The 57671-nt window shown below is 62.5% G+C and carries 47 protein-coding genes and 3 pseudogenes (1 of these 50 only partly in view); 28 read left to right on the top strand and 22 right to left on the bottom strand.

Annotation, left to right across the window (positions count from 1 at the left end):
* Positions 1 to 200: 200 nt before the first annotated feature.
* The 3 genes from M5G11_RS08845 to M5G11_RS08835 all read left to right on the top strand — a co-directional run bounded on the left by M5G11_RS08845 (position 201) and on the right by M5G11_RS08835 (position 3475).
* Positions 201 to 1094, top strand: coding sequence for a LysR family transcriptional regulator (locus M5G11_RS08845; protein ID WP_273908908.1), 894 nt, complete (start codon positions 201 to 203; stop codon positions 1092 to 1094).
* A 135-nt stretch (positions 1095 to 1229) separates the two neighbouring features.
* Positions 1230 to 2795 carry a methyl-accepting chemotaxis protein gene (locus M5G11_RS08840; RefSeq protein ID WP_273908909.1) on the top strand — a complete coding sequence of 522 codons (1566 nt, stop codon included), beginning with the start codon at positions 1230 to 1232 and terminating at the stop codon, positions 2793 to 2795.
* A gap of 80 nt (positions 2796 to 2875) precedes the next feature.
* Positions 2876 to 3475 (top strand): tRNA-uridine aminocarboxypropyltransferase, encoded by a 600-nt coding sequence (locus M5G11_RS08835; protein ID WP_273908910.1) that lies wholly within the window; start codon positions 2876 to 2878, stop codon positions 3473 to 3475.
* Positions 3476 to 3589: 114 nt separating this feature from the next.
* On the opposite strand, the gene M5G11_RS08830 is transcribed toward M5G11_RS08835, so the two are convergent.
* From M5G11_RS08830 to M5G11_RS08820, 3 genes are read right to left on the bottom strand one after another with little or no spacing between them, the layout of a single operon-like run.
* Positions 3590 to 4945, bottom strand: coding sequence for an HlyD family type I secretion periplasmic adaptor subunit (locus tag M5G11_RS08830; protein ID WP_273908911.1), 1356 nt, complete (start codon positions 4943 to 4945; stop codon positions 3590 to 3592).
* Between the two features lie 11 nt (positions 4946 to 4956).
* On the bottom strand, positions 4957 to 7107 hold the full coding sequence (locus M5G11_RS08825; protein WP_273908912.1) for a type I secretion system permease/ATPase: 2151 nt from the start codon (positions 7105 to 7107) through the stop codon (positions 4957 to 4959).
* A gap of 27 nt (positions 7108 to 7134) precedes the next feature.
* Complete coding sequence (locus tag M5G11_RS08820) at positions 7135 to 8508, bottom strand: TolC family outer membrane protein (protein ID WP_273908913.1); 1374 nt, start codon at positions 8506 to 8508, stop codon at positions 7135 to 7137.
* Positions 8509 to 9024: 516 nt separating this feature from the next.
* Between M5G11_RS08820 and M5G11_RS08815 the strand changes: the two genes are divergently transcribed.
* Positions 9025 to 19107: a retention module-containing protein gene (locus tag M5G11_RS08815; protein ID WP_273908914.1), complete on the top strand. Its 10083-nt coding sequence runs from the start codon at positions 9025 to 9027 to the stop codon at positions 19105 to 19107.
* Positions 19108 to 19218: 111 nt separating this feature from the next.
* Here M5G11_RS08815 and M5G11_RS08810 read toward each other — a convergent pair whose 3' ends face one another.
* Both M5G11_RS08810 and M5G11_RS08805 read right to left on the bottom strand, forming a co-directional pair.
* A complete protein-coding gene (locus tag M5G11_RS08810) occupies positions 19219 to 19623 on the bottom strand; it encodes a YbaN family protein (protein WP_273909029.1) in 405 nt (134 codons plus the stop codon).
* Positions 19595 to 20188 carry a YecA family protein gene (locus M5G11_RS08805; protein WP_273908915.1) on the bottom strand — a complete coding sequence of 198 codons (594 nt, stop codon included), beginning with the start codon at positions 20186 to 20188 and terminating at the stop codon, positions 19595 to 19597. Before M5G11_RS08805 ends, M5G11_RS08810 begins: the two co-directional genes overlap by 29 nt.
* A gap of 246 nt (positions 20189 to 20434) precedes the next feature.
* Between M5G11_RS08805 and recQ the strand changes: the two genes are divergently transcribed.
* The gene (recQ, locus tag M5G11_RS08800) at positions 20435 to 22567 is read left to right on the top strand and encodes a DNA helicase RecQ (RefSeq protein ID WP_273908916.1); all 2133 of its coding nucleotides are present in this window, start codon (positions 20435 to 20437) and stop codon (positions 22565 to 22567) included.
* Between the two features lie 117 nt (positions 22568 to 22684).
* Complete coding sequence (locus M5G11_RS08795; protein ID WP_273908917.1) at positions 22685 to 23119, top strand: MarR family transcriptional regulator; 435 nt, start codon at positions 22685 to 22687, stop codon at positions 23117 to 23119.
* A gap of 6 nt (positions 23120 to 23125) precedes the next feature.
* Here M5G11_RS08795 and M5G11_RS08790 read toward each other — a convergent pair whose 3' ends face one another.
* Positions 23126 to 25315 carry a patatin-like phospholipase family protein gene (locus M5G11_RS08790; RefSeq protein WP_273908918.1) on the bottom strand — a complete coding sequence of 730 codons (2190 nt, stop codon included), beginning with the start codon at positions 25313 to 25315 and terminating at the stop codon, positions 23126 to 23128.
* Between the two features lie 70 nt (positions 25316 to 25385).
* Between M5G11_RS08790 and M5G11_RS08785 the strand changes: the two genes are divergently transcribed.
* Complete coding sequence (locus tag M5G11_RS08785; RefSeq protein WP_273908919.1) at positions 25386 to 25670, top strand: Rdx family protein; 285 nt, start codon at positions 25386 to 25388, stop codon at positions 25668 to 25670.
* Position 25671: 1 nt separating this feature from the next.
* Here the strand turns inward: M5G11_RS08785 and M5G11_RS08780 are convergent, their stop codons facing one another.
* The gene (locus tag M5G11_RS08780) at positions 25672 to 26559 is read right to left on the bottom strand and encodes a DMT family transporter (protein WP_273908920.1); all 888 of its coding nucleotides are present in this window, start codon (positions 26557 to 26559) and stop codon (positions 25672 to 25674) included.
* A gap of 165 nt (positions 26560 to 26724) precedes the next feature.
* Positions 26725 to 27489 (bottom strand): helix-turn-helix transcriptional regulator, encoded by a 765-nt coding sequence (locus M5G11_RS08775; RefSeq protein WP_273908921.1) that lies wholly within the window; start codon positions 27487 to 27489, stop codon positions 26725 to 26727.
* A 183-nt stretch (positions 27490 to 27672) separates the two neighbouring features.
* On the opposite strand from M5G11_RS08775, the gene M5G11_RS08770 reads away from it, so the two are divergent.
* Entirely contained in the window at positions 27673 to 28494 is an 822-nt protein-coding gene (locus M5G11_RS08770; protein WP_273908922.1) for a UDP-2,3-diacylglucosamine diphosphatase, read from the top strand.
* Here the strand turns inward: M5G11_RS08770 and M5G11_RS08765 are convergent.
* Positions 28491 to 28802, bottom strand: coding sequence for an Mpo1-like protein (locus tag M5G11_RS08765; RefSeq protein WP_273908923.1), 312 nt, complete (start codon positions 28800 to 28802; stop codon positions 28491 to 28493). The genes M5G11_RS08770 and M5G11_RS08765 overlap by 4 nt on opposite strands.
* 171 nt (positions 28803 to 28973) lie before the next feature.
* On the opposite strand from M5G11_RS08765, the gene M5G11_RS08760 reads away from it, so the two are divergent.
* On the top strand, positions 28974 to 30056 hold the full coding sequence (locus M5G11_RS08760) for an AraC family transcriptional regulator (RefSeq protein WP_273908924.1): 1083 nt from the start codon (positions 28974 to 28976) through the stop codon (positions 30054 to 30056).
* Here M5G11_RS08760 and M5G11_RS08755 read toward each other — a convergent pair.
* Positions 30013 to 31467 carry a TrkH family potassium uptake protein gene (locus M5G11_RS08755; protein WP_273908925.1) on the bottom strand — a complete coding sequence of 485 codons (1455 nt, stop codon included), beginning with the start codon at positions 31465 to 31467 and terminating at the stop codon, positions 30013 to 30015. The genes M5G11_RS08760 and M5G11_RS08755 overlap by 44 nt on opposite strands.
* A gap of 100 nt (positions 31468 to 31567) precedes the next feature.
* Here M5G11_RS08755 and M5G11_RS08750 point away from each other — a divergent pair, with 100 nt between their 5' ends.
* Positions 31568 to 32122, top strand: coding sequence for a nitroreductase family protein (locus tag M5G11_RS08750; protein WP_273908926.1), 555 nt, complete (start codon positions 31568 to 31570; stop codon positions 32120 to 32122).
* Between the two features lie 100 nt (positions 32123 to 32222).
* Here M5G11_RS08750 and M5G11_RS08745 read toward each other — a convergent pair whose 3' ends face one another.
* The 6 genes from M5G11_RS08745 to M5G11_RS08720 form a co-directional block, all read right to left on the bottom strand.
* Positions 32223 to 33563, bottom strand: coding sequence for a sensor histidine kinase (locus M5G11_RS08745; RefSeq protein ID WP_273908927.1), 1341 nt, complete (start codon positions 33561 to 33563; stop codon positions 32223 to 32225).
* A 58-nt stretch (positions 33564 to 33621) separates the two neighbouring features.
* Positions 33622 to 34041 (bottom strand): Spy/CpxP family protein refolding chaperone, encoded by a 420-nt coding sequence (locus M5G11_RS08740; RefSeq protein ID WP_273908928.1) that lies wholly within the window; start codon positions 34039 to 34041, stop codon positions 33622 to 33624.
* Between the two features lie 177 nt (positions 34042 to 34218).
* Positions 34219 to 34896, bottom strand: a complete 678-nt coding sequence (locus tag M5G11_RS08735) for a response regulator transcription factor (RefSeq protein ID WP_273908929.1) — start codon at positions 34894 to 34896, stop codon at positions 34219 to 34221.
* Between the two features lie 7 nt (positions 34897 to 34903).
* Positions 34904 to 35308 (bottom strand): SH3 domain-containing protein, encoded by a 405-nt coding sequence (locus M5G11_RS08730; protein ID WP_273908930.1) that lies wholly within the window; start codon positions 35306 to 35308, stop codon positions 34904 to 34906.
* Between the two features lie 122 nt (positions 35309 to 35430).
* Complete coding sequence (locus M5G11_RS08725; RefSeq protein ID WP_273908931.1) at positions 35431 to 35730, bottom strand: YciI family protein; 300 nt, start codon at positions 35728 to 35730, stop codon at positions 35431 to 35433.
* A gap of 1 nt (position 35731) precedes the next feature.
* Complete coding sequence (locus M5G11_RS08720; protein WP_273908932.1) at positions 35732 to 36328, bottom strand: septation protein A; 597 nt, start codon at positions 36326 to 36328, stop codon at positions 35732 to 35734.
* 66 nt (positions 36329 to 36394) lie between these two features.
* Between M5G11_RS08720 and M5G11_RS08715 the strand changes: the two genes are divergently transcribed.
* The 11 genes and pseudogenes from M5G11_RS08715 (at position 36395) to arfB (ending at position 45119) form a co-directional block, all read left to right on the top strand.
* Positions 36395 to 37258, top strand: coding sequence for a PHP domain-containing protein (locus M5G11_RS08715; RefSeq protein ID WP_273908933.1), 864 nt, complete (start codon positions 36395 to 36397; stop codon positions 37256 to 37258).
* A gap of 13 nt (positions 37259 to 37271) precedes the next feature.
* Positions 37272 to 37901 carry an L-threonylcarbamoyladenylate synthase gene (locus M5G11_RS08710; RefSeq protein WP_273908934.1) on the top strand — a complete coding sequence of 210 codons (630 nt, stop codon included), beginning with the start codon at positions 37272 to 37274 and terminating at the stop codon, positions 37899 to 37901.
* A 128-nt stretch (positions 37902 to 38029) separates the two neighbouring features.
* Positions 38030 to 38728 carry a segregation and condensation protein A gene (locus M5G11_RS08705; RefSeq protein ID WP_273909030.1) on the top strand — a complete coding sequence of 233 codons (699 nt, stop codon included), beginning with the start codon at positions 38030 to 38032 and terminating at the stop codon, positions 38726 to 38728.
* 16 nt (positions 38729 to 38744) lie between these two features.
* A pseudogene (gene scpB / locus M5G11_RS08700) lies at positions 38745 to 39488 on the top strand (SMC-Scp complex subunit ScpB); the annotation flags it as partial.
* Between the two features lie 124 nt (positions 39489 to 39612).
* Entirely contained in the window at positions 39613 to 40668 is a 1056-nt protein-coding gene (gene rluB, locus M5G11_RS08695) for a 23S rRNA pseudouridine(2605) synthase RluB (RefSeq protein WP_273908936.1), read from the top strand.
* 290 nt (positions 40669 to 40958) lie between these two features.
* Positions 40959 to 41327: a hypothetical protein gene (locus tag M5G11_RS08690; RefSeq protein ID WP_273908937.1), complete on the top strand. Its 369-nt coding sequence runs from the start codon at positions 40959 to 40961 to the stop codon at positions 41325 to 41327.
* Positions 41328 to 41345: 18 nt separating this feature from the next.
* A pseudogene (locus tag M5G11_RS27550) lies at positions 41346 to 41881 on the top strand (S-type pyocin domain-containing protein).
* A 32-nt stretch (positions 41882 to 41913) separates the two neighbouring features.
* A pseudogene (locus M5G11_RS08680) lies at positions 41914 to 42141 on the top strand (bacteriocin immunity protein); the annotation flags it as partial.
* An 87-nt stretch (positions 42142 to 42228) separates the two neighbouring features.
* The gene (locus M5G11_RS08675) at positions 42229 to 42483 is read left to right on the top strand and encodes a bacteriocin immunity protein (RefSeq protein WP_273908938.1); all 255 of its coding nucleotides are present in this window, start codon (positions 42229 to 42231) and stop codon (positions 42481 to 42483) included.
* Between the two features lie 700 nt (positions 42484 to 43183).
* On the top strand, positions 43184 to 44602 hold the full coding sequence (locus M5G11_RS08670; protein ID WP_273908939.1) for an amino acid permease: 1419 nt from the start codon (positions 43184 to 43186) through the stop codon (positions 44600 to 44602).
* A 103-nt stretch (positions 44603 to 44705) separates the two neighbouring features.
* Positions 44706 to 45119 carry an alternative ribosome rescue aminoacyl-tRNA hydrolase ArfB gene (arfB, locus tag M5G11_RS08665; RefSeq protein WP_273908940.1) on the top strand — a complete coding sequence of 138 codons (414 nt, stop codon included), beginning with the start codon at positions 44706 to 44708 and terminating at the stop codon, positions 45117 to 45119.
* Here arfB and M5G11_RS08660 read toward each other — a convergent pair.
* The 5 genes from M5G11_RS08660 to phhA all read right to left on the bottom strand — a co-directional run bounded on the left by M5G11_RS08660 (position 45113) and on the right by phhA (position 49250).
* Complete coding sequence (locus M5G11_RS08660; RefSeq protein ID WP_273908941.1) at positions 45113 to 46315, bottom strand: MFS transporter; 1203 nt, start codon at positions 46313 to 46315, stop codon at positions 45113 to 45115. The two genes, arfB and M5G11_RS08660, sit on opposite strands and share 7 nt — an antisense overlap.
* Before the next feature lie 176 nt (positions 46316 to 46491).
* The gene (locus M5G11_RS08655; protein WP_273908942.1) at positions 46492 to 46623 is read right to left on the bottom strand and encodes a hypothetical protein; all 132 of its coding nucleotides are present in this window, start codon (positions 46621 to 46623) and stop codon (positions 46492 to 46494) included.
* A gap of 245 nt (positions 46624 to 46868) precedes the next feature.
* Positions 46869 to 48062, bottom strand: coding sequence for an amino acid aminotransferase (locus M5G11_RS08650; RefSeq protein WP_273908943.1), 1194 nt, complete (start codon positions 48060 to 48062; stop codon positions 46869 to 46871).
* Complete coding sequence (locus M5G11_RS08645; protein WP_273908944.1) at positions 48062 to 48418, bottom strand: 4a-hydroxytetrahydrobiopterin dehydratase; 357 nt, start codon at positions 48416 to 48418, stop codon at positions 48062 to 48064. The genes M5G11_RS08650 and M5G11_RS08645 overlap by 1 nt, the downstream gene beginning before the upstream one ends.
* Before the next feature lie 43 nt (positions 48419 to 48461).
* Positions 48462 to 49250: a phenylalanine 4-monooxygenase gene (phhA, locus tag M5G11_RS08640; protein WP_273908945.1), complete on the bottom strand. Its 789-nt coding sequence runs from the start codon at positions 49248 to 49250 to the stop codon at positions 48462 to 48464.
* Between the two features lie 275 nt (positions 49251 to 49525).
* On the opposite strand from phhA, the gene M5G11_RS08635 reads away from it, so the two are divergent.
* Positions 49526 to 51085 carry a sigma-54-dependent transcriptional regulator gene (locus M5G11_RS08635; RefSeq protein ID WP_273908946.1) on the top strand — a complete coding sequence of 520 codons (1560 nt, stop codon included), beginning with the start codon at positions 49526 to 49528 and terminating at the stop codon, positions 51083 to 51085.
* 121 nt (positions 51086 to 51206) lie between these two features.
* Here the strand turns inward: M5G11_RS08635 and M5G11_RS08630 are convergent, their stop codons facing one another.
* Complete coding sequence (locus M5G11_RS08630) at positions 51207 to 51467, bottom strand: DUF2790 domain-containing protein (protein ID WP_273908947.1); 261 nt, start codon at positions 51465 to 51467, stop codon at positions 51207 to 51209.
* Positions 51468 to 51881: 414 nt separating this feature from the next.
* On the opposite strand from M5G11_RS08630, the gene acs reads away from it, so the two are divergent.
* The 6 genes from acs to argR form a co-directional block, all read left to right on the top strand.
* A complete protein-coding gene (acs, locus tag M5G11_RS08625) occupies positions 51882 to 53837 on the top strand; it encodes an acetate--CoA ligase (RefSeq protein WP_273908948.1) in 1956 nt (651 codons plus the stop codon).
* Between the two features lie 550 nt (positions 53838 to 54387).
* A complete protein-coding gene (locus tag M5G11_RS08620; protein ID WP_273908949.1) occupies positions 54388 to 55173 on the top strand; it encodes an ABC transporter substrate-binding protein in 786 nt (261 codons plus the stop codon).
* Positions 55174 to 55263: 90 nt separating this feature from the next.
* A complete protein-coding gene (locus tag M5G11_RS08615) occupies positions 55264 to 55953 on the top strand; it encodes an ABC transporter permease (RefSeq protein ID WP_273908950.1) in 690 nt (229 codons plus the stop codon).
* Positions 55950 to 56648 (top strand): ABC transporter permease, encoded by a 699-nt coding sequence (locus M5G11_RS08610; protein WP_273908951.1) that lies wholly within the window; start codon positions 55950 to 55952, stop codon positions 56646 to 56648. Before M5G11_RS08615 ends, M5G11_RS08610 begins: the two co-directional genes overlap by 4 nt.
* 67 nt (positions 56649 to 56715) lie before the next feature.
* On the top strand, positions 56716 to 57480 hold the full coding sequence (locus M5G11_RS08605; protein WP_273908952.1) for an ABC transporter ATP-binding protein: 765 nt from the start codon (positions 56716 to 56718) through the stop codon (positions 57478 to 57480).
* Between the two features lie 141 nt (positions 57481 to 57621).
* Positions 57622 to 57671, top strand: partial view of a transcriptional regulator ArgR gene (gene argR, locus M5G11_RS08600; protein ID WP_273908953.1) — the beginning only. 931 nt of this gene lie beyond the right edge of the window; the window shows 50 of its 981 coding nt (coding positions 1–50); its start codon is at positions 57622 to 57624; its stop codon lies off the right edge, out of view.

Raw genomic sequence — 57671 nt, 5'->3', positions numbered from 1 at the left:
GTTCTAGTTGTTGGAATCTGTTCCGGGTGTGGGCTTTACGCCGAAAACCACCGTGGAACAGTTGCATTGCGGCAGAGTCTGCAAAAGGTAGTGGGGAAGAAGAATCGCTACAGGCAAATACTTAGTTCAGGTTTTTCTAAACTATCCATTGGGATCTGGTTAGACTGCCAGCCTCCGTGATCTTTCTGGACGCCCCTGCCATGGCCTCAGCCCTGCCTGACCTGAAACTGCTGCGCATCTTCGTCAGCGTGGTGCGGCACCAGGGGTTTGCCAACGCCCAGCGGGAGCTGAACCTGTCGACCTCGGCGATCAGCACCTACATGAGCCAGCTTGAGGCGGCCTTGGGCATCGTGCTGTGCCACCGTGGACGGGGTGGTTTCAGCCTGACCAGCAAGGGCGAATTGTTCCATCAGGAAACCCTGCGCCTGCTGGCTGAGATGGACGGTTTCGAGCAGTACGCGGCGGCGCTCAAGGGCGAGCTGCGCGGCACCTTGAACCTGGGGGTGATCGACTCCACCGTGGGCGACCGCGCCTTGCCGCTGGCCGAGGCGATTGGTGCCTACAGCCAGGAACACCCGGCGGTGCACCTGCACCTGTCGGTTTCCAGCCCCTACGAATTGCAGCTGGGTGTGCAGGACAATCGCCTGGACCTGGCCATCGGCGCGTTTTCCACGCGCATGAGTGGCCTGGTCTACCAGCCGCTGTACCGCGAGCAGCACTGGCTGTACTGCTCCAACCGCCACCCGCTGTACAACGAGCGGCGCATTCCCGAGCAGGTCATCACCCAGCAGCGCATGGTCGGGCGGGGTTACTGGAGCCAGGCGGAGCTGGCCCGGCATGGCTTCAAGCACAGTGCGGCGACCGTGGAAAGCATGGAGGCGCAACTGATCCTGGTGCTCTCGGGGGCCTACATCGGCTATTTGCCGGAGCACTATGCTCAGGCCTGGGCCGACAAGGGCGACTTGCGGGTGCTATCGCCGGCGACCTTCGGCTATCAGGCGCCGTTCTCGATGATCACGCGTCGGGGGCGCAGCCGCGAACCCTTGATCCAGACCTTCCGTGACCTGCTCAAGGCACAGCTCATGCCAGCGTGAGCGCAAACGCCGTAAAAAAATGCTCAAAATTTGCGCGATTCTCTGATGAAATCGGCCGCACCCCCGTAAATGCTCTGCTAAACCTGTTCTTGCTTTGATGAAATTTTCCATCATCTAACAAGCAGGGATCGCCCGATGCGCATGAATTTGCCCGTCACCGAGCACGAAAGAACCTTTCCCAGTGAACAGCGGCTGATTTCCACCACCGACCTCAATAGCCGCATCACCTACTGCAACGAAGCCTTTGTCGCCATCAGCGGGTTTACCTTCGATGAACTCGTCGGCCAAACGCACAATCTGGTACGCCACCCCGACATGCCGCCGTCCGTATTCGGGCATATGTGGGAGACCATCAAGCAGGGAAAGCCGTGGATGGGGGTGGTGAAGAACCGCGCGAAAAACGGTGATTTCTACTGGGTCAGCGCCTATGTCACGGCCGTCTACGAGGATGGGCGCATCAGTGGCTACGAGTCGGTGCGCTCGGTGCCCACCCTCGAGCAGATCCGCCGCGCCACGGCACTGTACGCGCGCTTGCGCGCCGGGCGCTCACCCACCCCCTGGGCGGCCCGTATTGGCGATGTCCTGGAGCATGGCTGGCCGTTGCTGGCGGCGGGTACGTTGTCGGTTGCCAGCTACCTGTGGTTGCCGCAATACGCGGCGCTCGGAGTGCTGATGGCCAGCCTGTTGAGTGCCTGGTACCTGATGGAGAACCGCCAGAGCCGGGTTATCCGGCGCACCCTGGCCGAACACCCGAAAGCCTTTACCAGCCCGCTGGTGGCGCTCACCTACAGCGACAACCTGGGCCCGCAGGGGCAACTGGACCTGGCGATCATCAGTGAGGAGGCGCGCTTGCAGACGGCACTGACGCGCTTGGTGGATGCCGGGGTCGGGGTCAAGGCGCGGGCGGCAAAGTCTTCCGACCTGTCGGGGGCCCAGGCGCAGATGCTCGACCGCCAGCGCAGCGAGACCGATCAGTCGGCCACGGCGATTGCGCAGATGGCCGCGACCATCCAGGAGGTGACCCACAACGTGCAGAACACCGCGCATGCCGCCTCCGATGCCGACCAGTTGGCCCAGCAGGGCAGCAACCTGGCGCAGCAGAGCCTGCAGGCCATGGGCAGCATGGCCGAGGCGGTCAACGACATTGGCCAGGCGGTGCATGCACTGGCGGACCAGACCCAGTCGATTGGCAGCGTGGTGGATGTGATCACCTCGATTGCCGAGCAGACCAACCTGCTGGCGCTCAACGCGGCCATCGAGGCGGCGCGGGCCGGGGAGCAGGGGCGCGGGTTTGCCGTGGTAGCCGATGAGGTGCGTTCGCTGGCGCAGCGTACGCGGGCTTCGACCGAGGAGATCCATCACATCATTGCGTCGTTGCGTGCCGGCGCGGAGCGGGCAGTGAGTACCGCGACCAAGGGCGAGCAGATCTCTCGTGACAGCGTGCAGAGTGTCGAGGCGGTGCAGTCGGCGCTGGTCGGCATCAGCGAGGCGGTGAGCCGCATCACCGGCATGAGCCAGCAGATGGCCACGGCGTCCGAACAGCAGAGCCATGTGGCCGAAGACATCAACCAGCAGATCACCCGCATTGCGCAGTTGTGCGATCACTCGGCGGGCCAGGCCAAAGAAGGCGCCGAGATCAGCCAGGACCTGGAACGCATGGCCGAGTACCTGCATAGCCTGGCTGAACGTTTCAACCGTTAAGGTTTTTCGTCTCGCCCACAGGGAGGTGGGTCTTTTTTCGGGGACTGCTGTGGCACACTTTGCCCGCTCAGGAGAACCCGATGTCCAGAATTCAGTGCGAGCGCTGCTTGCGCCCACAAACCCATTGTCTTTGCCCGCTGATACCTTCCCTCGATAGCCGTACGCGCGTGGTGCTGTTGCAGCATCCGAGCGAGGTAGGCCACGCCTTGAATACCGCAAAACTGGCGGCGCTGGGGCTGCGCAATGCCGAGTTGCGGGTGGGCGAGGTGTTCGAGGATTTGCCGGCGCTGATTGCCACGCCGGGGTACCGGGTGGCGTTGCTGTTCCCCGGCGAAGACGCGCAGGTGTTGCAGGCGTATTCGGCCCAGGCGCAAGCGTTGCCGTGGTTGCTGGTGGTGCCGGATGGCACCTGGCGCAAGGCCCGCAAGTTGTTGCATGTGAACCCGCTGTTGGCGGCGTTGCCGCGGGTGACCCTGAGCGAGGTGCTGCCCTCGCGGTATCGGCTGCGCAAGGCGCCGGGGGAGGGGGCCTTGTCGACGCTGGAAGCGGTGGTGCAGGCGTTGAACGTGCTGGAGGCGCCGGTGCTGTTTGATGAACTGCTCAAGCCGTTCGAGGCACTGATCGAGGGGCAGATCGCGGCGATGGGGCGTGAGGTGTTTGAGCGCAATCATCTGCGCTGATGCTATCGCGGGACGAGCCCGCTCCCACAGGTTTCCCACAGGTATTGGTGACTGTGCAATACCTGTGGGAGCGGGCTCGTCCCGCGATGGACTGCACAGCAGCCCCCAAAAAAACTAGCGCTCGCGCATCGCCTCGGTCCGCGCCTTGAGCACCGGCTTGAGCAGATAATCCAGCACGCTCTTCTGCCCGGTAATGATATCCACCGTCGCCGTCATCCCCGGAATGATCAGCAGCGGCTTGTTGTCCCCGCCCACGTGATTCTTGTCGGTGCGCACCTGGATCAGATAGAACGCATTGCCTTTGTCATCGGTCACTGTGTCCGCCCCGATCAGTTCCAGCTTGGCCTTCAGCCCGCCGTAAATCGTGTAGTCATACGCGCTGAACTTGACCATCGCAGCCTGCCCCGGGTGCAGGAACGCCACATCCTGCGGGCGCACCTTGGCTTCGATCAGCAGGTTGTCCTCCAGCGGTACGATCTCCACCAGGTCACTGCCCGGCTGCACCACCCCACCAATGGTATTGACCTTCAGCATCTTGATGATCCCGTGCACCGGCGACACCACCGTGGTCCGCGTCACCCGGTCATCGATGGCAATGCTGCTGGCGGTGATCTTCGACAGGTCCGTGCGTTTCTCGTTGAGTTCCTTGGCCGCCTCCGAGCGAAAGCCTGCCTCGGACTCCTCGATCTTGCTCCTGATCTCCGCCACTGCCGCTTCCGCCCGGGGGATAGCCAGTGCCGTGGCGTTCATCGAACCGCGCGCCTCCACGGCGCTACGCTTGAGCCGCAAGATCTCCACCGGTGAAATCGCCCCGGTGCCCACCAGCGGCGTCGACATGTTCAGTTCCTGTTGCAGCAGGGCCAGCCCGGAACGGTACTGATCGAGCTTGGAGCGAAACTCCGCCAACTCCTGGGTCTTCTGCCGCAGTTGCTCGTTCAGGGTCTGTTTCTCGCTGTTCAGCCGGCGTTGGCGCGACTGGTACAGCGACATCTCGTCTTCGGCCACTTGCGGCGCCTTGGCCCGCACCTCATCGGACACCTGGAACGGCTTGCCGTCAGCTTCCGCCGACAGCCGCTCGACCTGCGCCGTCAGCGCATAGCGGTCGGCCTCGCTCTCGCCCTTGTTCGACAGAAAACGCGTGTCGTCCAGGCGCAGCAAGGTGTCGCCCTTGTTCACCATCTGCCCTTCACGCACGAATATCTCGGTAACGATGCCGCCCTCAAGGTTCTGGATCACCTGCACCTTGCTCGACGGGATGGCCTTGCCTTCGCCCATGGTGACTTCATCAAGCACCGCGAACTTGGCCCAAAGCAGGGCCACCAGCAACAGCGCGGCAGCCACCCAGACCGTCACCCGCGACAGCCTTGGCGAGTCCTGCAGCGTTGCGCTGGCAAGGTCGGGCATGTAGTCGCGTTCGGCGGTCTTGCCGAAACTCTGGAAATAACTGCGTAGCGCTGAACTGGCGGACATGTTGCACCCCCTCACATCGCCGAGCCGACACGGCCCTTGCGCAGTGCATCGATAACCGCATCCTTCGGCCCGTCGGCCACCAACTTGCCGTTGTCCAGCACCAGCAACCGGTCGACCAGGCTGAGCATAGAGGTGCGGTGGGTGACCAGCAGCAAGGTCTTGCCCTCGACCCAGATGTGCAGGCGCTGGCGCAGCAGGTCTTCGCTGCTGTTGTCCATGTGGCTGGTCGGCTCGTCGAGCACCATGATCGGTGGGTCAAGGAGCATCGAGCGGGCCAGCAGCACCGCCTGGCGCTGCCCGCCGGAGAGCAACTGGCCGCGCTCGCCCACCGGCCGGTCGAAGCCGTGCGGGTGCTGGCGGGCCAGCTCGCTGACGCCGGTCAGCTCCGCCACTTCCAGCATCCGCGCATCGCTGACGTAGCGGGCGCCCAGGGTGAGGTTGTCGCGCAGGCTGCCGGCCAGCAATGGCAGGTCGTGGGCCACGTAGCCGATCTGCTGGCGCAGGTCGGTGATATCCAGTTGGCGCAGGTCGAGGTTGTCCAGCAGGATCTGCCCCTCGTCCGGCTCGTAGAAGCCCATCACCAGCCGCGCCAGGGTGCTCTTGCCCGAGCCGCTGCGGCCGATGATGCCGATCCGTTCGCCCGGTTTTACCGTGAAGCTCAGGTTGTTCAACGCCGGGCCGTTCTGGCCCTGGTAGCGGAAGGTCACCCGGCTGACCTCCATGCCGCCCTTGAGCTGGGTGTGGTCCAGCGGTTGCTGGTTGACCTGGCGCTCCTGCGGCAAACTCATCAACGCATCGGTGCTGCGCATGGTCAACTGCGCCTGCTGGTAGCGGGTAATCAACCCGGCAATCTGCCCCAGCGGTGCCAGCACCCGGCTGCCGAGCATGTAGCTGGCGACCAGGGCACCCACGCTGAGGTTGCCGGCGATGATGCTGTAGACCCCGGCAACGATGGTCGCCATGCCGCAGAACTGCTGGATGAACAGCGTGCCGTTGGTGGCCAGCGCCGACAGGTTGCGCGCGTGCACATCGAGGCGGGTGAGGGCGCCGTGGGTGCTTTCCCACTGGTACTGGCGCTCGCTTTCGGCGCTGCAGGCCTTGAGCGTTTCCAGGCCGCCGAGGGTTTCCACCAGCAAGGCCTGGCGCACGGCGCCGAGGGTCAGGCTCTTCTGCACGGTGTCGCGCAGGCGTGCCTGGATCAGCATGGCAAAGCCGATGGTCACCGGGAAGGCGATCAGCGGGATCAGCACCAGCCAGCCGCCGAGCAAGCCGATCACCACCAGCATCAGCACCACGAAGGGCAGGTCGATCACGCTGGTCAGGGTGACGGCGGTCAGGAACTCGCGCAGGCCCTGGAAGTCATGGATGCTCTGGGCAAAGCCGCCGACCGTGGCCGGGCGGGCCTTCATCGACATGCCGGTGATTTTTTCGAACAAGGTGGCAGAGAGGATCAAGTCGGTCTTCTTCCCGGCCTGATCAAGCAGATGGGCGCGCACCACGCGCAAGGTCAGCTCGAACATGGTGCCGATGAACAAGCCGATCGCCAGCACCCAGAGCGTCGAGATGGCCTGGTTGGGCACCACGCGGTCGTAGGTCTGCATGACGAACAGCGGCACCATCAGCCCGAGCAGGTTGATCAGCAGGCTGGCGAGAATCGCATCGCTGTACAGCCAGCGCGACAGCTTGAGGGTATCGCGAAACCAGGCGTCGACCCTGGGCATCAAGGGGCTGCGCAGGTCTTCGAGTTCATGCCGTGGCCGGGCGAACAGGGCCTGGCCGCTGTAGGCCTGGGTCAGCTCTTCACGGCTGACCCATTGCTCACCGCCTTCGGCTTCACAGGGCAGGATCAGCGCGCGGTCGTCCTGCCAGCGTTGCAGCACGGCGCAGCGGCCATCCTGCAGCAGCAACAGCACCGGCAGGTTCAACGCCGAAATCGCGCTCAACTCGCGGCGCAGCACCCGCGCCTGTAGCCCCGCGCGGGCGGCGGCGCGTGGCAGCAGCTCAAGGTCCAGGCGCTGCTGGGGTAGGGGCAGGCCAGCGCAGAGGCTGGCCCGACTGACCGTACAACCGTGCAACTTGCAGAGAATCAACAGCCCATCGAGTAACGGATCATCGAAACTCTGGCGAGGATCCGCCGAGCTCGCCGGTTGCATGCTGGTCATGGCCTACTCCTTGGGCGGCGGAAACACTCAACGCATGTCGGGCAACCTGGCATCGGTACGCACTTCGCTCTTGGCGATGGCTTCCGGGGGCAGCGAGATGCGTTGCTTGCTCAGCAACTCACCCATGTTGGCCAGCACGCGGTACATCGAGAACTCCTCGGTGTACCGCACTTCGGTGTAGCGACGGTTGGCGTTGTACAGCTCGTTTTCGCTGTCGAGCACGTCGAGCAGGGTCCGTTGGCCGAGACCGAACTGGTCCTGGTAGGCCGCGCGTACCCGGGTGGTGGTTTCGGCGTATTCGCGGGCGCTGGGGATCTGCTTGCTGGCGTTGACCTTGGCGTTCCAGGCCAGCGAGAGGTTCTCGTTGATCGTGCGCAGGGCGTTGTTGCGAATGTCCATCGCCTGGTTGATCTTGTGCGCATCCGATTGCAGGCGGGCCTTGTCGCTGCCGCCACGGAACAGGTTGTAGCTGAGCTCGACGCCGGCCTGCCAGTCGTTGTTGTCGTGGCCGACCTGGCCGGCGATGTTGTTGTTGGCACCGGTGGCCAGCACTGCATCGAGGCGTGGATAGAACGGCGACTTGGCCACTTCATACTGTTGCTCGGCCGCCTGCACGTCGGCCTGCGCGGATTTCAGGTAGGGGTTGTTTTCCAGCATGCCCTGGCGTGCTGCCGTCAGGTCAGCGGGTATTTCGCCCTTGATGGTGGTTGGCGATTCCAGTTCGTCGGCCGGGCGGCCGACGACGCTGAAGAAGTTTGCCTCGGCATCGGCCAGGTCCACTTCAGCGGTGTCCAGGTTGTTTTCTGCCAGAGCACGACGGGCCTTGGACTGATCCAGGTCGGCGTTGCTGCCCACGCCGCGTTCGCTACGCAGGCCGATCTGGTCGTTGACCCGCAGGTGCGCCTGCAGGTTGTTCTTGGCCAGGGTCACCAGTTCGCGGCGCTTGAGCACCTCCAGGTACACCTCGATGGCGCGCAACGCGACCGTCTCGGCAGTGGCCTGGGTGTAGTAGGCGCGGGAGTTGACCACCGCCTCGGTACGGCCGACCTCATTGGAGGTGTTGAAGCCGTCAAACAGCATCTGCCGCAAACGCAACTCGGACTGGGTGTAGCTCAGGGTCTCCTTGTTGTGGTTGCGCGTGCCGTCGGGGTTGAAGCCACGCGTATTGGTGTTGTCCGACTTCTGCCGGCCATAACCGGCAATCAAGTCGACGCTGGGGTAGTAGCCGCCCTTGGCAAAGTTCACATCTTCATCAGCGGAAAGCCGGCTGTTGCGGCTGGCATTGATTTCAGGATGTTGGTCCACGGCGCTCTGAACAGCCTCCGTAATCGACATCGCCTGAGCATTGGCACATGCCATGGCCAATAGAATCGCACTGGTGATGGGGGTCAAAACGCGCATGGGGTACTTCTCCCTGATCTCTTATGAAGTGTCGCTGTCGTCAAAAAAGTGACGAAAAATGCAGCTCAAACCGTTTCAGGCTTGTAACAACAGAGCTAAGAACATTTATGAGAGAAGCTAAGAAGATTTTTTCATAAGAGTTATGCGAAAAAAAACTTATGCGGTCTAAGAAATCCAAGACATTGTTCTACTCAGGCAGCCTGTTAATAAGCGCTAGGGCGCTTTTTACCGGCGTCAGAGCAAGTTCAAGCTTTTTTGCAGCATAGGGCACGGATGTAGCGGAGGGGATGGAGGCGGTGCGGAGTTTGGCGACAAAAAATTGGCGAAAAGCCAAAAGCCACTCCTCACCGTCACTTCATCGGGGCACAGCACGGCAAGGTTGTTGATTTCATTGAAGTCCTTCTTGCCCAGCGTTGTGCAGTGCTCCCACTCAGGCGGGCGTTGAAAGGCGCACGGCACGCGATTACCCACGCACTTTTCTGCGAAAAAGCCCTTCGGCAGTGGAGGAGTGCGTACATGGCCAAGTTAATCGGGATTGTCAGCAAGGTGGTCGGGCAGGTGTTTGCCGTCGCCGAAGACGGAACACGTCGCGCGCTGGTGGAGGGGGATCGCCTGTTTGCCGGTGAACAGCTGGAAACCGGTGCGGCCGGTGCTGTTGCCGTCCATTTGCAGAACGGTGCCGAACTGACTCTGGGCCGCGACAGCAGCCTGAACATGACCTCTGAGCTCCTGGCCAACCGCGCGCCGCACGTCGATGTGCCGGATGCCGTGACGCCCAGTGAGGCGCAACTGACTGATGTCGAGAAGCTCCAGCAAGCCATCGCTGCCGGTGGCGACCCGACCCAGGATGCCGAGGCAACCGCTGCCGGGCCGGGCAATGGTGGCGCACCGGGGGCGCTGGGCGGTGGGCATTCGTTTGTGTTGCTGGAGGAGGTGGCCGGGCGTGTGGACCCGAACATCGGCTTCCCTACAGCGGGTTTCAATGGCTTCCCTGAGCTGGACGATCAGATTTTGCGCCAGCTGTTCACCAATGACGACAACGTCCCGGTGCCGCCACCGCCAGTGAACAACCTGGTTGCCTTGAACGGGCTGTCGGTGGAAGGCGGTGAGCTCAGCCTCAACGAGGCCAACCTGGCGCAAGGTTCGGCCAGCGATGCCGGCGCACTCACCCAGAACGGCATCTTCACCGTGGTCGCGCCCGATGGCGTGTTCAACCTCAATGTCGGCGGCATCAATGTGGTGACGGCCGGCGCCGTGACCGGTGTCGGGCAATCCATCGTTACCGGGTTGGGCAACACCCTGACCATCACCGGCTACGATGCAGCCACCGGCGTGGTCAATTACAGCTACACCCTCAACGGTGCCGAAACCCACGCCAGTGTCGGTGGCGCCAACAACATCAGCGAAAGCATCAACGTTTCGGCCAGCGACACCGATGGCGACGTGGCCAGCGGCTCGCTGGACGTGAACATCCGTGACGATGTGCCGCGTGCAGTCAACGACAGCAATGTCGGCGTGGCCACCGAAGCCTCGACGGTGCTCACCGGCAATGTGCTCAGCAACGATATCCAGGGCGCCGACCGGGTGCCGAGCGGGCCGATCACCGCCGGGACGTTTACCGGCACCTACGGCACCCTGGTGCTGGCGGCTGACGGCTCCTACACCTACACCCTGAACCCTGCGGGCCAGGCCTTCGTCAACCTGCATGGCGGCGGCAACGGCACCGAGACCTTCACCTACACCCTGACCGACGCCGATGGTGACAGCAGCTCGGCCAACCTGGTGCTGAACATCAGCAACCTGAACGACCCGGTCGATCTGAACTTCGTCAATACCGACGGGCCGCAGTTGACTCTGTTCGAGAAGAACCTGGGCGACGGCAGCAGCCCGGATGCGGCCGCGCTGACCCAGAACGGCACCTTCACGATTACCGCGCCAGATGGCCTGCAAACCCTGAATGTGGGCGGCATCAGCCTGATCAATGGCGGGGTGGTCAATGGCTTTCCGCAGTCGATCACCACCGGGTTGGGCAACACCTTCAGCATCACCGGCTACAACCCCAGCACCGGGGTGGTCAGCTACAGCTACACCTTGCTGGACAATGAGGCGCACCCTGCGGGCAATGGTGCCAACAGCCTGGGCGAAAGCTTCGCGATCAGCGCAACCGATACCGATGGCAGCAGCGCCAGTGGCAACATCACGGTCGGCATCGTCGACGATGTGCCGACGGCTGCCGCAGACACCAATGCGAGTACCGCCACCGAGCAGCAACTGACCCTGACTGGCAATGTCCTGACCAACGACACCCAAGGCGCCGACCGTATTCCAGACGGCCCGATTACCGCCGGTACCTTTACCGGCACCTACGGCACCCTGGTACTGGCGGCCGATGGTTCCTACACCTATACGCTGAACCCTGCGGGCCAGAGTTTCTTCGACCTGCACGGCGGTGGTAACGGCACTGAGACCTTCACCTACACCCTGATCGACGCCGACGGCGATACCAGCACCGCCAACCTGGTGTTGAACATCAGCAATCTCAACGACCCAGTCACGCTCAATGGCCTGGATGCGACAGGCAGCGAACTGAACCTCTTCGAGAAGAACCTGGGTGCTGGCAGCAGCCCGGATGCTGGGGCATTGACCCAGACCGGCACCTTCACCATTACCGCGCCAGATGGCCTGCAAACCCTGAATGTGGGTGGCCTCAACGTGATCAGTGGTGGGGTGGCCAGCGGCTTCCCGCAATCGTTGACCACTGCGCTGGGCAACACCTTTACCGTCACTGGCTACAACGCCAGTACCGGTGTCGTTACCTACACCTATACCTTGCAGGAAAGTGAAACCCACCCGACCGGCAATGGTGCCAACAACCTGGGTGAGAGCTTCACTGTCACCGCGACCGATACCGATGGCAGCACGGCCAGCGGCAGCATCGACGTGAATATCGTCGACGATGTGCCGACGGCCGCAGCGGACACCAATGCGAGTATCGCCACCGAACAGTTGCTGACGCTGACTGGCAACGTACTGAGCAACGACACCCAGGGCGCCGACCGTGTCGCGACCGGGCCGATTACCGCCGGTAGCTTCACTGGGACTTACGGCACCTTGGTACTGGCAGCCGATGGCTCCTACACCTACACGCTGAACCCTGCCGGGCAGAACTTCTTCGACCTGCACGGCGGCGGCAATGGCACCGAGACCTTCACCTATACCCTGACCGACGCTGACGGCGATACCAGCACCGCCAACCTGGTGTTGAACATCAGCAACCTGAACGATCCAGTCACCCTCAATGGCCTGGATGCAACGGGCGGTGAGCTAACCCTCTTCGAGAAAAACCTGAGCCTTGGCAGTGCCCCGGATACGGGCGCGCTGACCCAGACCGGCACCTTCACCATTACCGCGCCGGATGGCTTGCAAACCCTTAACGTGGGCGGCCTCAGCGTGATCAGTGGCGGGGTGGCCAACGGCTTCCCACAATCGGTCACTACTGCGCTGGGCAACACCTTTACCGTCACGGGTTATAACGCCAACACCGGTGTGGTCACCTACACCTACACGCTGCTGGACACTGAAACCCATCCGACGGCCAATGGTGCCAACAGCATCGGCGAGAGCTTCACGGTCATCGCGACGGATACCGACGGCAGCACTGCCAGCGGCAGCATCGACGTGAACATCGTCGACGATTTGCCGACGGCCGCAGCGGACACCAATGCGAGTACCGCCACCGAACAGCACCTGACCCTGACCGGCAACGTGCTGACCAACGACACCCAGGGCGCCGACCGCGTGCCGACCGGGCCGATTACTGCGGGCAGCTTCAGCGGGACTTACGGCACGCTGGTACTGGCGGCCGACGGTTCCTACACCTACACGCTGAACCCTGCCGGGCAGAACTTCTTCGACCTGCACGGCGGTGGCAATGGCACCGAGACCTTCACCTATACCCTGACCGACGCTGACGGCGACACCAGCACAGCCAACCTGGTGTTGAACATCAGCAACCTGAACGATCCGGTCACGCTCAATGGCCTGGATGCAACGGGCGGTGAGCTAACCCTCTTCGAGAAGAACCTGAGCCTTGGCAGTGCCCCGGATACGGGCGCGCTGACCCAGACCGGCACCTTCACCATTACCGCGCCGGATGGTCTGCAAACCCTGAGCGTGGGTGGCCTCAGCGTGATCAATGGCGGGGTTGCCAACGGCTTCCCACAATCGGTCACTACTGCGCTGGGTAACACCTTCACCGTCACGGGCTATAACGCCAACACCGGTGTGGTCACCTACACCTACACGCTGCTGGACACTGAAACCCATCCGACGGCCAATGGTGCCAATAGCATCGGCGAGAGCTTCACGGTCACCGCAACGGATACCGACGGCAGCACCGCCAGCGGCAGTATCGACGTGAACATCGTCGACGATGTGCCGACGGCGGCAGCGGACACCAATGCGAGTACCGCCACCGAACAGCACCTGACCTTGACCGGCAACGTGCTGACCAACGATACCCAGGGCGCCGACCGCGTGCCGACCGGGCCGATTACCGCCGGCAGCTTCAGCGGGACTTACGGCACACTGGTGCTGGCGGCCGACGGTTCCTACACCTACACGCTGAACCCTAACGATCAGGACTTCAAAAACCTGCACGGCGGCGGCAATGGCACCGAGACCTTCACCTACACCCTGACCGACGCGGACGGTGATGTGAGCACCGCCAACCTGGTGCTGAACATCAGCAACCTCAACGATCCGGTCACCCTCAATGGCCTGGATGCAACGGGCGGTGAGCTGACCCTCTTCGAGAAAAACCTGACCCTTGGCAGCGCCCCGGATACCGGCGCCCTGACCCAGACCGGCACCTTCACCATTACCGCGCCGGATGGTCTGCAAACCCTGAGCGTGGGTGGCCTCAGCGTGATCAGTGGCGGGGTGGCCAACGGCTTCCCGCAGTCGGTCACCACTGCGCTGGGCAACACCTTCACGGTTACCGGCTACAACGCCAACACTGGGGTGGTCACCTACACCTACACGCTGCTGGACACTGAAAGCCATCCAGCCGGCAATGGCGCCAACAACCTGAGCGAAAGCTTCACGGTCACCGCGACCGATACCGATGGCAGCACCGCCAGCGGCAGCATCGACGTGAACATCGTTGACGATGTGCCGACGGCCGCAGCGGACACCAACGCGAGTACCGCCACCGAACAGCACCTGACCCTGACCGGCAACGTGCTGACCAACGACACCCAGGGTGCTGATCGCGTGCCCACCGGGCCGATCACCGCGGGCACCTTCGGCGGTACCTACGGCACCCTGGTGTTGGCCGCCGATGGCTCCTACACCTACACCTTGAATCCGAATGATACGGACTTCAAAAACCTGAACGGCGCAGGCAACGGTACCGAGACCTTTACCTACACCCTGACCGACGCGGACGGTGATGTGAGCACCGCCAACCTGGTGCTTAACATCAGCAACCTGAACGATCCGGTCACCCTCAATGGCCTGGATGCAACGGGCGGTGAGCTGACCCTCTTCGAGAAAAACCTGACCCTCGGCAGCGCCCCGGATACCGGCGCCCTGACCCAGACCGGGACCTTCACGGTAACCGCACCGGATGGCTTGCAAACCCTGACGGTGGGTGGCCTCAGTGTGGTCAGCGGGGGCGTGGCCAATGGCTTCCCGCAATCGGTTACTACCGCACTGGGCAACACCTTCACGGTCACCGGCTACAACGCCAACACTGGCGTGGTGACCTACACCTACACACTGCTGGACACCGAGACCCATCCGGCGGCCAATGGTGCCAACAGCATCGGCGAGAGCTTCACGGTCACTGCCACCGATACTGACGGCAGCGCGGCCAGTGGCAGCATCGACGTGAATATCGTCGATGATGTCCCGACGGCTCGGGCCGATACCAATGCCACTGCTGCCACCGAGCAGCACCTGACCCTCACCGGCAACGTGCTGACCAACGATACCCAAGGCGCCGACCGCGTGCCGACCGGCCCGATTACCGCCGGCAGCTTCAGCGGCACCTACGGCACATTGGTGCTGGCGGCGGACGGTTCCTACACCTACACGCTGAACCCTAACGATCAGGACTTCAAAAACCTGCATGGCGGCGGTAATGGCACCGAGACCTTCAGCTACACCCTGACCGACGCCGACGGCGACGTCAGCACCGCCAACCTGGTGCTGAACATCACCAACATCAATGACCCGGTGGTACTCAACGGGCTGGACGTCAATGGCGGCGAGCTGATCGTCTACGAGAAGAACCTCAGCGACGGCAGCGCGCCTAGCCCGAGTGCCCTGGTGCAGACCGGCACCTTCACGGTGACCGCGCTGGATGGTTTGCAAACCTTGAGCGTCGGTGGCCTCACGGTGGTCAATGGCGGGGTTGCCAGCGGCTTCCCGCAATCGCTCACCACCGCGCTGGGCAACACCTTCACGGTCACCGGCTACAACGCCACCACCGGCATCGTTACCTACACCTACACGCTGCTGGACAATGAAACCCATCCAAACGCCAATGGTGCCAACAGCCTGAGCGAAAGCTTCACGGTGACTGCCACCGATACCGACGGCAGCTCGGCCAGTGGCAGCATCGACGTGAGCATCGTCGATGATCTGCCGACGGCGCGTGCCGACACCAACGCAACCACGGCGACCGAGCAGCACCTGACCCTGACCGGCAACGTGCTGACCAACGATACCCAGGGCGCCGACCGGGTGCCCACCGGCCCGATTACCGCGGGCAGCTTCAGCGGCACCTACGGCACCCTGGTGCTGGCGGCGGACGGTTCCTACACCTACACCTTGAACGCCAACGATCCGGACTTCATCAACCTGCACGGTGGCGGCAACGGTACCGAGACCTTCAGCTACACCCTGACCGATGCCGACGGCGACGTCAGCACCGCCAACCTGGTGCTGAACATCACCAACATCAACGACCCGGTCACCCTCAAGGGGCTGGATGTCAACGGCGGCGAGTTGATCGTCTACGAGAAGAACCTCAGCGACGGCAGTGCACCGAGCCCGAGCGCCCTGGTGCAGACCGGCACCTTCACGGTGACGGCGCCGGATGGCCTGCAGAACCTCAGCGTGGGTGGCCTCAGCGTGGTCAGCGGCGGGGTGGCCAGTGGCTTCCCGCAGTCGACGACCACCTTGCTGGGCAACACCCTGACCATCACCGGCTACAACGCCAGCACCGGCGTGGTGACCTACACCTACACGCTGCTGGACAACGAGGTGCACCCGACCGGTAACGGCATCAACAACCTCACGGAAAGCTTCACGGTCACCGCCACCGATACCGACGGCAGCACCGCCAGCGGCAGCCTCGACGTGACCATCGTCGACGACGTGCCGACCGCACGCCCCGACACCACCTCGGTGCTTGAGGGCGCTACGACCAGCTACAACGTGCTGACCAACGACACCAAGGGCGCCGACGACCCTGGTAGCAACGCCGTGGTCGGGGTACGTGCCGGCTCCAACACCGCGACCTCGGCCATCGGTGGGCTGGGCAACAGCATTGCCGGTACCTACGGCACCCTTACCCTGGACGCGGCAGGCAACGCGGTGTACCACGCCAACCCGAACTCGGTGTCGCCAGCCGGTGCCCAGGACGTGTTCGTCTACACCATCCGCGACGCTGATGGCGATGAAAGCACCACCACCCTCACCATCAACGTGCAGGACAGCTCGCCAGTTGCCAGCCCTGACAGCGATGTCACCGTCTACGAGAAGGCCCTGGACCTGAGCAAGGACGGCCAGGACCTGGCGCCGGGCACGGTGATCGGCAGCGACCCGAGCAACACCGGGGAAACCGCCAGCGGCACGCTGGTTGGTGCGGTTACCGGGGGTTCCGGGCCGCTCACCTACACCCTGGTCGGCAGCGCCACGGGTGCCTACGGGCAGATCCAGCTCAACCCCAACGGCACCTACACCTACACCCTGACCTCTGCGCCGAAAACCCCGGGCAGCCCGAACGACGGCGCGAATACTCTCACCGAGACCTTCAGCTACAAGGCTACCGATGCGCTGGGCAACACCTCGGTCAACAACATCGTGATCAATATTGTCGACGATGTGCCCAAGGCGGCCGATGCCACGCGTTCGGTCACGCCGGGGCAGTTGGACTCCAACCTGCTGCTGGTGGTCGACGTGTCGGGCAGCATGAACGATGCCTCCGGCGTACCCGGGCTGACCCGGCTGCAGTTGGCCAAGCAGGCGATCAACGCGTTGCTCGACAAGTACGACGAACTGGGCGATGTGAAGGTGCAACTGGTGACCTTCTCCACCGGCGCCAGCCAGCAGTCGGCGGTGTGGGTCACGATCGACCAGGCCAAGGCCATCGTCAATGGCCTGAGCGCGGGCGGCTCGACCTACTACGATTCGGCGATTACCTCGGCGCAATCAGCCTACGGCACCACCGGCAAGATCGATGGCGCACAGAACATCGTCTACTTCTTCTCTGACGGTGCGCCGACCTCGGGTCACTCGATTACCCCGACGCTCGAAACAGGCTGGGAGACCTTCCTCGACAACAACGGCATCAAGTCCTATGCCATCGGCCTGGGCAGTGGCGTCAGCGCCACCAACCTCAACCCGCTGGCCTATGACGGCAGCACCCACGTCGACACCAATGCCACCGTGGTCACCGACCTCAACCAGCTCAACTCGGTGTTGTCCGGCACAGTGCAGGGGGCACCGATTACCGGCAGCCTGATGAGCAACGGGACCTTCGGCGCCGATGGTGGCTTCATCAAGGCGCTGGTGATCGACGGCACCACCTACACCTACGATCCGAAAGGCAACGCGGGGGCCGGCTCCTATGTCGCCAGTGGCGGCACCGATCGCGGCACCTTCGATACCGGCACCAACAGCGTCACGGTGAAAACCGCGATTGGTGGCAGCATCGTGGTGAACATGGACACCGGTGATTTCACCTACACGCCGCCCAAAGACAACGGCACCAGCCAGGTCGAGCACATCAACTTCGTGGCCAGCGACAACGACGGCGACCTGAGCAGTGCCAACCTGACGATCAACGTGTACACCAACACGGCGCCGGTGGCTGGTGCCGACCATGTCATCACCAACCTGCTCTCGGGCACTGTCACGGTACCGGCCGAGGGCCTGCTGGCCAACGACAGCGATGCCAACAATGATCGCCTGAGCGCTTCGCCGACCACCTTCACTACCGGCTGGACCGCCCGTGGCGCGGACTTCACGGTGGGCGGCGCGACACCGACCCTCACCTTCAGTGGCACTGGCAACACCAGCGCCAACCAGTTGCTCAATGTTGCGCGCAGTTCGTTCACCGGGGCTTCCGGGTCAATGACTGCCGCGCTCATCGTCAGTGGCTACCTGGGGGCGGTGACCACGGCCAATGCCAATGACGAGGACCAGATCAACGTCACCCTCAAGCAGGGTGAGACCCTGACCCTGGATCACAACCGTACGGCCAACGACAACGTGCTGATGGAGTGGAAGGATGCCGCCGGTACCTACCAGACGATTGCCGACGGCGGCAGCTTCACTGCGAGCCATGACGGGGTGTACACCATTCACCTGGTCAACCAGGCCAACCTCAGCGGCACGGGGGCGGGCAATGCCGAGTCCTACCTGTTGAACATGAGCATCAATTACGCGGGGGCACAGGACAATGCGCCGCAGTACAACGGCACCTACACCGTGAGTGACGGGCATGGTGGCGACGCGGTGGGTGCGGTGGACATCAGCTACCAGGCTGGCAATACCCTGACCGGTACCACCCATGATGATGTGCTGGTGGCAGCCAATACCGCGACCACACTGAACGGGGGAGATGGCAACGACGTGCTGATTGGCGGTACCGGCGACGACTTCCTGCATGGTGGCAACGGCAACGACCTGTTGATTGGCGGCCTGGGCAACGACCTGCTCGATGGCGGGGCGGGCACTGATACAGCCAGCTATGCCAGCGCGCCGAGTGCCGTGACGGTCAACCTGAACCTGACCGGCGCGCAGAACACCGGAGGTGCCGGGACGGATACCTTGGCATCGATCGAGAACCTGATCGGCTCGGACTACAACGACACCCTGACGGGTGACAACAATGCCAACCTGCTGGTGGGAGGCAAGGGCAATGACACCCTGGTCGGTGGCGGGGGCGATGACACCTTGATCGGCGGGCCGGGCAACAACACTCTGACCGGTGGGGCGGGTGCTGACACCTTCCTCTATCAGCAGGGCAACACCGGGCATGACCTGGTCACCGACTTTACCCCGGGTACGGATCGTCTGGACTTGTCGCAGCTGTTGCAGGGGGAAAACGCGACGACTGCGTCGCTGGATGACTACCTGCACTTCAAGGTAACGGGCACTGGGGCCAGTGTGGTGTCGACGATTGAAGTGAGTTCGGTGGCGGGTGCTTCACCGACCCAGACCATTGACCTGGCCGGGGTCGACCTGGCCCAGCACTATGGCGTCACGGCCGGGGCGGGTGGTGTGGTTGCGGCGGGGCAGGACACCGCGACGATCATCAATGGGATGCTCAATGATCATTCGTTGAAGGTGGATACCGTGTAACGGCCTATCGCCGGCAAGGCCGGCTCCCACAGGATACCGGGCTAACCTGGAACCCCTGTGGGAACTGGCTACTGGTGGGAGCTGGCCTTGCCAGCGATGCATCCAGCACAGTCAGGACGGCTTGCGCAGCGTCTTCTGGCGCAGGATATAAACCGTCACCAGCACCGCACTGGTCAGCATGAACCCCCGCGCCCATGGCAATGGCACCAGGTAGCAGGAAAACCCGATACTCAGCCACATCAAGCCGATGGCGTAGACCTTGCCCTTGAGCGGGATCCCTTCGCCACTGAGGTAGTCGCGGATCCACGGGCCAAGTTGGGGATGGTTCACCAACCAGTGGTGAAAGCGTGGCGAGCTGCGTGCGAAACACGCCGCTGCCAGCAACAGGAAAGGGGTGGTCGGCAGCACCGGCAGGAAGATGCCGATCACCCCCAGCGCGACGCTGAGCCAGCCGATGGCCAGCAGCAGGTAGCGCACCAACGCGAACTCAGTGGTGGCGTGGCTTGAGCAGTGCAGGTGCTGGTTTTTCGTCCGGCGCGTGCTGCAGCAGGTACAGGGCGGTCAGCGCTTCCGGGATCTGCACGATCATGTCGTCCATCAGGTTGGCATCGCTGGCGATGTCGGCGAACTCAGGCTGCTCGTCGAACAGGCCCGAACCGACCATGATCGGCAGGAGCATCTCGCTGACTTCCTCTTCGGCCGTCTCGAACCAGGCCTCTTCACGCATGAACACGCCTTCCATGAAGCCGATGCACCAGCCGCGCAGTTCGGAGTCGTCCGGCTCGTCGCCCAGGTCCAGGTCGCACGGCAGCTCGAATTCCTCGTCGCTGGCCAACTGACGGGCGATGTGCGCCTTGAGCTGGATCAGCGTGGCTTCGATCTCTTCGCGCTGGGCGTCATCCTTGTAATGAGGCTCTTCGGCGAACAGGGCGTCGATCCATTCGCGCTCGGGAACCACCTCGGTACCAATCGACAGTGCGGTCAGGTAGCCGTGGGCGGCAACGTAGTCCAGCGCTTCCTCGTGCAGCTCATCGGCGTCGAGGAAGGCTTGCAGGCGGTTCAATTGCTCAGCGAAGGACATTACGGGGCTACCTTGGGAATAAACGATGTTGGAATTCTAGCATCTTGCAGCCCCTGCGAGGCAAAGGATGACGCCTATCGCAGAGCGCCCTTTGGCGTGCGCCCCTCGGGTATACTGCTCGGCTTTTGCACTTGGCTGTGCCATACCGGCGGGCCAGGTAAAAGCCGCTTACGCATTTTCACGTGTGGTGGTGAAGCTTTTCATCCAGCCTGTGGCCAGGATGGTTCTGCGATTTATGGAGTTTTTATGCTCGAACAGGCTCAGCGCGTCCTCAAGGACATCTTCGGCTACGACAGCTTCCGGGGTCGCCAGGGGGCGATCATCGAACGCGTGGCCAAGGGCGGCGATGCGCTGGTCCTGATGCCCACCGGCGGCGGCAAGTCGCTGTGTTTCCAGGTCCCGGCGCTGCTGCGCGAGGGCTTGGCGGTGGTCGTCTCGCCGTTGATCGCCTTGATGGAAGACCAGGTCGCGACCCTCGACGAACTGGGCGTGGCCGCCGCGTCGCTGAACTCGACCCTGAGCGCCGAGCAGCAACGGGAACTGGCCGGGCGCATCCGCCGTGGCGAGCTGAAGCTGCTCTACCTGGCGCCAGAACGCCTGGTGCAGCCGCGCATGCTGGACTTTCTGCGCGAGCTGGACATCTCCCTGTTCGCCATCGACGAAGCGCACTGTGTATCGCAATGGGGCCACGACTTCCGTCCGGAATACCTGCAACTGGGCCAACTGGCTGAACTGTTCCCGAATGTGCCGCGCATCGCCCTGACCGCCACGGCGGACATGCGTACCCGCGAAGAGATCGTCACGCGCCTGCACCTGCAGAACGCCGAACGCTTTCTTTCCAGCTTCGACCGCCCGAACATCTTTTACCGCATCGTGCCCAAGGAACAGCCGCGCAAGCAGTTGCTGGCCTTCCTCACCGAGCGTCGCGGCAACGCCGGCATCGTCTATTGCCTGTCGCGCAAGAAGGTCGACGATGTCGCGGCCTTCCTCTGTGAACAAGGCTACCCGGCGCTGCCGTACCACGCCGGGCTGCCGGCCGAGACCCGTGCTTCCAACCAGCGCCGCTTCCTCAACGAGGAAGGCCTGATCATGGTCGCGACCATCGCCTTCGGCATGGGCATCGACAAGCCCAACGTGCGTTTCGTCGCCCACCTCGACCTGCCCAAGTCGCTTGAAGCCTACTACCAGGAAACCGGCCGGGCCGGCCGTGATGGCCTGCCGTCGGATGCCTGGATGGCTTACGGCCTGCAAGACATGGTGATGCTCAAGCAGATGCTGCAGAACTCCGAAGGCGACGAGCGCCACAAGCGCATCGAGCAGCACAAGCTCGATGCCATGCTGTCGCTGTGCGAAGAAACCCGCTGCCGCCGGCAGATCCTGCTCAACTATTTCGACGAAGAGCTGCCCCAGCCCTGCGGGCATTGCGACAACTGCGTCGATGGCGTGCAGACCTGGGACGCTACCGAACCTGCGCGACAGGCGCTGTCGGCGGTGTACCGCACCGGCCAGCGCTATGGTGTCGGCCATCTGGTCGACGTCCTGCTGGGCAAGGACAACGAGAAAATTCGCAATTTCGGCCACGAGAAGCTGGCCGTGTACGGCGTCGGCAAAAGCCGCGCGGAAGCGGAGTGGCGCTCGCTGTTCCGCCAACTGGTCGCCCGTGGCCTGGCTGATATCGACCTGGAAGGCTATGGCGGCCTGCGCCTGTCCGACACCTGCCGGCCGTTGCTGCGCGGTGAAGTCACGCTGGAGCTGCGCCGCGACCTCAAGCCACAAACCAGCAGCAAGGGCAGCAGCTCTGGCAGCCCTGCCAGCCAACTGGTGCGTGGCGAAGAGCGCGAACAGTGGGAAGCCCTGCGCGCCCTACGCCGCAAGCTGGCCGAAGAACACGGTGTACCGCCTTACGTCATCTTCCCGGACTCGACCCTGCTGGAGATGCTACGCAGCCAGCCAAGCAGCCTCAGCGACATGGCGCGGGTCAGCGGCGTCGGTGCGCGCAAGCTGGAGCGCTACGGCCAGGCATTCCTCGAAGTGCTCGGCGGCGAGGCGAAAGCCGAAGCGCTGGTGACCGACCTGCGTCACGAGCTGATCACCCTGGCTCGCGCCGGGATGACTCCGGTGCAGATCGCCGGGCAGCTCAACTGCAGCGAAAAGAACGTCTACAGCCTGCTGGCCGAGGCCATCGGTCGCCAGCAACTGGCCCTGGACCAGGCGCTGGACCTGCCAGAGGAGCTGATGGGCGAAATCCAGGACGCCTTCCTCGACGGCGAAGGCGAGCTGCCACCGGTTTCGGCCATTGCCGAACAGTTCGGCGGGCGGGTGCCGGAAGGTGTGCTGTACTGCGTACGCGCGGCCCTGGCAGCCGAATTCGAGATGTAAAACGCAGCGCTGCCATCATTTATAACAATTACGCGACTCCCGCCTGGGGCATGAGCCTTGCCTAAGGCGTGGGGTCATGATTAGCTGACTAACAATTAGATCCTTGATGAGTTACCTATGCCGTTGACCGATCAACACCGCTTCGGGATGCAGTTGGCCCAGATGTCCCGTGGCTGGCGCGCCGAGCTGGACCGCCGTCTGGCCGGGCTGAACCTGTCCCAGGCACGCTGGCTGGTGCTGCTGCACCTGGCCCGCTTCGATGAAGCACCGACCCAGCGCGAACTGGCGCAGAGTGTTGGCGTCGAAGGGCCGACCCTGGCGCGTTTGCTCGACAGCCTGGAATCCCAGGGCCTGGTGCGCCGCCAGGCGGTGCTGGAAGACCGCCGGGCCAAGAAAATCCTGCTGTGCCCCCCGGCCAAGCCGTTGATCGACCAGATCGAAACCATCGCCAATGCCTTGCGTGCCGAGCTGTTCGTCGGGGTCGACGAGGAAGACATGCGCACCTGCATGCGCGTACATGCGCGAATCCTCGCCAACCTGGAAAAGTCCTGATTCCCTTCAGAAGGTGTGCCCAAGGTTCAGGTACACCGCTTTCTGGTCTTCGGTATTCACCCCATAGCTGAAATTCAGCGGCCCCAGCGGTGTATCGAAGCCCAGGAAAATACTCGCCGCGTTGATATAGCCACTGTCGAATTCATTGTCGTTGTTCCAGGCGCGGCCGCGCTCCAGCGAGCCGCCCAGGTACAGCGGGAAGTCCAGCGGCAGGTAGGCGCGCGGGGTCAGCCGGCGGTAGTAGACCATGCGCAGCAGGCTGATGTTCTGCCCGGAAATCGAGTTCTGGCGGAAGCCCGACAACTCCCGCGCACCGCCCATTACAAAGCTTGAGGTGACCACCTCGGCATCATCCAGCGTACGCCCGTAGCGGCCGCCGAAGACCCAGGTGTCCGGCCCGCTGCTCAGCGCCTTGTCCAGTTTGAATTCCCATTGGCGGTAGCGCTCGTCCGAACCGATGTCCGGCTCGAACTGGCGCAGGCTCAGGTTGATGTCTTCGCCGCTGTGCGGGAAGTACACGTTGTCCATGGTGTCGAAGGAATATTTCAGCTCGTAGAAGCCTTCGTTGAAGCTCAGGTCCGGCAGGTCCTGTTCGCCAATGCGCACCTGCGCCTTGCCCCAGGCCTGGCCGACGCCAAGGCGCACTTCGCCGCTGGTGCCGATCTGGCGGCCGACGTTGAGGCCGAAGCCGTAGCGTTCCAGGCGGTATTCGGCAACCGGGTCGTTGTCCAGGGTGGCCTCGACGTTCTGCGAGCCGAGTGCCAGGAATGGCGCGACAAAGTAGCGCGAACCGACGTCCAGCGGTTGGTAGAACTCGCTGTACAGTTCCTGCTCATCACCAATCTGTGCGCGGGTCAGCCATTCGGCGCCCAGGCGGTTGATGCCGTTGACCCGGTAGCTGGCGCCGAGGTTGAAGGCGCTGTCGCCGCGCATGTCGTCCGAGAGGTTCAGCCCCAGGCGCAGGTAGTCGGTACCGCCGCTTCGGCCGCGGGCGTTGATCACCAGGATGTTGTCCTCGCCCTTGTGCACCACGCGGTATTGCACCCGGTCGAAGTAATCCAGGCCATACAGGGTGCCCATGTCGGTCTGCAGGCGGTCCAGTTCGAGCGGCTCGCCGATGGGCTGGCGGATGTAGTAGCGGATCACGTCATCGCTGACCTTGGAGTCGTTCTCCACCTTGATGGCGGTAATCACCGGGGTGCGCTGCCCGGGGGAGCGGGCCACATCAAGGTCGCTGCTGGTACTGTCGGGCTGACGCAGCGAGGCCATGCGCGCGGCCAGTACTTCAGTGGCGCGGTAGCCTGCCTCGATCATCTCGGTGGCGCGACCAAAGTCGGTGACGCCAAAGCTCGCCAACGGCGGCTCGATCAGGATGTCGTCGCGGCGCAGGGTGGCCAGCTGTTCTTCTGAGTTGCGTCGGGTCATCAGGGTGATCGACTGGTTGAGCACATCGACCACCGATACCAGTTGCTTGCGATTGCGCAGCGGCGTGCCGATATCGACCACGATGGCCACATCGACGCCCATCTCGCGCACGATATCCACGGGGATGTTGTCGACCATGCCGCCATCCACCAGCAGTCGCCCATCCAGCTCGACCGGGGCGAACACGGCCGGGATCGACATGCTGGCGCGGATCACCTGGGGCAGGTGGCCGCGCTTGAACACCACCTTTTCACCACTGGCGATGTCGGTGGCGACGGCGCGGAAGGGGATCGGCAGCTTGTCGAAGTCGCGGGTGTCACTGGTGTGGGCGAGCAGGCTTTCCAGCAGCAGCGCCAGGTTCTGCCCCTGGATCACGCCCAGCGGCAGGCCGAGGCTGCCGTCATCGCGAAAGCTCAGCTGCTGCTTGACCAGGAAATCCCGGTCATCCTGCTTGCGCCGGAACGGCACGTCCTTGCGTGGTGGCGCGTCGGACAAGGCCTGTTGCCAATCGATGGCCAGGGCGAGCTTCTCCAACTCCTCGACCTTGTAGCCGGAGGCATACAGGCCGCCGATCACCGCACCCATGCTGGTGCCGGCGATGGCGTCGATCTTGATGCCCTGTTCCTCCAGCGCCTTGAGCACGCCAATATGCGCCAGGCCACGGGCCGCGCCACCGGACAGCACAAGGCCGACCTTGGGCCGGGCGGCTTCGGCGGCGAGGAGGGAAAACGATGTGAAGGACAGCAGCAGGCACAACAGCAGGCGATGCATCGTGGCACTCGGAGCAAAGGCTAAAGACCGCTAGTATAAGCGCGCCTACCTTTCTGGAGACTGTAAGCGAATGAGTTCGCCGAAACCGCACATCGTCATTACCTACTGCACCCAGTGCCAATGGCTGCTGCGCGCGGCCTGGCTGGCCCAGGAGCTGCTCAGCACGTTCAGCGACGACCTTGCCCAGGTCGCGCTGGAACCGGCCAGCGGCGGTACCTTCCGCATTACCTGCGATGGCGTGCAGATCTGGGAGCGCAAGGCGGACGGCGGCTTCCCCGAGGCCAAGGTGCTCAAGCAGCGGGTGCGTGACCAGATCGACCCGCAGCGTGACTTGGGCCACAACGACCGCCCCTGATTCAGCAGCCCTCGGCCGTGGCCGCCTTGCGCGGTGGCTGGCTGGCGCCCATGCGGCTGGAGATGACGATGGCGAAGATGATCAGCATGCCGCCCAGCAGCATGCGCAGGGTGGGTTGCTCGGCGAAGATCATCCAGGCCACGGCGATGCCGTAGACCGGCTCCAGGGCGAATACCACGGCGGCCGTACGCGCCTTGATCACCGCCAGGCTGGCGACGAACAGGCTGTGCGCCACACCGGTGCAGAACACCCCGAGCAGGCCGATCCACAGCCAGTCCATGGCGCGAACCTCGCCCAGCGCGGGGCCTGCGAACGGCAGCAGGCACAGCGCAACCACGGCGTTTTGCCAAAGTGCGGCCTGCACGGCGGGGATGCGTCCGGAGCCGGCGCGGTTGGTCAGTGACAGCAGCGAGAACAGCAGCCCGGACAGCAGCGCCCAGAGCAGGCCGCCGGTGGCCTGGCTGGCCAGGTCGAAGTCCGGGGTGACCAGCACCAGGCCGATGCTCACCAGCAGCACCAGGACGATTTCGTTGCTGCGGATACGCTCGCGGAACAGCAGCCCTTCGAGGATCACGGTGAAGGCCGGGAAGCTGGCAAAACCCAGGGTAGCGATGGCTACCCCGGCGACTTTGACCGCGATGAAAAAGCTCACCCAGTGCCCGGCCAGCAGCACCCCGCCCAAGGCGAGGCGGCGCCAGTCCTGGGCCTGCAGGCGCTGCCAGCTATGGCGTGCAAGGCCGGTGAAGACGGCCAGGGCGAGTACCGCAAAGGCCGCGCGGCCGAACACGATGATGGCGGGGGAGGCCTGGGCAAGCTTGCCAAAAACGCCGGTCAGGCCGAAGAACAGCGCGCCGATATGCAGGGCGCCGAGGGCGGTGCGGTGGTTCATGGGGGTCCTTGTGGTGCCAGTGGGGCCTCATCGCCGGCAAGGCCGGCTCCCACAGTGGGCGGTGGTCACCCACCTGTGGGAGCCGGCCTTGCCGGCGATCGGTCGCGAAGCGGCCGCAACCAGTGTAAGAGGCCATGCCCAGGCCTGTCTGTCGCGCAACTGGCATCAGTTGTCGCCAGCCTCGCGCCGCAGTGCACCGGGGCTGCGACCAAACGCCTTGAGCATGGCGGCGGCAAACGCGCTCTGCGAGCTGTAGCCGACCCGGCTGGCCACCTCGCCGATCGGCAGATGAGTGCTTTGCAGCAACTGCCTGCCACGTTGCAGGCGCCGCTCACGAATATAGTCCATGGGTGTTTGCGCGCATTCGGCGATGAACCGGCTGTGCAGCCGCGCACTGGATAACCCGGCCAGCCGCGCAAGGTCGGCGACCTGCAGCGGGTAGGCGGCGAACTGCTCGATATGCGCATCGAAGGCGGCATAGGGCAGGCGCTTGGGCTCCAGCACTGCCGCGTTGGCAGTATTGAGGCTGGCCAGCAGCAATACCGCGCCTTGCTGGGCGATCAGCGGGTCGGCCACTTCGCTGCTCGCCAGCCAGTCGATCAGTTGCTGCTGACGCGGGCCCAATTGCAGCGGGCCGGGGCGTTCAAGCAAACGCTGGCAGTCAGAGGCATGGCCGCCGAGGTGCTCTGCAACCCAGGGGCCGGACGGTACATCCAGCACCAGGCAATGGCTGCCGGCGGCGCTGCCACAGGTGTGGTGGGCACCTGCAGGGACAATCATCAGGCCTTGACGGTCGACCCGCTGGCCACGGCCATCGAGCTCGAAATCCAGGCGCCCGCGCAGGCCGAACACCAGTTGCGGGTGGTCGTGGCTGTGGGCGATCAGGTCATCGCGGTAATGGCGCAGGGAGAGTATCGAGCCGGCACTCATGCTGGGGTCCTCACGGGGCAGGCGGCAAGTGTACATCGCGCCGGTCACCGTAGGTGCCGGCCTTGCCGGCGAAGAGGGCCGCACGCGCACCGCCCATCCCGATGTCACAAACCCGCCATGCGCTTGTCACTTTCAGTTCACCCCTCGCAGGCAAGCTCGCACAAAGCCTCCTGGAGCCTGCCCATGACCCATGCCGAGCTTGTCAAACCCTCGCGCAAGCAGCGTGTGCGCACGCTGTGGATTTCCGACGTCCACCTGGGCACCCGCGATTGCCAGGCCGAGCACCTGTCGCAGTTCCTCAAGGGCTACCAGGCAGACCGTATCTACCTGGTCGGCGACATCATCGACGGCTGGAAGCTGCGTGGCGGCATGTACTGGCCGCAAGCCCACACCAATGTCATCCGCCGCCTGCTGACCATGAGCAAGCGCGGCACCGAGGTGATCTACGTCACCGGCAACCACGATGAATTCCTGCGCCGCTATTCGAAACTGGTGCTCGGCAATATCCAGCTGGTCGACCAGGCCGAGCACCTGACCGCCGATGGCCGGCGACTGCTGGTGATCCACGGCGACCAGTTCGACGTGATCACCCGTTACCACCGCTGGCTGGCCTTCCTCGGCGACTCGGCCTACGAGTTCACCCTGACCCTCAACCGCTGGCTCAACCACTGGCGGGCCCGCTATGGTTACGGCTACTGGTCGCTGTCGGCGTACCTCAAGCACAAGGTCAAGTCGGCGGTGAACTTCATCAGCGACTTCGAGCAGGCCATCGCCCACGAATGCGTCAAGCAGGGTTTCCATGGCGTGGTCTGCGGGCATATCCATCACGCCGAAATCCGCAAGGTCGGCGAGATCGACTACCTGAACTGTGGCGATTGGGTGGAGTCCTGCACCGCGTTGATCGAGCACTGGGACGGGCATATCGAACTGTTCCGCCTGGCCGATGCGCAGGCACGTGCCGCGCAGAGCCAGGCTGAAACAGAAAAGATGAGCGAAACGGCCTAGAACGCCACCTTGCCGCGCAGCATGTCGCGGTACATGGCGAAATCGCCGATCAGGCTATAGAGCGGGTGCTTGAAGGTAGCCGGGCGATTCTTCTCGAAAAAGAAGTGCCCCGCCCAGGCAAACCCGTAGCCGGCGAACGGCAGTGCCAGCAGCAACCCCCAGCTGGCGCTGGCAACGGTATAGGCGACCAGGGCGATGACCAGGCTGGTGCCGACGAAGTGCAAGCGACGACAGGTCGGGTCGCTGTGCTCACCCAGATAGTAAGGATAGAACTCGGCAAAACTGTTGAATTGCTGGGGGCTGTTCACTGCATTGCTCCCTTTTTTATTGGGGTTTTGGGATGAAGGCGACAAACACGTACGGCGTGGAGCCTGAACTCAGTCTAGAGTTGGGTATCAGTATCAGCCAGTGACAATAAGCGCCACTTTAGTATCCTTTGCGTTCACCGCAGGAGCGGTACTACCCAAAAGAAGCCAGCCATGAGCGAAAGAACCACTTCAGCAAGCTGGGCTTCGGGCATCGTCAAGGCACTTGAACTGGAAGGGCTCGACTGCCGTGCCCTGTTCCAGCAGCTCGGACTGGATTTCGCCGCGCTGGATGACCCCGATGCACGCTTTACCCAGGACTCGATGACCCGCCTCTGGCTACGTGCCGAGGAACTCTCGGGCAACCGCGCTATCGGCCTGAACATGGCCCGTGTGGTGCGCCCGGCGTCGTTTCATGTGGTGGGCTATGCCTTGATGTCCAGCCGCACCCTGGCTGAAGGGTTCGAGCGCCTGGTGCGTTATCAACGGATCATCGCCGAAAGCTCGGACCTGAGTTTTCGCCTGAGCGCCGAGGGCTATTCGCTGATTCTTACCGTCAATGGTGATCACCTGCCGCCAACCCGGCACAGTGCCGAGGCCTCGCTGGCCTGTGCGCTGGCCTTGTGCAGTTGGTTGAGCGGGCGGGTCATCCAGCCACGCCGGGTGCTGATCCAGGGGCCGCAGCCGGCTGACACCGAGCCGTACCGGGTAGCCTTCCATGCCCCGCTGGAGTTTGGCGCCGTACACGACGCGCTGGTGCTGGAGCGCGCGGACATGGACGCGCCGCTGCCGACGGCCAACGAGGCCATGGCGCTGTTGCATGATCGATTTGCCGGGGAATATCTCGCGCGTTTCTCCGAAAGCCGGGTCACCCATCGGGCGCGGCAGGTGCTGTGCCGGGTGCTGCCCCAGGGCGAACCGAAGCGCGAAACCATCGCCCAGGCCCTGCACCTGTCGCAGCGCACCTTGCAGCGGCGCTTGCAGGAGGAGGGCACGAGCTTCCAGACCCTGCTCGACGACACCCGCCGCGAACTGGCCGAGCAGTACCTGGCGCAACCGAACATGACGCTGCTGGAAACCGCCTACCTGCTGGGGTTTGCCGACCCGAGCAACTTCTTCCGGGCTTTTCGGCGCTGGTTCGATGTCACCCCGGGCGAGTACCGGGCGCGCATGAGCGCGCCAGCACGCGACGCCGTCGCGGCGGCGCCGGGCTTCAGTGGCGCCAGAACGCCGGCATACATAGAACCAGCACGGTAATGATCTCCAGGCGGCCCAGCAGCATGCCGCCGGAGAGGATCCACTTCGCCGCATCCGGCAGGCTGGCAAAGTTGCCGGCCGGGCCGATGGTCTCGCCGAGGCCTGGGCCCACGCCGGAAACGGTACTGGCGGCGCCGGTCAGTGCGGTCATCCAGTCGACGCCGATCAGCGACAGCAGCAGGGCGATCACGCAGATGGTGATGGCGAAGAAGAACGAGAAGGTCAGGATCGAACGCACGATTTCTTCGTCAAGGCGATGACCGTTGTACTTCTGCTTGATCACCGCGCGCGGGTGGATCAACTGGTTCAAGTTGGCCTTGAGCAGGATGTAGGCCACCTGGAAGCGGAAGATCTTGATCCCGCCTGCCGTGGAGCCCGAGCAGCCGCCAATGAAGCCCAGGTAGAAGAACAGCATCAGCGAGAAGTTGCCCCACAGGCTGTAGTCGCCCAGGGCGAAGCCGGTGGTGGTGACCACCGAGGTGACGTTCAGCGCGACGTGGCGCAGGGCGTCCAGCCAGTGCAGGTCGGTGGTGGCCCAGTACCAGGTGCCCAGGACCAGCCAGGTCACCACCAGCAAACCGAGCAGGCCCTGGACCTGCTGATCCTTGAACAGTGCCCGGCGATGGCCGCGGACCGTTGCCACATACAAGGCAAATGGCAGGCTACCGAGGATCATCACCACCACCGCCACCCAGTGCACGGCGGGCTGGTGCCACTTGGCCAGGGACTGGTCGGAGGTGGAGAAACCACCGGTGGAAATCGCCGACATGGCGTGGTTGATCGCATCGAATACGCTCATCCCTGCCCACCAGAAGGCCAGCCAGCCCAATGCAGTTATGCCGACGTACACGCCGACAATGGACTTGGCGACCATGTGCGAGCGCGGCATGACCTTTTCCGAACGGTCGGAAGATTCGGTCTGGAACAGGCGCATGCCACCGATGCGCAGCAGCGGCAGGATCGCCACCGCCATGCCGATGAAGCCGATACCGCCGAGCCAGTGCAGCAGTGAACGCCAGATCAAAATACCCGGGGACATGCTGTCCAGGCCGCTGAGCACCGTGGCGCCTGTGGCGGTAATGCCGGACATGCTTTCAAAAAAGGCGTCGGTGTAGCTGATGTGCTGGGTGAGCAGGAACGGCAGAGCGGCAAAGATGCACACCACCAGCCAACTGCTGACAGTCAGCAGGTACATGTCGCGCGGGCGCAGGTGCACGTGTTCGGGGCGGCCGGGGATGACCAGGGCGAGGCCAGCGATGAAGGTGATCAGGCTGGCCCAGAGGAACGACGGCATGTCGCCCGTACGGTCGTAGATGATCAGGGTGATCATCGGCACGAGCATGCTGATCGCCAGGGTAATCAGGAAGATGCCGATAATGAAACCGATGATCCTTAAGGTCGGCAACGCCATGTGATCTGCTCTGACTTGAATCGGAAGGGCGCCATTCTACCTATGGGTCCTGCTATGTAAACGCTAGAATAGCCGCACATTTATCGACAGGGGGTAGCCGATGGAGGCTCTCGACGCGTTGCTCAACCGTGTTTCCGTTCCACGCCTGGTAGAACCGGCACCGAATGCCGCACAGCGCGAAGCGCTGTTTCAGGCCGCATCGCGCGCGCCGGACCATGGCCTGCTGCGGCCTTGGCGCTTCCTGACCATCGAGGGTGCGGCCCGTGACAAGCTCGGAGAGTTGTTGGCCGAGGCGGTGCGAGCCAAGGGTGATGCTACCCCGGCTGCGTTGGAGAAAGCGCAGGCCATGCCGTTGCGCGCACCCTTGCTGATCGTGGTGATCGCCCGCCTGCAGGACCACTTCAAGGTACCCAAGTGGGAGCAGAAGATTGCCGCCGGCTGCGCCGCGCACGGCATTCTGCTCGCTGCGTACGCGCAGGGTATTGGTGCGGTGTGGCGCACCGGTGAGTTGTCGTATGCCCCGTCGGTGGCCAAGGGGCTGGGGCTGGTGGCCGGGGAGGAGGTGATTGGCTTCCTTTACGTGGGTACGCCGTTGAACGATCCGCGCGAGGCGCCGGTGCTGGCGACCGAGGGGTTTGTCAGCGCTTGGGGTTGAACCCGGCTGGCCTCATCGCCGGCAAGGCCGGCTCCCACAAGTTGTGTGGCAAGCCGGACATTGTGGGAGCCGGCCTTGCCGGCGATAGGGCCTAAGAATACTAAGGGGCAATCGTCCCGGTCAGTGGCAACTCCAGGCTCGCCACAAACCCGCCTTGCGCATGATTCTCCAGCGTCAGGCTGCCGCCATGGCGCTCCGCTGCCTTGCGTGCAATTGCCAGCCCCAGGCCATGCCCTGGCGCACTTTGCCCCGGGGCCCGGAAGAACGGCTCACCCAGCTGCGCCAGGTGTTCCGGCGCCACTCCCGGCCCATGGTCGCGCACCTTGAGCATGATCCGCCCTTCCTCCAGGGCCGCCGTTACCTCTATTGGCTGCCCCGCCGGATTGAAGCGCACGGCGTTGCGCACCAGATTGTCCACGGCCCGCTCCAACAGCGTCGGCCAGCCCTGCAAATTCAGCCCTGGCTCGTCCTGTAGACGAATTTCCTGCTCAGGCGCACTGAGCGTGGCGTCCTTGCAAACGCCGCTGAGCAGCGCATTGAGGTCCACCGGTTCAGCATGTGCGTGCTCGGCATCGACCCGTGCTAGCTCGAGAATCTCGCTGATCAATGCCTCAAGGCGGTCGCACTCACGGGTCAGGCGCGGCCAGTAGGTCTCGCGTTGCTCCGGTTCGGCCCGCTCGGCCAGGGCCAGGGCAATGCGCAGCCGCGCCAATGGCGAACGCAATTCATGGGACACATCGCGCAGCAGTTGGCGCTGGCTGCCAATCAGGCTCTGCAGGCGCGCGCCCATACGGTTGAAGTCGTTGGCCAGCACCCCGAACTCATCACGCCGATTCGCCAGCCTGGCCAGGCTGTTCTGTTGGTAACTGGTCTGCCCCAGGTCATGCACCGCGCCGCGCAGGCGACTCAGCGGGCGGGTGATCGACAGCGTCACCAGCAGGCTGAACAGGGTCAGCACCACCAGCGCAATGCCCAGCGCACTCAAGGGCCAGAGCAGGCTTTCACGGTGCCAGGCGGCCAGTTCCGGGTGCGGGATGCGGTAGATCAGCAGGTAGGTTTCGCTGGTCTCGGGGCTGGTGTACTCCTCGGTCAGGCGCCGCCATGGCAACTGCCGGTCATCGTTGTGCCGACGTGCTTCAAAAGCCGCCGCGCGACGCGGGAAGGTGCCCGGCACCACGGCATCGCCGCTTTCGTTGAGCACCTGGACGTCGATGTTGTAGCGCCGCTTGCGGATTTCCAGGTAATGCTGGGCCGCGTCGGGGCCTTGCTGTTCGTAGCGTTGCGTCCAGTTCTTGGCCAGGGTGTTGAGGCCGGGGTGACGGCTGAGGATCCAGGCATCCTGGTTAAGCATGTGCCCGAGCAGGATCGACAGGCCGGCGACCAGGGCGATGGCCAGCCAGAAGCTGGCCAGGATGCGCCAGAACAATGAACGCAAGGGCATTTACCTCCAAACAGGAAAGCCCGGCCTGCTGGGGCAGGCCGGGCGGGAGACGGACAGCTTACTGGGCCTTGGTGGCTTTTTCAGCTTTCCAGGCTTTGAACTCGGCCCATTCGGCACGGCGCTCTTCGCGTTTCTTGGCCATTTCGTCGAACTGCTTCTGCTGGTCTGGCTTGAGCAGGGCGCGGATATCGGCCTGGGCCTTATCATGCTTGGCCTTGATTTCGTCTTTCATGGCTTTCTGGTCAGCTGCCGGCAGCTTGGCCATGTAGCGTTCGGTGATTTCCTGGCGGGCCTTCATCTGCTCGCCCATTAGCTTGCCGATTTGCTGGCGTTGTTCACGGCTCAGGTCCAACTGGGCGAAAGGCGCGTCGCCGCGATGGTGCATGCCGCCAAATTGTGGGCCGCCGCCTTCAGGCATGGCCATGGCAACAGTTGGCAGGGCAGCAGCGAACATCAGGGCGATAAGGGTCTTGCGCATGGTGTCTCTCCTTTCAGGGGCCGGTCGTTACCGGATGAGCCCAGTTTAGGGAGATCAAGGTCAAGGGCAGTCAGGCAAGGGTAAAGCTTGGGTAAAGACGACTGTCGAGGAAACTGACAGAGGCTCTGCTGCCAGGGATGAATCCTGTGCGAGCCTCTCCAGAGGGGAGGGGGTTGCTCAGAGGCTGTAGTAGTAGCCCCGGCTGCGCAGGGCGACGATGCGTGGGCGGCCATCAGGGTGCGGGCCGATCTTCTTGCGCAGGTTGCTGACGTGCATGTCCAGGCTGCGGTCATACAGGGTCAGCTTGCGGCCCAGGGCGATCTGCGCCAGCTCCTGCTTGTCCAGCGGTTCACCGGGCTGGCGCAGCAGTGCCTCGAGGATCTTGCTTTCGGACAAGGTCAGGGTCAGTTCGCGCTCGTCGATCTCGACCACGCCGCGCGCCAGGCTGAAACTCAAGTCGCCCACTTCCACCTGGGTCGGCGCCGCCACCGGGTGGCTACGGCGCAACACCGCACGCAAACGCGCCGTCAGTTCACGCGGGTCACAAGGTTTGGCCAGGTAGTCATCGGCGCCCAGCTCAAGCCCGAGAATGCGGTCCAGCGGCTCGCCACGGGCCGAGAGCATCACCACCGGCAGTTCGGCGTGCTCGCTGCGCAACTGTTTGAGCAACTCCAGGCCGCTGCCGTCAGGCAGCATCACGTCCAGCACCACGGCTGCCGGGGCGCTTTCGGCCAAGGCGCGGCGCGCGCTCTGGCCGTCATGGCAGGCACGCACCTGAAAACCTTCCTGGCTTAGCCAACTGCTCAGCAGCTCGCACAGCTCCTGGTCATCATCAATCAGTAACAGCTCGCTCATGTCTCACTCAATTTAGCCATTGGCGCCGCCTTCTGAAGGTGCCACCGGCTAAGATACCGCAGACTGCGGCCAACAGGGCAACTGCCCCGCCAATCAGGAACCATTGCTGCTGATCGGTCAGCAGGCGCGGCAGGCCGCTGGCCTGGGCTTCCTTGAGCTGCAGCTTGAGGCGCTGGTTTTCCTGGCGCAGGCGCGTCAGCTGGGCACTTTCGCGCTCGCTATCGGCATTGTGCAGTTGCTGGCTAAGCGTTTCGCGCTGCTGTTCGCTTTCTTTCAGACGCTGCTGCAAGTCGGTGATCTGGGCGCCGGCGCTCAGCGACAGCGGCGTACTCGCCGCAGGGTCTTCGGCCCGGGCCAGCGGGGTCATCAGCAACAGGCACAGCAGTAGCATGGACAACGGACCTTGACGCATCGGAACTCCTGATTCCAAACGAGTGTTCAGGATGTTGTCGGCAGCGAAACGGGAATGATGAGCAATGCGGGGGATTTAAAGCGGCGAAGGGCGCAACGGCAAGTGCCGCCGCGCCCCTGCAATTACGGCAGGACTTGCTTGAACGGCTTGACGATGACGTTGGCGTACACGCCAGCGGCAATGTACGGATCGGCGTCAGCCCAGGCCTGGGCAGCGCTCAGCGAGTCGAACTCGGCGACGATCAGGCTACCGCTGAAGCCGGCTGCGCCCGGATCGTTGCTGTCGATGGCCGGGTGCGGGCCGGCCAGCACCACGCGGCCTTCGGCCTTGAGCTGTTGCAGGCGCTCCAGATGCGCCGGGCGTGCAGCCAGGCGAGCTTCCAGGGAATTGGCAACGTCGGTAGCGATGATTGCGTAGAGCATGTCAGTCCTCGGTTTTTGGCGTAGTAGGGTCGTTGTCATGCATGTGGCGCGACAGGTAGACGCCCTGGGCGACCAGGAACAGCACGGTCATGCCCAGGCTGCCGAACACCTTGAAGTCGACCCAGAAGTCCTGGAAGGTGAATGCAACGAACAGGTTGGCCGCGCCACAGAACAGGAAGAAGCCGACCCAGGCGATGTTCAGGCGGGTCCACACGGCGTCCGGCAGGCTCAAGGCATGGCCCATGATGCGCTTGATCAGCACGCGGTCGCCAATGAAGTGGCTGCCGATGAAGGCCAGGGCGAACAGCCAGTTGACCACCGGCGCCTTCCACTTGAGGAAGGTTTCGCTGTGGAAGGCCAGGGTCAGGCCGCCAAACACCAGGCAGGCCACCAGGGTCAGCCATTGGCCTTTTTCCAGGCGGCGCTGACGAATGAGCAGCGCGCCGTAGACCACCAGCGAACTGACGATCAGCATCGCCGTAGCGCTGTAGATACCGCCAAAGCTGAAGGACTGGCCGGCAAATTCGACGTTGCGCGGGTCGAGTTTGTAGGTGATGAAGAACAGGAGCAGCGGGATGAAATCGATGAATTGTTTCACAGTGGCAGCCAGAAGCAGGATGTGGCGGCATAATAACAAACATCAATGAGAGCGAAAGCGTCACCTATGAATGTTGATCTGCACTGCCACAGTACCGCCTCCGATGGCGCCCTGGCGCCTACGGCGCTGGTTGCACGCGCCCATGAGCGGGGCGTGCAGATGCTCTCCCTGACCGACCACGACACCCTTGATGGCCAACTCGAGGCGCATGCCGCCACGCAGGCCCTGGGTATGCGCTGGGTCAGCGGGATCGAGTTGTCGTGCACCTGGGCGGGGGCGACGATCCATATTCTTGGCTACGACTTCGCGCTGGATGCCCCACCGTTGGTCGCCGCAGTGAAGGCGCTGCACGACGGCCGCTGGTTGCGCGCCGAAGAAATCAGCCGACGACTGGCGGCCAAGGGCATGCCAGGCACCCTGGAAGGTGCACGGGCCATCCAGAAAACCCTCGGCGACAGCGAAAACGCCCCGGCGCGCCCGCATTTTGCCGACTTTCTGATCCAGGCCGGCTACGTCAAGGATCGCCCTGAAGCCTTCCGCAAGTGGCTGGGCGCCGGCAAGCTGGGTGATGTGAAGCTGCATTGGCCAACCCTGGACGACACCGTCGAGACCCTGCGCCAGTCCGATGCCTGGGTCAGCCTGGCACACCCGATGCACTATGATTTAACCCGTAGCAAGCGCCGCCGGCTGATAGCCGACTATATTCAAGCGGGCGGGCAGGCGCTTGAAGTGGTCAACGGAATGATGCCGGCCGAGCAGGTGGGCACGATGTCCATCCTGACCCGCGAATTCGGCCTGCTGGCCAGTGCCGGCAGCGACTTCCATGGCCCGGGCACCTGGTCTGAGATCGGTGTGTACCGACCTCTGCCGGAGGATCTGCCGCCCCTGTGGCGTCGGTTCAAACATGAGCAGCCAATCGCGGCCGTCTGAACAGGAAGGGAATGTGAGTCAATTTTTCCAGATTCATGCGGAAAACCCGCAGGCGCGCCTGATCAAACAGGCCGTGGAGATCATTCGCAAGGGCGGGGTGGTGGTGTATCCGACCGATTCGGCCTACGCCATGGGTTGCCAGATCGGCGACAAGGGCGCGGTCGAACGGGTGCGTCGCCTGCGTCAGCTGGATAAGAACCACAACTTCACCCTGTTGTGCTGCGACCTTTCGCAAATGGGCCTGTTCGCCAAGATCGACACGGCCACCTTCCGCCTGCTCAAGGCCCATGTGCCGGGCCCTTACACCTTCATTCTCAACGCTACCCGCGAAGTGCCCCGGCTGTTGCTGCACGACAAGCGCCGCACCATCGGCCTGCGCGTACCGTCCAATCCAATTGTTCTGGCCCTGCTCGAAGAGCTTGGCGAGCCGCTGATGAGCGTCAGCCTGATCATGCCGGGTGAAACCGAGCCGATGACTGACCCCTATGAGATCCGCAGCCTGCTGGAAAAGCAGGTCGACCTGATCATCGATGGCGGCTACGGCGACCTCAAGGCGTCCACGGTGATCAACCTGTCGGGCGACGAGCCTGAGGTGATCCGCGTCGGTTGTGGCGACCCTGCACCATTCATGGTTGAAGCGTGAGCCAGGCCATTACCGTCGAAGCGGTTGTTGATCCCCAGGCCGATGCCCAGCAGGAACTGCCGCTGGTGCTGGTCTATGGCCAGGCCTACACCGAAATGCCGGTCGACCTGTACATCCCGCCGGATGCACTGGAAGTCTTCCTGGAGGCGTTCGAAGGCCCGCTTGACCTGCTGCTGTACCTGATTCGCAAGCAGAACGTCGACATCCTCGACATTCCCGTGGCGGAAATCACCCGCCAGTACATGGGCTATGTCGAGCTGATGAAGGAAGTACGCCTGGAGTTGGCCGCCGAGTACCTGGTGATGGCCGCGATGCTCGCCGAGATCAAGTCGCGCATGCTGCTACCGCGTTCGGCCGAGATCGAGCAGGAAGAAGACGACCCGCGTGCCGAGCTGATTCGCCGCTTGCAGGAATACGAACGCTTCAAGGCCGCCGCCGAAGGCATCGATGGCCTCAGCCGGGTTGGCCGCGAGATCATCGTGCCGCGCCTGGATGCACCGCAGGCCAAGGCGCGCAAACTGTTGCCGGAGGTCAGCCTGGAAGAAGTGCTGTTGTCCATGGCTGAAGTGATGCGCCGCGGTGACCTGTTCGAAAGCCACCAGATCAGCCGCGAGACACTGTCCACCCGCGAGCGCATGAGCGACGTGCTGGAGCGCCTCAAGGGCGGTGGTTTTGTACCGTTCGTCGAGCTGTTCACCGCCGAGGAGGGCAAGCTCGGCGTGGTGGTGACCTTCATGGCGATTCTTGAGCTGGTCAAGGAATCGCTGGTCGAATTGGTGCAAAATGAGCCGTTTGCGCCGATCCATGTCCGGGCCCGCGCCGAGTAACCCTTTGAGCACATCGATGAACCTGAACGAGCCGCGCGACCTCGCGCCCCTGCTGGAGGCCTTTTTGCTGGCCTCGGGTAAACCGCAATCGCTGGAACGGCTGTTCGAGCTGTTCGAGGAGGCCGAGCGCCCCGAGCCTGCGGTGTTCAAGAAGGCCCTTGAGGTGCTGCGCAAGTCCTGCGCGGGCCGGGCTTTCGAGTTGAAGGAAGTGGCCTCCGGCTATCGCCTGCAGATCCGCGAAGACTACGCCCCATGGGTCGGCCGCCTGTGGGAAGAGCGCCCACAGCGCTATTCCCGGGCCTTGCTCGAAACCCTGGCGTTGATTGCCTATCGCCAGCCGATCACCCGTGGCGAGATCGAGGATGTACGTGGCGTGGCGGTCAACACCAACATCGTCAAGACCTTGCTGGAGCGCGAGTGGATTCGCATCGTGGGTTACCGCGAAGTGCCGGGCAAGCCGGCGATGTTCGCCACCACCAAGGCGTTCCTCGACCATTTCAACCTGAAGAATCTCGACGACCTGCCGCCGTTGGCCGTATTGCGTGAAATGGAGCCCGAGCCGCTGCTTGAGCTGGATGACGCGCCGGTGCCGGCGCATCTGCAGGCCCTGGCCGACGAAAGTGCCGAGGACCCAGAGCCGCCCGCCGAGGAAACCAGCTTCCGCAGCTTGCTGGTGGAGCTGGACTCGATGGAGGAGGGGCTCAAGACCGATTTCGATGACCTGTTGCGCGAGCCCGAGCCGACCATCGAAGACGACGAGCCGCGTAATATCGACTAGTCTGTGATGCGTTGTGCGCGCATTCGGCGTATGATTCGCGACCTTTTTGGTGCTAGTTCGCCAGAAAACCCGATTTCAATCACTACTTACACCGGGAGGTGCCCAGATGAGTGAGCACGAACTGCAAGACAGCCCGCCGCGTCCGGCTGGCGAAAAACTTCAAAAAGTACTGGCACGCATTGGCGTGGGTTCGCGTCGCGACGTTGAAGCCTGGATCGGCGAAGGCCGTATCAAGGTCAACGGCAAGGCGGCCACCCTTGGCCTGCGTGTCGACCTGCACGACTCGATCTCCGTTGACGGTCGCGTGATCAAGCGCGAAGAAGCCGCCGAGACCGTTCGCCGGGTCATCCTGTACAACAAGCCAGACGGTGAGATCTGCACCCGTGACGACCCGGAAGGCCGTCCGACCGTGTTCGACCGCCTGCCGCGCCCGAAAGAAGGCCGCTGGATCAACGTTGGCCGTCTGGACATCAACACCACTGGTTTGCTGATGTTCACCACCGATGGTGAGCTGGCCAACCGCCTGATGCACCCGTCGTCCGAAATGGACCGTGAGTACGCGGTGCGTGTGCGTGGCGAAGTCGACGAAGACATGATCGCCCGCCTGAAGGCTGGCGTGGTGCTCGAAGATGGTCCGGCGCGCTTCACCGACATCCAGGAAGCACCGGGTGGTGAAGGTTTCAACCACTGGTACCACTGCGTGGTGATGGAAGGGCGCAACCGTGAAGTACGCCGCCTGTGGGAATCCCAGGGGCTGGTGGTCAGCCGTCTGAAGCGCGTGCGTTTCGGCCCGGTGTTCCTCAACTCCGACCTGCCGATGGGTCGCTGGCGTGAAATGGATCAGCGCGAGGTTGATATCCTGGCCGCTGAAGTGGGTCTGACCCCGGTGAAGATGCCGGTGATGAAGGCCAAGACCAAGGACAAGCTCGAGCGCATGCAGCGCAAGTCGAGTGCCCCGTTGGGTCGTGGCGAGCGCGTGCGCAACCTGCGTCCGGCCAAGGATGCAACCAGCGAGCGTCCAGCGCGTCAGCCGCGTGAAGAGTCGCCGGCTCGCAAGGGCCGCAGCACCGTTGCCGAACGCCCGAGCGACATGAAGAAACCGCTTCGCTCGGCGCCCAAGCGCCCGGGCAGCAGCCGCAGCAAGCCGCCTCAGCCGCGGTAAGCGATAGAAGAAAGCCAACCTTCGGGTTGGCTTTTTTTTGCCTCGATTTTTTGTATGACGGGTAAATCAATAACTATGTACAGCTGAGCCACTTACCTGGCTATTTAATCTGCGACCTACAGTCCAAGGAGAAACTGTATGTCACAGGGAAGTAGCGGTACTATTTATTTGCCTCCGACAGAGGTCAATGCCTACAAAAAACAAACCTATATGCGCCTTTCAACAGGCCATGGCTATGACGCGTCCCCTCTTAACCTTCGTTCGTGTATAGAGGGCTATACGAAATCAATGTGGCAGTCTCTGCGTTAGCGGGTGAGATTGATGTTTCGCTTGCTTCAATTATCAGTAGGGAGCTGTACGTCGTTCGGCAGTTGGCGGGTCAAGGGAAACTTGCACTTCCTCGGCTTCTAACTGAGTTCAATCAATTTTTCTCTGGTGATCCACTGGTCAAGAGCCGGCAAGACTTTATCGATACGATTTCGATGAGGGATCTGGATGTCATGCCTATTCAGGATATTCGTGACATCTACCCCGTTTGGGCGAATTCCTATGCGGCGGCCTATTCCGCAATGCTTGTGTCGGAAGCGTTGAGGCAACTGGACCAGCGCACCATCTCTCTCCACCCAGTTTGCGATAGTTCAGGCACAGCAAGAGGCTGAGGTACTTCGGGCACCCCTATCATCCAGCCCGGTGACAGTTCCACTGCAAGTCCGGTGGTGCATCCTGAAATTCAGGTGTATCCGGGGGCTGTAGCTACGCCGGTTCAGCCACAGATTGAAACGTATCCAGCACTGGTCGACCTGGATTTCGATGACTACATTGTCTGGTTCCCGGCGGACTCGGGGCTCAAGCCGGTCTATGTCGCCTTCAGGGATCGTCGGGATGATCCTGGTGTGGCGAGTGGTAGTGGTGAGGTGGTTTCCGGGCGTTGGCTGGACGCGGCAGCTCGGCCAGCAGGGGCCGTGGTGCCGGTGCAAGTGGCGGATCAGTTGCGGGGGATGCGGTGCTAGCAGGACAATTTAGACTTGGGAATCTGTCCCTGCTCTCAAATGGCAAGGCGCCGATAGTCGTTTTTCGTGAAAAGGTTGGGAGAAGAAAAAAGTTCGAAATACATCATAAGGTTCATGTTTCAAAAGGTGGTGCTGTTTACGATGTTGATAATTTGAGGGTTGTTACGCCGAAGCGTCATGTTCAAATTCACTCGGGGAGATAAGGTATGGCCAATAAGGTTTTTCGGACTACACCGAAGCGGAGTTCCTTGCGCTGGTGCGAGCTATTTTTAATGGTGCCCAGCGGTCAGAGGAGGAGCATATTGATGATGTCCAGGAATTTGATCGTGTAGCAGAACATCCGTCAGGGCGGGATTTGATTTACTACCCGGAAAGTGACGGTGAGCCTACGCCTGAAAGTGTTGTTGGCGAGGTTAGGGAGTGGAGGGCGCAGAATGGCCTCCCGGGCTTCAAGGTTTCTTGAACTCTGCACTTCTGTAGGCGTTGTGTTGGCTTCATCGCCGGCAAGGCCGGCTCCCACAGATATACGCTCGAACGGAGAAGAGTATGGGTGGAAAAGTTATTTTCAGAATATACGGAAGCTGAATTTTTAGCATTGGTGCAAGAGATTTTTGACGGGGCTCAAAAAATTGAAGCGCAAAATATTAAAGACGTACTGGAGTTTGAGCGTGTGTCAGGACACCGTTCAGGCTCGGACTTGATTTACTTCCCGGTAAATGACGCAGATCTTACGCCAGAAAGTTTGGTTGATGAAGTCAAGACGTGGCGAGCAGAAAACGGTCTTCCCGGCTTCAAGATCGCTTGAGGTGCGCACAAGGTGTAGCCGCTGCCGTCAGGCTGCGCTGGAGTCCGTAAGGGCTCCCAAAGGCGGCGCCTGCGTTGCAGGCGAGCGCAGCCTGACGGCAGCGGCTACCGATCCTTGTGGTCAATTCCACAGGCAGCCGAGCGCTCTAGCTCAAGGCCTGTAAACAAAACAAACCATGTTGTAAAAATATCGTTACAAATTCCTGCGCATTCCCCAGCCCATTCCTTCCCAAGCCAGAGCCCGTAACAAAACCTTGCCGCAATCCTCGCGCCAAGCGCCTTTACGCTCACGTCAACGGCTTGCTCCGGCGCCCGTACAGCGGTGATATGTGCCCATTGCCATCGTGCAAAGCCCCGCCAAAGAGCAGGGCAAGACATAAGAACAAATGGAGGCGCCATGCACGCCGTACACGACCCCAGGCTTCATTTCTCCCGCCGGACCGCTGCGTCTTGTCATCAGACAGTTACGCAACGTGTTGACCCCTGCGTCAAAGCAAGGGTATACAATGCGCCGCGTTTTAACTGTGACCCAACTGCGTACCGCGCAACCTTGCTGACGCCGGGCTGATTCGCAAGGGCTTTTGCCCCACCGGAACACCCAGGTCCAAGATCCCAAGGCAACCACCTTGATAATTCCGCTGCGCCACGAGCGCGGTGGGTCCGATCCCGTCACAGATAAAAACAAACAGGTGACTCCGTTCATGAGTGGACAAAACTCGCATTCAGGTGAGCTCAAGCGTGGCCTGAAAAACCGCCACATCCAGCTGATCGCACTGGGAGGCGCCATCGGTACCGGGCTGTTCCTCGGCTCGGCCGGTGTGATGCAGTCGGCCGGCCCGTCGATGATCCTCGGTTACGCCATCTGCGGCTTCATCGCCTTCCTGATCATGCGCCAGCTCGGCGAAATGATCGTCGAAGAGCCCGTCGCCGGCTCCTTCAGCCACTTCGCCCACAAGTACTGGGGCGGCTTCGCCGGCTTCCTGTCGGGTTGGAACTGCTGGATCCTGTACATCCTGGTTGGGATGTCGGAGCTCACCGCTGTCGGCAAGTATGTCCACTACTGGTGGCCGGAGATCCCGACCTGGGTCTCGGCAGCCGCGTTCTTCCTGCTCATCAATGTGATCAACCTGGCCAACGTGAAAGTGTTCGGCGAGGCGGAGTTCTGGTTCGCGATCATCAAGGTAGTCGCCATCGTCGGCATGATCGGCCTGGGCAGCTACATGCTGGTCAGCGGCAGCGGCGGCCCGGAAGCTTCGGTTACCAACCTGTGGGTGCATGGCGGCTTCTTCCCGCATGGCGTCAGCGGCCTGATCATGGCCATGGCGCTGATCATGTTCTCCTTCGGCGGCCTGGAAATGCTCGGTTTCACCGCAGCTGAAGCCGACAAGCCGAAGACCGTGATCCCGAAAGCGATCAACCAGGTCATCTACCGCATCCTGATCTTCTACATCGGTGCGCTGGTCGTGCTGCTGTCGCTGACCCCGTGGAACAGCCTGGTCAGCAACCTGACTGCCGGCGGTGATTCGTATGCAGCCAGCCCGTTCGTACAAGTGTTCTCGATGCTGGGCAGCAACACCGCCGCGCACATCCTCAACTTCGTGGTCCTGACCGCGGCACTGTCGGTGTACAACAGCGGCACCTACTGCAACGCCCGCATGCTCTATGGCATGGCCGAGCAAGGTGATGCGCCTAAAGGCTTGGCGAAGATCGACAAGCGCGGCGTGCCGGTGCGTTCGATCCTGGCCTCGGCTGCGGTCACCGTGGTGGCCGTGCTGCTCAACTACCTGATGCCGCACAGCGCCCTGGAGCTGCTGATGTCGCTGGTGGTTGCGACCCTGGTGATCAACTGGGCAATGATCAGCTTCTCGCACTTCAAGTTCCGTCAACACATGGACCGTACCCAGCAGACCCCGCTGTTCAAGGCACTCTGGTACCCCTATGGCAACTTCCTGTGCCTGGCCTTCGTGGTCTTCATCCTCGGCATCATGCTGCAGATGGACGGCATCAAGGTCTCGGTCTACGCCATTCCGTTCTGGGTGGCGGCGATGTGGATCTGCTACCAGCTGAAAGGCAAGCGCACCCCGCGCGTGGCACCTGCCGCCAGCGCTGCGGCCAAGTAAGCTCCCGCGTGAACGCGAAAAGCCCGGCCCAGTGCCGGGCTTTTTGGTTTTGCCGGGGCAGGCGGGTATCCTGTGTGCCTGCTCTTCTTCAAAGCCAGGCCCCATGCTGATCATTTCCAATGCCGTGCACATCCCCGATGACGAGATCGAGCTGAACGCCATCCGCGCCCAGGGTGCGGGTGGGCAGAACGTCAACAAGGTTTCCAGTGCCGTGTACCTGCGCTTCGACAGCCAGGCCTCGTCGTTGCCGCCGTTCTACAAGGAACGCCTGCTGGCGTTCAGTGACAGTCGGATCACCGCTGAAGGCGTAGTGGTGATCAAGGCCCAGCAATACCGGACCCAGGAGCAGAACCGCGCCGATGCGCTGGAGCGGCTGCGCGAATTGCTCCTGGCAGCGACCAAGGTCGAGAAGGCGCGCCGCCCGACACGTCCGACCAAGGGCTCGAAAACCCGCCGCCTGGATGCCAAGAGCAAGCGCGGCACGATCAAGGCCGGGCGCGGCAAGATCGACTACTGAGGTTGGCTGACGTGTGCCGGGCGCAGGCGCGCCTGCTGGTACAGGTAGACGCTGAGCAGCAAGCCGCCACAGGCGGCAATGGCGGCGAACAGGAAGATCGAGGCAAAGCCGAAGCCTGCGGCAATCGCCCCGGCCAGCGGGCCGGTGATGCCCAGCGACAAGTCGATGAACAGCGAATAGGCACCCACCGCCGCGCCGCGATTGGAGGCGGGCACAAGGTTCACCGCTTCCACCCCCAGCGCCGGGAATACCAGCGAGAAGCCAAAGCCGCTGAGCGCCGCCCCGGCCAGCGCCAGCTCGGCGCTGGGTGCCATCCACAGCAGCAGAAGGCCGAGGGTTTCCACCGACAGGCAGGCGATGGCCACGCGGTAGCCGCCGATGCGGTTGATCAGGCTGCCGAACAGCAGCCGCGCGCAAATGAAGCTGGCGCCGAACAGGCTCAGGCACAGGGCCGCGTTGCTCCAGCTATGGCTGGCGTAGTACAGGGTGATGAAGGTGGCGATGGTGCCAAAGCCGATCGAGCCCAATGCCAGCCCCGAGCCGTGACCGAAGACCTTGCCCAGTACATGCAGGAATGGCAGTCGCTCACCGGCGACGATGGGTGCGGCCTGTTTCGGCCACGCTAGCGCCAGGCCAATCACGCAGAGCAGCAGGATGCTCGCGCCCATGCTCCACAAGCCAAATTGCTGCACCAGCAGTACCCCCAGCGGCGCACCGATGGCCAGTGCGCCGTAGCTGGCGATGCCGTTCCAGGAGATCACCTTGGCGGTGTGCTGGGCGCCGACGCGGCCGATGCCCCAGCCAATCGAGCCGGAGCCGACCAGGCTTTCCGCGCTGCCCAGTACCAGGCGGCCCACCAGCAGGCTGGCCAGGCTGAGCCAGGGCGCGTGTTGCAGCCAGGCTGAAAGCAGCATGAATACGCCGCTCAGGCCGCAGCCGGCCAGGCCGTAGATCACTGCGCGCTTGCTGCCCAGGTTGTCGATGATGCGGCTGGCATAGGGGCGGCTGAGCAGGGTGGCGAGGTATTGAACGCTGATCACCAGGCCGGCGATGACGGTGCCGAAGCCCAGTTCGTTGTGCACATAGCCGGGCAGTACGGCCAGCGGGATGCCGATATTCAGGTAACCGATAAAGGTGAACAGGACGATGGAGACGACTTGCAGGGTAACCGCCAGGGGGCGCGGTGACTGGGACATGGGAGGTCCGGTGGCTGACAGGCTGGGTTGCCTATCATAAGCCTGTGCGGCGGGTGGGGTGATGCGTGTGTGTGCTGAGCGAGGGCTTTTTCGATGAAATATTCTGGGGCCGTGTGAAAACCTTCAGTGGGGAGGGCCCCGGTAGATGTGGTTTTCACACGTCCTGTGCTGCGCGGTTATTCCTGGTCGGCGCTCGGGTTTTCGTCGCTTTCGGTGTCAGCCGCCTGGGCTGGTTCGGCGCTCTGGGGAGCAGGGGCCTGCTCGTCTTGGTTCAGGCTTGGGAAGGGAAAGTTCGGGATTTCATGCATCTCGTCGTTCCTCGCAAGTTTAAAGGTGGAAAGGCTGCGCAAGGCGCGCATGGCTTCAGGAAAGCCCGGGCAGGATACAGGAGTCTGGATGACAGTATGAGTTTTCCTGCCGATTGGCTGGGTTTTGCGGGTTCAGGCTGTTGCAGTGTTCTGGCTGGCCGCATCGCTGGCAAGGCCAGCTCCCACAGAGGAGGTGAGGCACAACCCTGTGGGAGCCGGCCTTGCCGGCGATGACGGTAGTGCTGCTAGCGACAGACGTCAGCGATAGCCGCAGCCAGCATCTCCAGTCGCGCCGCATCCGCCCCGGCCACGTTGGCCCGGCCGGTGCCGACCATGTACACGCTGTGCCGCTCACGCAATTGCTTGACCTGCTCCGGCGACAAGCCGGTGTAGGAGAACATCCCGCGTTGCTCGGCAATGTGCGCAAAGCGTTCACTCAAGCCATGCGGTGCCAGTGCCTGGACCAGGCCGACACGCAGCTCGGCAATGCGCTGGCGCATGGCTTCGACTTCTTCGACCCACAGGTGCTTGAGCGCCGGATCACCGAGAATCTCGGCCACCACCGCCGCACCATGGTCCGGTGGCGTCGACCACAAGTTGCGCGCGATCAGCGCCAGCTGGCTGCGTACATCCAGCAGTTTCTGCGCATCCTGGGCACACACCAGCAAGGCGCCGGTCCGTTCACGGTACAAGCCGAAGTTCTTCGAGCAGGAACTGGTGATCAGCAGCTCAGGCAGCTCGGCTGCAAACAGCCGCACCGCCCAGGCATCTTCTTCCAGCCCGTCGCCAAAACCCTGGTAGGCGAAGTCGATCAGTGGCAACAGCTCACGCCGGCGCACCACCTCCAGCACCGCCAGCCAATCGGCCTGGGACAGGTCGAACCCGGTCGGGTTGTGGCAGCAGGCGTGCAGCAGCACCACGTCACCCTGCGGCGCCGCTTCCAGTGCCGCCAGCATGCCGGCGACGTTCAGGCGGTTGTCTGCGCCAACATACGGGTAGTGGCTGATCTTGAGCCCGGCACTGGCGAAGATCGTTTCATGGATCGGCCAGGTCGGGTCGCTCAGCCAGATCCCGCGGCCCGGCAGGCATTGTTCAATGAATTCCGCCGCCAGGCGCAGGGCGCCAGTACCACCAGGTGTCTGGCTGGCGCCAACGCGTTGTGCGCCGATCAGCGGCGAATCGCCGCCCATTACCAACTCAGTTACCAGGCGGCCGAAAGCGGCATCGCCGTGGCCACCGACATAGCTCTTGCTGGCCTGGCTGGCGAGCAGGCGCTGTTCGGCCTGCTTGACCGCTGCCGGGATCGGCGTCAGGCCCTGGGCATCCTTGAACACGCCGACGCCGAGGTCGAACTTGTTCGGGTTGCTGTCCTTGGCGTATGCCTCCATCAACCCCAGGATCGGGTCGCCGGGTACGCGCGCGATCGCGCCGAAGTGCATTACTTGCGGCCTTCGGCGGTGCTCGCGACCTCGTCGGTGCGCGCGGCCATGATGAAGTCGTTGCGGTGCAGGCCCTTGATCGAGTGGCTCCACCAGGTCACGGTGACTTTGCCCCACTCGGTCAGCAGGCCTGGGTGATGGCCTTCAGCTTCGGAGATCTCGCCGACGGCATTGGTGAAGGCCAGGGCGTGCTTGAAATTCTTGAACAGGAAGACTTTTTCCAGCTGCATGATGCCGTCACGGACTTCGATGTTCCAATCCGGGATCTGCTTGATCAGTACCGGCAGTTCTTCGTCGCTGACCTGTGGGGCATCGGCACGGCAGGCATCGCAGTGGGCTTGGTTCAAGGCGTTCATAGGTTCTTCCGCAAGTGGTTTGTTATTGGTTTGCAAGGGTCGCTCAGGCGGCGACCTTCGGTGGGAATTTCGGGGCGTGCAAGCCCAGCTGCATACCTTGCTGGACCATGCCCATGATGTCTTCGTGGGCCAGGTCGAACAGGCGCTTGAGGTCCGGCAGCACGAAGTACACCGGCTGCAGGATATCGATACGGTACGGCGTGCGCATGGCTTCGAGCGGGTTGAACAGCTGGTGCTCAGGCTCGTCGGACAGGCTGTACACGGTCTCTTTCGGCGAAGACAGGATACCGCCACCGTAGATCCTGCGACCCTGCGGGGTATCGACCAGGCCGAATTCGATGGTCATCCAGTACAGGCGGGCCAGGTACACGCGCTGTTCCTTGGTGGCTGCCAGGCCGAGCTTGCCATAGGTATGGGTGAACTCGGCAAACCAGGGGTTGGTCAGCAACGGGCAGTGGCCGAAGATCTCGTGGAAGATATCCGGCTCTTGCAGGTAGTCGAGTTCTTCTTCAGTACGAATAAAGGTCGCCACCGGGAAGCGTTTGCTCGCCAGCAGTTCAAAGAAGGTCTGGAAGGGAATCAGCGCCGGTACGCGCTCGACTTGCCAGCCAGTGGTGGCAGCCAGCACCTGGTTGATCTCGGCCAGTTGCGGAATGCGGTCGTGGGGGAGGTTCAGCTGTTCGATGCCGTCCAGGTATTCCTGGCACGCGCGACCCTCGATCACCTTCAGTTGACGGGTGATCAGGGTATTCCACACCGCATGTTCCTGCGGCGGGTAATCGATAAAACCCTGCGCATCGGGCTCACGGGCCACGTAGTGCGTCTGTTTCATGCTGCTCTCCTGGTGAGGGCCTTTTTTGTTATGTGTGTGGCACAAGCCATGGCCCTAGAGATAGCCGGTTACCGGGGCTGGCGCACTACCCGTGGGGGCGCTGGCAAGATAACTGGCAGGTAAAAACTGTAACGCAAATTTTACGGATTCGCCGAGCATCTGCAATATCGGTGACATACGCGGCTGGGAAACGTCGATTTTGTAACGTATTCTTTACGAGAATTCGGACGTTTGTTCAGATAGTTTCCTCGGCACTCCCTCTTGTAGGACCTTTCATGCGTATCAAAGTGCATTGCCAGAACCGCATCGGCATCTTGCGGGACATCCTTCACCTGCTGGTGGAGTACGGCATCAACGTCGCGCGCGGCGAAGTGGGTGGGGACCACGGCAATGCGATCTACCTGCATTGCCCCAACCTGATCAACCTGCAGTTCCAGGCCTTGCGCCCCAAGTTCGAGGCGATCACCGGGGTGTTCGGGGTCAAGCGGGTTGGCTTGATGCCTAGCGAGCGCCGGCACATGGAGCTCAATGCCTTGCTCGGGGCGCTGGACTTCCCGGTACTGTCGATCGACATGGGTGGCTCGATTGTCGCGGCCAACCGCGCGGCGGCGCAGTTGCTGGGGGTGCGTGTAGACGAGGTGCCGGGGATCCCGCTGTCGCGCTATGCCGAGGACTTCGACCTGCCGGAGTTGGTGCGCGCGAACAAGTCGCGGATCAACGGGCTGCGGGTCAAGGTCAAGGGCGATGTGTTCCTGGCCGATATCGCCCCGCTGCAATCGGAGCATGACGACAGCGAGGCGCTGGCGGGGGCGGTGCTGACGCTGCACCGCGCCGACCGCATTGGCGAGCGCATCTATAACGTGCGCAAGCAGGAGCTGCGCGGTTTCGACAGCATCTTCCAGAGCTCGAAGGTGATGGCTGCGGTGGTGCGTGAAGCGCGGCGCATGGCGCCGCTGGATGCGCCGCTGTTGATTGAGGGCGAAACGGGCACCGGCAAGGAGCTGCTCGCGCGCGCCTGTCACCTGGCCAGCCCACGAGGCCAGGCGCCATTGATGGCGCTCAACTGTGCCGGGTTGCCGGAGTCGATGGCCGAGACCGAGCTGTTCGGCTATGGCCCAGGCGCCTTCGAGGGCGCGCGGGCGGAAGGCAAGCTGGGCCTGCTGGAGCTGACGGCGGGCGGAACACTGTTCCTCGATGGTGTGGGCGAGATGAGCCCGCGCTTGCAGGTAAAGCTGCTGCGCTTTCTGCAGGACGGCGGCTTCCGTCGTGTAGGCAGTGACGAAGAGGTGTACCTGGATGTGCGGGTCATCTGTGCGACGCAAGTGGACTTGTCTGAGCTGTGCGCGCGTGGCGAATTCCGTCAGGACCTCTATCACCGCCTCAATGTGCTGTCGCTGCATATCCCGCCGCTGCGCGAATGCCTGGATGGCCTGCCGCCGCTGGTGGAGCACTTCCTTGATCAGGCCAGCCGACAGATCGGCTGCCCGTTGCCAAAACTGGCGCCGGCGGCGATGGAGCGGTTGAGCCAATACCATTGGCCGGGCAATGTGCGCCAATTGGAGAACGTACTGTTCCAGGCGGTATCGCTGTGCGATGGCGGGGTGGTCAAGGCCGAGCACATCCGTTTGCCGGACTACGGCGCACGCCAGCCGTTGGGCGAGTTCTCGCTGGAAGGCGATCTGGCGCAGATTGTCGGGCGCTTTGAAAAGGCCGTGCTGGAAAGTTTGCAAGCGGAATTCCCGAGCAGTCGGGCATTGGGCAAGCGTCTGGGGGTTTCGCACACCACTATCGCCAACAAGTTGCGCGATTATGCAGTGGGGAAGAATGCTGAATAAGTGGGTGGCTGTTAATGCTGGCTTAATTGCAGCGAACTAATACACGCTGTTAGTTGTGCAGTTTACCCAAGGGTGCGCCTCGCTCCTTCGAGCGGAGGCGCAATACCCGGTCAGTGTTCCATTAACCGTTGGAGCAGCCGTTACCCATCACGCGATATTCAAGAACATGCTTCTGGCCCTGCGAATCCTCGTAGGTCATGCGTGCCGGAACCACTTCGCAGACATTCGGGACTTCGCTCATGGAGATGACCTTGGCGATGTCCAGGTGCTGCGAGTAACTGTATTGTTCAACCGGAATTTGCTCGGCCGAGGTGTTTGCAACTTCATCGGCCATAGCCGAAGCGCAAACACTAGCGAGTGCCAATACCAGTAAAGCTTTCATGTTCAATTTACCTGTCTAAGGTCGTAAGGGGTTGCCTGGCACTTGTGGCGCCAGGTCGGAGTACTGTGAACTTTCTGAGTTATCGCGGGATTAACAACGCCTTCGTGGGGGCTGTAACGGAAAGTTAATCGCGTTGCCGTTGCTGGCGAGGTGAATTTTAGGCAGGGCAGGGCGGCTGAAACAGATGGCGTTTTGATAAACACTGTTGGCAGAAACTGTAACAATCGCTTTGGTGGCCTTTGGCGCGTTTATTTTTTGCCTTTACCAGTGTTGGCACTACCGTCCTAGAGCCTTCGCTGCAAAAGCCAGGACGAAATGCAGCTGGTGTTACTACCAACGTCGAATGGCCTTTCGCGCTCTGGTACAGTTAAAACGAGGTCATACAAAAACAACTATTACACCGAGGTAACAAAGATGAGTGCGGCTCCCCTGTATCCCGTTCGTCCCGAGGTTGCGGCCACCACGCTGACCGACGAGGCGACCTACAAGGCCATGTACCAGCAGTCGGTGATCAACCCCGACGGCTTCTGGCGTGAGCAGGCCAAGCGCATCGACTGGATCAAGCCCTTCACCAAGGTCAAGCAAACCTCCTTCGACGACCATCATGTCGATATCAAGTGGTTTGCCGACGGCACTCTGAACGTTTCCCACAACTGCCTGGACCGCCACCTGGCCGAGCGTGGCGATCAGTTGGCAATCATCTGGGAGGGCGACGACCCTTCCGAGCACCGCGACATCACCTACCGTGAGCTGCACGAGCAGGTGTGCAAATTCGCCAACGCCCTGCGTGGCCAGGATGTGCACCGTGGTGATGTGGTCACCATCTACATGCCGATGATCCCCGAGGCCGTGGTCGCCATGCTGGCGTGTGCACGCATCGGCGCCATCCACTCGGTGGTGTTCGGCGGCTTCTCGCCGGAGGCACTGGCCGGGCGCATCATCGACTGCAAATCGAAGATCGTCATCACCGCCGACGAAGGCCTGCGTGGCGGCCGTCGCACAGCACTGAAAGCCAACGTTGACCTGGCGCTGACCAACCCGGAAACCAGCAGCGTGCAGAAGATCATCGTGTGCAAGCGCACCGGTGGCGAGATTGCCTGGCACCAGCATCGCGACATCTGGTACGAAGACCTGATGAAAGTGGCAGCCAACCACTGCGCACCGAAGGAAATGGGCGCTGAAGAAGCGCTGTTCATCCTCTACACCTCCGGCTCCACCGGCAAGCCGAAGGGTGTGTTGCACACTACCGGTGGCTACCTGGTGTACGCGGCCATGACCCATGAGCGCGTATTCGATTACCGTCCGGGCGAAGTCTACTGGTGCACCGCCGACGTTGGCTGGGTCACCGGGCACAGCTACATCGTCTATGGCCCGCTGGCCAACGGCGCGACCACACTGCTGTTTGAGGGTGTGCCGAACTATCCGGATATCACCCGCGTGTCGAAAATCGTCGACAAGCACAAGGTCAACATCCTCTACACCGCACCGACCGCAATCCGCGCAATGATGGCTGAAGGCCAGGCCGCAGTGGCCGGGGCTGATGGTTCGAGCCTGCGCCTGCTGGGCTCGGTGGGCGAGCCGATCAACCCGGAAGCCTGGAATTGGTACTACAAGACCGTCGGCAAGGAACGTTGCCCGATCGTCGACACCTGGTGGCAGACCGAAACCGGTGGCGTGCTGATCAGCCCGCTGCCAGGTGCCACGGCGCTCAAGCCGGGCTCGGCGACCCGTCCGTTCTTCGGCGTGGTGCCGGCGCTGGTGGACAACCTGGGCAACCTGATCGAGGGCGCTGCCGAGGGCAACCTGGTGATTCTCGATTCGTGGCCAGGCCAGGCGCGTTCGCTGTATGGCGATCACGATCGCTTTGTCGATACCTACTTCAAGACCTTCCGTGGCATGTACTTCACCGGTGACGGCGCACGTCGCGACGAAGACGGCTACTACTGGATCACCGGCCGTGTGGATGATGTGCTGAACGTCTCCGGCCACCGCATGGGCACGGCCGAGATCGAGAGCGCCATGGTTGCCCACCCGAAAGTCGCGGAGGCGGCGGTCGTCGGTGTGCCGCACGACATCAAGGGGCAGGGCATCTATGTGTACGTCACGCTCAATGGCGGTGAGGAGCCGAACGAGGCGCTGCGCCTGGAGCTGAAGAACTGGGTGCGCAAGGAGATCGGCCCGATTGCTTCGCCGGACGTGATCCAGTGGGCGCCAGGGCTGCCGAAGACCCGTTCGGGCAAGATCATGCGCCGTATCCTGCGCAAGATCGCCACGGCCGAGTACGACGGCTTGGGTGACATCTCGACGCTGGCAGACCCGGGTGTGGTGCAGCACCTGATCGATACGCACAAGACCATGAACGTTGCGTAAGTCGTAAAGCATCGCGGGGCCAGCCCGCTCCCACAGTGGCCAAGGTGCCTGTTGGAGCGGGCTGGTCCCGCGATGGGTTCACCACAAGGCCCCGCCTGGCGCATCCAGGCGGGGCCTTGTGCGTTCTGTTACTCCGACATTCATCGGTAACCTTTCTGTCACCGCAATCGCCCACAAACGGGGCAAAGGGAAACGTTCCGGCTCGATTTCAGGGCAAATCCCGCCTCGATTTCATCAGGCTTAAACGCTACGCTTGCCGGATTAGAAGGCTTTGCGAATAATAGGCCCAGTTATTGCTTCATTGATAGGTTATTTGTCTGTCGCTTTTGCATATCTTGCGAAAGCTGTCAATATCTCCGGGTTGTACTTCCTGCGCTTCTGTAACTAGTTGTCGCATTGAAGAAATATCGGCTTCGGAGCTGTCGCTAAAATGCCGATCACTCGCTCGTGGCGTGTCGACCTCTTCGCACCCATGCAGCTCGCGTTGTACCCATTCGCATATCGGGCAGTCGTACTGCCTCGTATTGCCCTTTACCGATGGAGTTCCCAGATGAAGAAACTCGCACTGCTTGGCGCCCTGGCGCTGTCCGTGTTTTCCCTGGTGTCGCTGGCTGACGAGAAACCGCTGAAGATCGGGATCGAGGCCGCCTACCCACCGTTCGCCTCCAAGGCGCCGGACGGCAGCATCGTCGGCTTCGACTACGACATCGGCAACGCCCTGTGCGAAGAGATGAAGGTCAAGTGCACTTGGGTCGAGCAGGAGTTCGACGGCCTGATCCCGGCACTCAAAGTGCGCAAGATCGACGCCATCCTGTCGTCCATGTCGATCACTGACGATCGCAAGAAGTCTGTCGACTTCACCGGCAAGTACTACCTGACCCCGGCTCGCCTGGTGATGAAGGCCGGCAACACGGTCAGCGACAGCCTGGTTGAGCTCAAGGGCAAGAAGATCGGCGTACAGCGCGGTTCGATCCATGACCGCTTCGCCAAGGAAGTCCTGGGTGCTCAGGGCGCCACCATCGTTCCTTACGGCACCCAGAACGAAATCTACCTGGACGTCGCCGCTGGCCGTCTGGATGGCACCGTGGCCGATGCTACGCTGTTGGAAGATGGTTTCCTGAAGACTGACGCTGGCAAAGGCTATGCGTTCGTTGGCCCATCGTTCATCGATCCGAAGTACTTCGGTGACGGCATCGGTATTGCCGTGCGCAAAGGCGACAAAGCCAACCTGGACCGTCTGAATGCCGCCATCCTGGCCATCCGCGCCAACGGCAAATACAAAGAGATCCAGGACAAGTACTTCAACTTCGACATCTACGGCCCAGAAGCCAAGTAAATCGTCGTCGTTTCACCTGTGTAATGGTGCAAGCAGCAGAGACTCTGAGGTTTGCACCATTTTTTCATCCCTAAGGTCGAGGACCTCATCATGTTGAAAGGCTACGGGGCAGTCATCCTCGATGGAGCGTGGCTGACGCTACAGCTCGCCTTGTCGTCCATGGCACTGGCCATCGTGCTCGGCCTTATCGGTGTGGCCCTGCGTCTGTCGCCGGTACGCTGGCTAGCCTGGCTGGGTGACCTGTATTCCACGGTGATCCGCGGGATCCCCGATCTGGTATTGATCCTGCTGATCTTCTACGGCGGCCAGGACCTGCTCAACCGTGTCGCGCCGCTGGTCGGCTACGACGACTACATTGACCTCAATCCGCTGGTAGCGGGTATCGGCACCCTGGGCTTCATTTTCGGTGCCTACCTGTCGGAAACCTTCCGCGGCGCGTTCATGGCCATTCCCAAGGGGCAGGCCGAAGCCGGCATGGCCTATGGCATGAGCGGCGTGCAAATCTTCTTCCGGGTGATGGTGCCGCAGATGATTCGCCTGGCGATTCCCGGCTTCACCAACAACTGGCTGGTCCTGACCAAGGCGACGGCACTGATCTCGGTGGTCGGCCTGCAGGACATGATGTTCAAGGCCAAGCAGGCGGCCGATGCCACCCGCGAGCCTTTCACCTTCTTCCTGGCAGTGGCGGCGCTGTACCTGGTGATCACCAGTGTCTCGCTGCTGGCCCTGCGGTACCTCGAGAAGCGCTATTCGGTTGGCGTAAAGGCGGCTGAACTATGATCTTTGACTACAACGTCATCTGGGACGCCATGCCGCTGTACCTGGGTGGCCTGCTCACCACCTTGAAGCTGCTCGCGTTGTCGTTGATCTTCGGCTTGCTGGCGGCGATTCCACTGGGCCTGATGCGCTGCTCCAAGCAGCCGCTGGTGAACGGCATCGCCTGGCTCTACACCTATGTCATCCGTGGCACGCCGATGCTGGTGCAGCTGTTCCTGATCTACTACGGCCTGGCCCAGTTCGAGGCGGTGCGCGAAAGCTTCCTGTGGCCTTGGCTGTCCAGCGCGACCTTCTGCGCCTGCCTGGCCTTCGCGGTCAACACCAGTGCCTACACCGCCGAAATCATTGCCGGCAGCCTGAAGGCCACGCCGCATGGCGAGATCGAAGCGGCCAAGGCCGTGGGTATGTCACGCATCCAGATGTACCGCCGTATCCTGCTGCCGTCGGCCCTGCGCCGCGCGCTGCCGCAATACAGCAACGAAGTGATCATGATGCTGCAGACCACCAGCCTGGCGTCGATCGTTACCCTGATCGACATCACCGGTGCTGCGCGAACCGTCAATGCCCAGTTCTACCTGCCGTTCGAAGCCTACATCACCGCCGGCGTGTTCTACCTGTGCCTGACCTTCATCCTGGTCCGCCTGTTCAAGCTTGCCGAACGCCGCTGGCTCGGCTACCTGGCGCCGCGCAAGGGCTGAGGCCTGCGGCAAATTTTTAGGCCCTGGGCGCGAGCTCAAGACTGAACGCTTTGTGAGAACCGACAGCATGTACAAACTCGAAGTCCAAGACCTGCATAAACGCTATGGCAGTCACGAAGTGCTCAAGGGTGTGTCCCTGGCGGCCAAGGCTGGCGACGTGATCAGCATCATCGGTTCCAGTGGTTCCGGCAAAAGTACCTTCCTGCGTTGCATCAACCTGCTGGAGCAGCCGCACGCCGGCAAGATCCTGCTGAACAACGAAGAGCTCAAGCTGGTGGCGAACAAGGACGGCGCGCTCAAGGCGGCCGACCCGAAACAGCTGCAGCGCATGCGTTCGCGCCTGTCGATGGTGTTCCAGCATTTCAACCTGTGGTCGCACATGACCGCGCTGGAAAACATCATCGAAGCACCGGTGCACGTGCTCGGCATGAGCAAGAAGGACGCCCTGGAAAAGGCCGAGCACTACCTGGCCAAGGTCGGCGTCTCGCATCGCAAGGACGCCTACCCTGGGCATATGTCCGGCGGCGAGCAGCAGCGCGTGGCGATTGCCCGTGCACTGGCGATGGAGCCTGAGGTCATGCTGTTTGACGAGCCGACCTCGGCGCTGGACCCGGAGCTGGTGGGCGATGTGCTGAAGGTGATGCAGGCGCTGGCCCAGGAAGGCCGGACCATGGTGGTGGTGACCCACGAAATGGGCTTTGCCCGTGAAGTCTCCAACCAGCTGGTGTTCCTGCACAAAGGGGTGGTGGAGGAGAGCGGCAACCCGCGCGAGGTGCTGGTCAATCCGCAGTCCGAGCGTTTGCAGCAGTTCCTCTCGGGCAGCCTGAAATAACATTCCTTGAAATCGTTCGAGGCTGCCGCTTTGCACCAGAATAGGTCATGCTGCGCCTCGATCGACGCCTGACTTCCAGGCGCCTCTCCGCCCGCCAGCCTGCGCGGGCACAGACTCACCTCAGGCTCTGGACCTTACGTCATGACCACCCAGCGAATCGGTTTTCTCATCTGGCCCAGCACCAAAGCCCT

Source organism: Pseudomonas fontis (assembly GCF_028656955.1).
GTDB classification, from domain to species: Bacteria; Pseudomonadota; Gammaproteobacteria; order Pseudomonadales; family Pseudomonadaceae; genus Aquipseudomonas; species Aquipseudomonas fontis.
Note: the sequence above shows the minus strand (reverse complement) of the source record. Positions and strands in the feature narration are given on the sequence as shown.

Bases quoted from the DNA above. Each gene is read 5' to 3' on its own strand.
- M5G11_RS08845 (WP_273908908.1), top strand. From the start codon at position 201: ATGGCCTCAGCCCTGCCTGACCTGAAACTGCTGCGCATCTTCGTCAGC.
- M5G11_RS08840 (WP_273908909.1), top strand. From the start codon at position 1,230: ATGCGCATGAATTTGCCCGTCACCGAGCACGAAAGAACCTTTCCCAGT.
- M5G11_RS08835 (WP_273908910.1), top strand. From the start codon at position 2,876: ATGTCCAGAATTCAGTGCGAGCGCTGCTTGCGCCCACAAACCCATTGT.
- M5G11_RS08830 (WP_273908911.1), bottom strand. From the start codon at position 4,945: ATGTCCGCCAGTTCAGCGCTACGCAGTTATTTCCAGAGTTTCGGCAAG.
- M5G11_RS08825 (WP_273908912.1), bottom strand. From the start codon at position 7,107: ATGACCAGCATGCAACCGGCGAGCTCGGCGGATCCTCGCCAGAGTTTC.
- M5G11_RS08820 (WP_273908913.1), bottom strand. From the start codon at position 8,508: ATGCGCGTTTTGACCCCCATCACCAGTGCGATTCTATTGGCCATGGCA.
- M5G11_RS08815 (WP_273908914.1), top strand. From the start codon at position 9,025: ATGGCCAAGTTAATCGGGATTGTCAGCAAGGTGGTCGGGCAGGTGTTT.
- M5G11_RS08805 (WP_273908915.1), bottom strand. From the start codon at position 20,188: ATGTCCTTCGCTGAGCAATTGAACCGCCTGCAAGCCTTCCTCGACGCC.
- recQ (WP_273908916.1), top strand. From the start codon at position 20,435: ATGCTCGAACAGGCTCAGCGCGTCCTCAAGGACATCTTCGGCTACGAC.
- M5G11_RS08795 (WP_273908917.1), top strand. From the start codon at position 22,685: ATGCCGTTGACCGATCAACACCGCTTCGGGATGCAGTTGGCCCAGATG.
- M5G11_RS08790 (WP_273908918.1), bottom strand. From the start codon at position 25,315: ATGCATCGCCTGCTGTTGTGCCTGCTGCTGTCCTTCACATCGTTTTCC.
- M5G11_RS08785 (WP_273908919.1), top strand. From the start codon at position 25,386: ATGAGTTCGCCGAAACCGCACATCGTCATTACCTACTGCACCCAGTGC.
- M5G11_RS08780 (WP_273908920.1), bottom strand. From the start codon at position 26,559: ATGAACCACCGCACCGCCCTCGGCGCCCTGCATATCGGCGCGCTGTTC.
- M5G11_RS08775 (WP_273908921.1), bottom strand. From the start codon at position 27,489: ATGAGTGCCGGCTCGATACTCTCCCTGCGCCATTACCGCGATGACCTG.
- M5G11_RS08770 (WP_273908922.1), top strand. From the start codon at position 27,673: ATGACCCATGCCGAGCTTGTCAAACCCTCGCGCAAGCAGCGTGTGCGC.
- M5G11_RS08760 (WP_273908924.1), top strand. From the start codon at position 28,974: ATGAGCGAAAGAACCACTTCAGCAAGCTGGGCTTCGGGCATCGTCAAG.
- M5G11_RS08755 (WP_273908925.1), bottom strand. From the start codon at position 31,467: ATGGCGTTGCCGACCTTAAGGATCATCGGTTTCATTATCGGCATCTTC.
- M5G11_RS08750 (WP_273908926.1), top strand. From the start codon at position 31,568: ATGGAGGCTCTCGACGCGTTGCTCAACCGTGTTTCCGTTCCACGCCTG.
- M5G11_RS08745 (WP_273908927.1), bottom strand. From the start codon at position 33,563: ATGCCCTTGCGTTCATTGTTCTGGCGCATCCTGGCCAGCTTCTGGCTG.
- M5G11_RS08740 (WP_273908928.1), bottom strand. From the start codon at position 34,041: ATGCGCAAGACCCTTATCGCCCTGATGTTCGCTGCTGCCCTGCCAACT.
- M5G11_RS08735 (WP_273908929.1), bottom strand. From the start codon at position 34,896: ATGAGCGAGCTGTTACTGATTGATGATGACCAGGAGCTGTGCGAGCTG.
- M5G11_RS08730 (WP_273908930.1), bottom strand. From the start codon at position 35,308: ATGCGTCAAGGTCCGTTGTCCATGCTACTGCTGTGCCTGTTGCTGATG.
- M5G11_RS08725 (WP_273908931.1), bottom strand. From the start codon at position 35,730: ATGCTCTACGCAATCATCGCTACCGACGTTGCCAATTCCCTGGAAGCT.
- M5G11_RS08715 (WP_273908933.1), top strand. From the start codon at position 36,395: ATGAATGTTGATCTGCACTGCCACAGTACCGCCTCCGATGGCGCCCTG.
- rluB (WP_273908936.1), top strand. From the start codon at position 39,613: ATGAGTGAGCACGAACTGCAAGACAGCCCGCCGCGTCCGGCTGGCGAA.
- M5G11_RS08670 (WP_273908939.1), top strand. From the start codon at position 43,184: ATGAGTGGACAAAACTCGCATTCAGGTGAGCTCAAGCGTGGCCTGAAA.
- arfB (WP_273908940.1), top strand. From the start codon at position 44,706: ATGCTGATCATTTCCAATGCCGTGCACATCCCCGATGACGAGATCGAG.
- M5G11_RS08660 (WP_273908941.1), bottom strand. From the start codon at position 46,315: ATGTCCCAGTCACCGCGCCCCCTGGCGGTTACCCTGCAAGTCGTCTCC.
- M5G11_RS08655 (WP_273908942.1), bottom strand. From the start codon at position 46,623: ATGCATGAAATCCCGAACTTTCCCTTCCCAAGCCTGAACCAAGACGAG.
- M5G11_RS08650 (WP_273908943.1), bottom strand. From the start codon at position 48,062: ATGCACTTCGGCGCGATCGCGCGCGTACCCGGCGACCCGATCCTGGGG.
- M5G11_RS08645 (WP_273908944.1), bottom strand. From the start codon at position 48,418: ATGAACGCCTTGAACCAAGCCCACTGCGATGCCTGCCGTGCCGATGCC.
- phhA (WP_273908945.1), bottom strand. From the start codon at position 49,250: ATGAAACAGACGCACTACGTGGCCCGTGAGCCCGATGCGCAGGGTTTT.
- M5G11_RS08635 (WP_273908946.1), top strand. From the start codon at position 49,526: ATGCGTATCAAAGTGCATTGCCAGAACCGCATCGGCATCTTGCGGGAC.
- M5G11_RS08630 (WP_273908947.1), bottom strand. From the start codon at position 51,467: ATGAAAGCTTTACTGGTATTGGCACTCGCTAGTGTTTGCGCTTCGGCT.
- acs (WP_273908948.1), top strand. From the start codon at position 51,882: ATGAGTGCGGCTCCCCTGTATCCCGTTCGTCCCGAGGTTGCGGCCACC.
- M5G11_RS08620 (WP_273908949.1), top strand. From the start codon at position 54,388: ATGAAGAAACTCGCACTGCTTGGCGCCCTGGCGCTGTCCGTGTTTTCC.
- M5G11_RS08615 (WP_273908950.1), top strand. From the start codon at position 55,264: ATGTTGAAAGGCTACGGGGCAGTCATCCTCGATGGAGCGTGGCTGACG.
- M5G11_RS08610 (WP_273908951.1), top strand. From the start codon at position 55,950: ATGATCTTTGACTACAACGTCATCTGGGACGCCATGCCGCTGTACCTG.
- M5G11_RS08605 (WP_273908952.1), top strand. From the start codon at position 56,716: ATGTACAAACTCGAAGTCCAAGACCTGCATAAACGCTATGGCAGTCAC.